The organism is Eudoraea adriatica DSM 19308, from assembly GCF_000382125.1.
Taxonomy (GTDB): Bacteria; Bacteroidota; Bacteroidia; order Flavobacteriales; family Flavobacteriaceae; genus Eudoraea; species Eudoraea adriatica.
The window spans coordinates 288358-346028 of record NZ_KB907547.1; the positions used below are offsets into that span (position 1 = coordinate 288358).

The 57671-nt window shown below is 38.8% G+C and carries 52 protein-coding genes (1 of these 52 running past the window's edge); 30 read left to right on the forward strand and 22 right to left on the reverse strand.

Annotation, left to right across the window (positions count from 1 at the left end; genetic code table 11):
- Positions 1-27: 27 nt before the first annotated feature.
- Genes G504_RS0104885 through G504_RS0104895 form a run of 3 tightly spaced genes read left to right on the forward strand, consistent with a single transcriptional unit; the run spans position 28 to position 1958 of the window.
- Positions 28-438: a hypothetical protein gene (locus G504_RS0104885; RefSeq protein WP_019669025.1), complete on the forward strand. Its 411-nt coding sequence runs from the start codon at positions 28-30 to the stop codon at positions 436-438.
- Between the two features lie 2 nt (positions 439-440).
- Positions 441-1001, forward strand: a complete 561-nt coding sequence (locus tag G504_RS19120) for a DUF4136 domain-containing protein (protein WP_019669026.1) — start codon at positions 441-443, stop codon at positions 999-1001.
- Between the two features lie 27 nt (positions 1002-1028).
- Entirely contained in the window at positions 1029-1958 is a 930-nt protein-coding gene (locus tag G504_RS0104895) for a transporter (protein WP_019669027.1), read from the forward strand.
- A gap of 12 nt (positions 1959-1970) precedes the next feature.
- Here G504_RS0104895 and G504_RS0104900 read toward each other — a convergent pair whose 3' ends face one another.
- Positions 1971-2612 (reverse strand): hypothetical protein, encoded by a 642-nt coding sequence (locus tag G504_RS0104900; RefSeq protein ID WP_157473044.1) that lies wholly within the window; start codon positions 2610-2612, stop codon positions 1971-1973.
- Between the two features lie 171 nt (positions 2613-2783).
- Here G504_RS0104900 and G504_RS0104905 point away from each other — a divergent pair, with 171 nt between their 5' ends.
- Both G504_RS0104905 and G504_RS0104910 read left to right on the forward strand, forming a co-directional pair.
- Positions 2784-3464, forward strand: a complete 681-nt coding sequence (locus G504_RS0104905) for an outer membrane beta-barrel protein (RefSeq protein ID WP_019669029.1) — start codon at positions 2784-2786, stop codon at positions 3462-3464.
- Complete coding sequence (locus G504_RS0104910) at positions 3465-4589, forward strand: BamA/TamA family outer membrane protein (protein ID WP_019669030.1); 1125 nt, start codon at positions 3465-3467, stop codon at positions 4587-4589.
- Positions 4590-4633: 44 nt separating this feature from the next.
- Here the strand turns inward: G504_RS0104910 and G504_RS0104915 are convergent, their stop codons facing one another.
- The gene (locus tag G504_RS0104915; protein ID WP_019669031.1) at positions 4634-5311 is read right to left on the reverse strand and encodes a potassium channel family protein; all 678 of its coding nucleotides are present in this window, start codon (positions 5309-5311) and stop codon (positions 4634-4636) included.
- Positions 5312-5772: 461 nt separating this feature from the next.
- Here G504_RS0104915 and G504_RS0104925 point away from each other — a divergent pair, with 461 nt between their 5' ends.
- Both G504_RS0104925 and G504_RS0104930 read left to right on the forward strand, forming a co-directional pair.
- On the forward strand, positions 5773-6441 hold the full coding sequence (locus tag G504_RS0104925) for a hypothetical protein (protein ID WP_019669033.1): 669 nt from the start codon (positions 5773-5775) through the stop codon (positions 6439-6441).
- Positions 6442-6667: 226 nt separating this feature from the next.
- Entirely contained in the window at positions 6668-7219 is a 552-nt protein-coding gene (locus G504_RS0104930; RefSeq protein WP_019669034.1) for a lipid-binding SYLF domain-containing protein, read from the forward strand.
- A 119-nt stretch (positions 7220-7338) separates the two neighbouring features.
- Here the strand turns inward: G504_RS0104930 and cls are convergent, their stop codons facing one another.
- From cls to G504_RS0104955, 5 genes are all read right to left on the reverse strand, one after another.
- Positions 7339-8775, reverse strand: a complete 1437-nt coding sequence (cls, locus tag G504_RS0104935) for a cardiolipin synthase (RefSeq protein ID WP_019669035.1) — start codon at positions 8773-8775, stop codon at positions 7339-7341.
- A 247-nt stretch (positions 8776-9022) separates the two neighbouring features.
- Positions 9023-10576: an arylsulfatase gene (locus G504_RS0104940; RefSeq protein WP_051089563.1), complete on the reverse strand. Its 1554-nt coding sequence runs from the start codon at positions 10574-10576 to the stop codon at positions 9023-9025.
- A gap of 475 nt (positions 10577-11051) precedes the next feature.
- Positions 11052-12092 carry an AI-2E family transporter gene (locus G504_RS18315; protein WP_019669037.1) on the reverse strand — a complete coding sequence of 347 codons (1041 nt, stop codon included), beginning with the start codon at positions 12090-12092 and terminating at the stop codon, positions 11052-11054.
- Between the two features lie 222 nt (positions 12093-12314).
- Positions 12315-12995 carry a hypothetical protein gene (locus G504_RS0104950; protein ID WP_019669038.1) on the reverse strand — a complete coding sequence of 227 codons (681 nt, stop codon included), beginning with the start codon at positions 12993-12995 and terminating at the stop codon, positions 12315-12317.
- Positions 12996-13098: 103 nt separating this feature from the next.
- Entirely contained in the window at positions 13099-16794 is a 3696-nt protein-coding gene (locus G504_RS0104955; protein ID WP_019669039.1) for a metallophosphoesterase, read from the reverse strand.
- A 297-nt stretch (positions 16795-17091) separates the two neighbouring features.
- Here G504_RS0104955 and G504_RS0104960 point away from each other — a divergent pair, with 297 nt between their 5' ends.
- The gene (locus tag G504_RS0104960; RefSeq protein WP_019669040.1) at positions 17092-18273 is read left to right on the forward strand and encodes a Pycsar system effector family protein; all 1182 of its coding nucleotides are present in this window, start codon (positions 17092-17094) and stop codon (positions 18271-18273) included.
- Between the two features lie 22 nt (positions 18274-18295).
- Here the strand turns inward: G504_RS0104960 and G504_RS0104965 are convergent, their stop codons facing one another.
- Positions 18296-20656, reverse strand: a complete 2361-nt coding sequence (locus tag G504_RS0104965) for a GAF domain-containing protein (RefSeq protein ID WP_316928671.1) — start codon at positions 20654-20656, stop codon at positions 18296-18298.
- A gap of 124 nt (positions 20657-20780) precedes the next feature.
- Here G504_RS0104965 and G504_RS0104970 point away from each other — a divergent pair, with 124 nt between their 5' ends.
- Positions 20781-21683, forward strand: a complete 903-nt coding sequence (locus tag G504_RS0104970; protein ID WP_019669042.1) for a metallophosphoesterase family protein — start codon at positions 20781-20783, stop codon at positions 21681-21683.
- 62 nt (positions 21684-21745) lie between these two features.
- Here G504_RS0104970 and G504_RS0104975 read toward each other — a convergent pair whose 3' ends face one another.
- From G504_RS0104975 to G504_RS0104990, 4 genes are all read right to left on the reverse strand, one after another.
- Complete coding sequence (locus G504_RS0104975) at positions 21746-22468, reverse strand: energy transducer TonB (protein WP_019669043.1); 723 nt, start codon at positions 22466-22468, stop codon at positions 21746-21748.
- Positions 22469-22668: 200 nt separating this feature from the next.
- Complete coding sequence (locus G504_RS0104980; RefSeq protein ID WP_019669044.1) at positions 22669-24255, reverse strand: Gfo/Idh/MocA family protein; 1587 nt, start codon at positions 24253-24255, stop codon at positions 22669-22671.
- Positions 24252-24746: a hypothetical protein gene (locus tag G504_RS0104985; protein WP_019669045.1), complete on the reverse strand. Its 495-nt coding sequence runs from the start codon at positions 24744-24746 to the stop codon at positions 24252-24254. The genes G504_RS0104980 and G504_RS0104985 overlap by 4 nt, the downstream gene beginning before the upstream one ends.
- 315 nt (positions 24747-25061) lie before the next feature.
- Positions 25062-26321, reverse strand: coding sequence for an aminotransferase class V-fold PLP-dependent enzyme (locus G504_RS0104990; RefSeq protein ID WP_019669046.1), 1260 nt, complete (start codon positions 26319-26321; stop codon positions 25062-25064).
- A 157-nt stretch (positions 26322-26478) separates the two neighbouring features.
- On the opposite strand from G504_RS0104990, the gene aqpZ reads away from it, so the two are divergent.
- The 5 genes from aqpZ to G504_RS0105015 all read left to right on the forward strand — a co-directional run bounded on the left by aqpZ (position 26479) and on the right by G504_RS0105015 (position 31270).
- On the forward strand, positions 26479-27168 hold the full coding sequence (gene aqpZ, locus G504_RS0104995; protein WP_026348404.1) for an aquaporin Z: 690 nt from the start codon (positions 26479-26481) through the stop codon (positions 27166-27168).
- A 107-nt stretch (positions 27169-27275) separates the two neighbouring features.
- Complete coding sequence (locus G504_RS0105000; RefSeq protein ID WP_019669048.1) at positions 27276-28592, forward strand: gluconate:H+ symporter; 1317 nt, start codon at positions 27276-27278, stop codon at positions 28590-28592.
- An 11-nt stretch (positions 28593-28603) separates the two neighbouring features.
- Complete coding sequence (locus G504_RS0105005) at positions 28604-29068, forward strand: RidA family protein (protein WP_026348405.1); 465 nt, start codon at positions 28604-28606, stop codon at positions 29066-29068.
- 11 nt (positions 29069-29079) lie between these two features.
- Positions 29080-30192 carry a D-TA family PLP-dependent enzyme gene (locus G504_RS0105010; protein ID WP_019669050.1) on the forward strand — a complete coding sequence of 371 codons (1113 nt, stop codon included), beginning with the start codon at positions 29080-29082 and terminating at the stop codon, positions 30190-30192.
- Positions 30193-30202: 10 nt separating this feature from the next.
- A complete protein-coding gene (locus G504_RS0105015; RefSeq protein ID WP_026348406.1) occupies positions 30203-31270 on the forward strand; it encodes a dipeptidase in 1068 nt (355 codons plus the stop codon).
- Positions 31271-31331: 61 nt separating this feature from the next.
- Here the strand turns inward: G504_RS0105015 and G504_RS0105020 are convergent, their stop codons facing one another.
- The 4 genes from G504_RS0105020 to G504_RS0105035 all read right to left on the reverse strand — a co-directional run bounded on the left by G504_RS0105020 (position 31332) and on the right by G504_RS0105035 (position 36875).
- A complete protein-coding gene (locus G504_RS0105020) occupies positions 31332-32111 on the reverse strand; it encodes a hypothetical protein (RefSeq protein WP_019669052.1) in 780 nt (259 codons plus the stop codon).
- 133 nt (positions 32112-32244) lie between these two features.
- The gene (locus G504_RS0105025) at positions 32245-32622 is read right to left on the reverse strand and encodes a HEPN domain-containing protein (protein WP_019669053.1); all 378 of its coding nucleotides are present in this window, start codon (positions 32620-32622) and stop codon (positions 32245-32247) included.
- 69 nt (positions 32623-32691) lie between these two features.
- Positions 32692-36222 carry a pyruvate:ferredoxin (flavodoxin) oxidoreductase gene (gene nifJ, locus G504_RS0105030; protein WP_019669054.1) on the reverse strand — a complete coding sequence of 1177 codons (3531 nt, stop codon included), beginning with the start codon at positions 36220-36222 and terminating at the stop codon, positions 32692-32694.
- Between the two features lie 302 nt (positions 36223-36524).
- Complete coding sequence (locus G504_RS0105035; protein ID WP_019669055.1) at positions 36525-36875, reverse strand: 4Fe-4S binding protein; 351 nt, start codon at positions 36873-36875, stop codon at positions 36525-36527.
- Positions 36876-37039: 164 nt separating this feature from the next.
- Here G504_RS0105035 and G504_RS0105040 point away from each other — a divergent pair, with 164 nt between their 5' ends.
- The 15 genes from G504_RS0105040 to G504_RS0105110 all read left to right on the forward strand — a co-directional run bounded on the left by G504_RS0105040 (position 37040) and on the right by G504_RS0105110 (position 50829).
- Positions 37040-38896, forward strand: a complete 1857-nt coding sequence (locus tag G504_RS0105040; RefSeq protein ID WP_019669056.1) for a 2-oxoacid:acceptor oxidoreductase subunit alpha — start codon at positions 37040-37042, stop codon at positions 38894-38896.
- Positions 38897-38898: 2 nt separating this feature from the next.
- Entirely contained in the window at positions 38899-39912 is a 1014-nt protein-coding gene (locus tag G504_RS0105045; protein ID WP_019669057.1) for a 2-oxoacid:ferredoxin oxidoreductase subunit beta, read from the forward strand.
- A 13-nt stretch (positions 39913-39925) separates the two neighbouring features.
- Positions 39926-40276 carry an NADH-quinone oxidoreductase subunit A gene (locus tag G504_RS0105050; RefSeq protein WP_019669058.1) on the forward strand — a complete coding sequence of 117 codons (351 nt, stop codon included), beginning with the start codon at positions 39926-39928 and terminating at the stop codon, positions 40274-40276.
- Positions 40246-40848: an NADH-quinone oxidoreductase subunit B gene (locus G504_RS0105055; protein ID WP_019669059.1), complete on the forward strand. Its 603-nt coding sequence runs from the start codon at positions 40246-40248 to the stop codon at positions 40846-40848. Before G504_RS0105050 ends, G504_RS0105055 begins: the two co-directional genes overlap by 31 nt.
- 9 nt (positions 40849-40857) lie before the next feature.
- Positions 40858-41319, forward strand: a complete 462-nt coding sequence (locus tag G504_RS0105060) for an NADH-quinone oxidoreductase subunit C (RefSeq protein ID WP_019669060.1) — start codon at positions 40858-40860, stop codon at positions 41317-41319.
- Positions 41320-41325: 6 nt separating this feature from the next.
- On the forward strand, positions 41326-42447 hold the full coding sequence (locus tag G504_RS0105065) for an NADH-quinone oxidoreductase subunit D (protein ID WP_026348408.1): 1122 nt from the start codon (positions 41326-41328) through the stop codon (positions 42445-42447).
- 9 nt (positions 42448-42456) lie between these two features.
- Positions 42457-43521 (forward strand): NADH-quinone oxidoreductase subunit NuoH, encoded by a 1065-nt coding sequence (gene nuoH, locus G504_RS0105070; protein WP_019669062.1) that lies wholly within the window; start codon positions 42457-42459, stop codon positions 43519-43521.
- Between the two features lie 4 nt (positions 43522-43525).
- Entirely contained in the window at positions 43526-44002 is a 477-nt protein-coding gene (locus G504_RS0105075) for a 4Fe-4S binding protein (RefSeq protein WP_019669063.1), read from the forward strand.
- Between the two features lie 2 nt (positions 44003-44004).
- Positions 44005-44529, forward strand: coding sequence for an NADH-quinone oxidoreductase subunit J family protein (locus tag G504_RS0105080; RefSeq protein ID WP_019669064.1), 525 nt, complete (start codon positions 44005-44007; stop codon positions 44527-44529).
- Positions 44526-44843: an NADH-quinone oxidoreductase subunit NuoK gene (gene nuoK / locus G504_RS0105085; RefSeq protein ID WP_019669065.1), complete on the forward strand. Its 318-nt coding sequence runs from the start codon at positions 44526-44528 to the stop codon at positions 44841-44843. The genes G504_RS0105080 and nuoK overlap by 4 nt, the downstream gene beginning before the upstream one ends.
- Before the next feature lie 11 nt (positions 44844-44854).
- Complete coding sequence (gene nuoL / locus G504_RS0105090; protein ID WP_019669066.1) at positions 44855-46774, forward strand: NADH-quinone oxidoreductase subunit L; 1920 nt, start codon at positions 44855-44857, stop codon at positions 46772-46774.
- A gap of 9 nt (positions 46775-46783) precedes the next feature.
- Positions 46784-48271 carry a complex I subunit 4 family protein gene (locus tag G504_RS0105095; RefSeq protein WP_019669067.1) on the forward strand — a complete coding sequence of 496 codons (1488 nt, stop codon included), beginning with the start codon at positions 46784-46786 and terminating at the stop codon, positions 48269-48271.
- A gap of 46 nt (positions 48272-48317) precedes the next feature.
- On the forward strand, positions 48318-49721 hold the full coding sequence (locus G504_RS0105100) for an NADH-quinone oxidoreductase subunit N (protein WP_019669068.1): 1404 nt from the start codon (positions 48318-48320) through the stop codon (positions 49719-49721).
- 5 nt (positions 49722-49726) lie between these two features.
- On the forward strand, positions 49727-50059 hold the full coding sequence (locus tag G504_RS0105105; protein WP_040443895.1) for a hypothetical protein: 333 nt from the start codon (positions 49727-49729) through the stop codon (positions 50057-50059).
- Positions 50060-50139: 80 nt separating this feature from the next.
- Positions 50140-50829 carry a hypothetical protein gene (locus G504_RS0105110; protein ID WP_240473023.1) on the forward strand — a complete coding sequence of 230 codons (690 nt, stop codon included), beginning with the start codon at positions 50140-50142 and terminating at the stop codon, positions 50827-50829.
- Positions 50830-50840: 11 nt separating this feature from the next.
- On the opposite strand, the gene G504_RS0105115 is transcribed toward G504_RS0105110, so the two are convergent.
- Together G504_RS0105115 and G504_RS0105120 are read right to left on the reverse strand one after the other, a co-directional pair.
- Positions 50841-53036 carry an acylase gene (locus G504_RS0105115; protein ID WP_019669071.1) on the reverse strand — a complete coding sequence of 732 codons (2196 nt, stop codon included), beginning with the start codon at positions 53034-53036 and terminating at the stop codon, positions 50841-50843.
- Positions 53037-53071: 35 nt separating this feature from the next.
- Positions 53072-53281 carry an alkylphosphonate utilization protein gene (locus tag G504_RS0105120; RefSeq protein WP_019669072.1) on the reverse strand — a complete coding sequence of 70 codons (210 nt, stop codon included), beginning with the start codon at positions 53279-53281 and terminating at the stop codon, positions 53072-53074.
- Positions 53282-53432: 151 nt separating this feature from the next.
- Between G504_RS0105120 and G504_RS0105125 the strand changes: the two genes are divergently transcribed.
- Positions 53433-55169, forward strand: a complete 1737-nt coding sequence (locus tag G504_RS0105125; RefSeq protein ID WP_019669073.1) for an ABC transporter ATP-binding protein — start codon at positions 53433-53435, stop codon at positions 55167-55169.
- A 59-nt stretch (positions 55170-55228) separates the two neighbouring features.
- Here the strand turns inward: G504_RS0105125 and G504_RS0105130 are convergent, their stop codons facing one another.
- The 4 genes from G504_RS0105130 to G504_RS0105145 form a co-directional block, all read right to left on the reverse strand.
- Positions 55229-55468: a NifU family protein gene (locus G504_RS0105130; RefSeq protein WP_026348410.1), complete on the reverse strand. Its 240-nt coding sequence runs from the start codon at positions 55466-55468 to the stop codon at positions 55229-55231.
- A gap of 2 nt (positions 55469-55470) precedes the next feature.
- Positions 55471-56610 (reverse strand): Mrp/NBP35 family ATP-binding protein, encoded by a 1140-nt coding sequence (locus tag G504_RS0105135; protein ID WP_019669075.1) that lies wholly within the window; start codon positions 56608-56610, stop codon positions 55471-55473.
- A 154-nt stretch (positions 56611-56764) separates the two neighbouring features.
- Positions 56765-57112, reverse strand: a complete 348-nt coding sequence (locus G504_RS0105140; protein ID WP_019669076.1) for an MGMT family protein — start codon at positions 57110-57112, stop codon at positions 56765-56767.
- A 4-nt stretch (positions 57113-57116) separates the two neighbouring features.
- Positions 57117-57671 carry the 3' portion of a LysE family transporter gene (locus G504_RS0105145; RefSeq protein ID WP_019669077.1) on the reverse strand. 72 nt of this gene lie beyond the right edge of the window, so 555 of the gene's 627 nt are visible here — the last part of the coding sequence; its start codon lies off the right edge, out of view; it ends in the stop codon at positions 57117-57119.

Sequence of the window (57671 nt, forward strand, 5' to 3'; positions counted from 1 at the left end):
AATAAATCATATTAAAACGATTGTTCAATGTCTTATTTAAAAAGCATCCTATTTGTAGTATTTTCAATGATCTATTTTAACCTTACCGCCCAAGAGCTAAGTAAAGAAGAAAGAAAAGTTGAAATTTTTTCTTCCGAGGAAAAGGATAATCTTCAACGCTGGTTCCATGATGAAGTAAAAAGAATGGGCCTCAACGAAGAGGAAATGAGCCAATACAGCAGCATTATTGTTTACTATGTGGCCAAAATTGCACGCTTAGACGATAAAGACAAAGATTTTTCAGAGGAGCAATTTAAAAAGGAATTAAACGGTTTGTTGGCCAGACAGGATAAAGAATTAGAAGATCTTCTCACTCCGGAGCAATTTGATATACATAAAGAAATTTATGGAGAATTTCTGAGATCGGCCTATAGGAGATGGGGTATAACAAATGATTAATTATGATAGTTCAATTGAAAAAATTAAGTATTCTATTCCTGTTTTTTACAATTCCTTTTTTAGGCTTGTCTCAGGTATTGGTATCCAATAACAAAGCCTCTAAAACAGATTTTAAAAAATATAAAACCTATCAGGTTTATGGCCTTAATGTTACAACTATCCCGGAATTTGAACCAAAAAAAGAAAGCATAAATTTTTTAATTGCAGAGATTGGTCAACAAATGGCCGCAAGGGGATACCAAAAAGTGAAAGAGAATCCGGATTTAATCCTCAATATTGGAATTGTCATCACAGCGGAACAAAAAACACGGCAAACCGATATAAGAGATGCTCCAAGATATATAGGGCAACGCAACTACCATTGGGAATCGGAAGAAATCGTTGTTCAAAATTACAATGAAGGAACCGTTATTCTGGATGTTGTGGAAAGTGAAAATAATAAGCTGATCTGGCAGGCAGTGTCCAAAGGAATGATTTCAGGCTCTATGGATACAAATATGGGTAGGATTACAAAAGCTGTAAAAAAAATGTACAATAAGTATCCGGTAAAAGTAAAAAAGTAGTTCAAATTTAAATCGTTCACCAACCACATGAGAATTACTGTACCATCTCATCTTAAATATATTTTGTTTTGCGGTGTTCTTTTCTATTTACCCAATTGCTATACACAGGATGTAGAACCCAGGCGATGGAGTTCTCTCCCTTTGGGAATTAATGCTGTTGGTGCAGGATATGGCTACACATCCGGAGATGTCTTTTTTGATCCTGTCTTAGGAGCAGAAGATGTTATTTATACAGGTAACGGATTCGTTGCCAGCTATGTTCGTCCTTTCAGATTGGGTAATAAATTAGCCCGGGTAGATATATTACTTCCAGTTTCTTTTTCACGTTGGGAAGGTCTTTTAAATGGTGTCGCAACAAGTGTTGAGCGAAACGGTCTCGCGGATCCCAGAGTTAGACTATCCTTAAATTTAACAGGTCCTCCACCCTCAGGCCCTAAAGAATTACAGGAATACAGAGCCGCACACCCGGTTTTTACAACCTTTGGTGTTTCCTTGGCCATTACAGTGCCTTTAGGGCAATACTCTAATTCTAAATTGATAAATCTGGGCGGTAATCGTTTTGTTATAAGACCGCAGGCAGGTTTTGTGCATTATTGGGGGCCATGGTCCTATGAACTTACAGCATCCCTGATACTTTTTACAAAGAACAATGATTTTTTTAACGATGGTGAACTAAAACAAAGGCCACTTTTTGCCTTTCAAACACATCTTATAAGACAATTTAAAAAGCGCTATTGGGGATCCATAAGTGCTGGACATAATCAGGGAGCGGCTTCTATTGTTAATCAACAATTCAACGATGATCGGAGATCAAACTTTATTGGTGCGGTTTCCTTAGGTGCTAGCTTTGCAGGTAATCAGGGTATTAAATTAGCATATGTTTATTCCAAAACACTAAAGGACGTTGGTGCTACAACCAATACTGTTCTCCTGGCCTGGTCTATTATATTCAAATAACGCAAAATCTGGTTAATCCAATGTAAATACAAGGCCTCCGGAAAATGCCCCCATCACGGTTGTTCCAGAGGCGTAAACACTGGTTCCAAATCCGTTTACATAAAGCCCTCCCCACGAAACCGGAAACATAAGATCTCCCTGTATTTTTATGCCAACTACATCGCTTAAATTAAAGATAACACCTCCCTTTAAGGCAAAAGAAAATTCTGTAGTAGAGCTCAAATCTCTATTAGTTATAGTGGGGTTTTCATTCTTTGGTGTAAAAATTGTTACTCCCGCACTCACTCCAAAAAAAGGCGTTAAATCGCTTGCCGAATCAAAATATCGGGTACTTCCGAGGTGAATCCAATCCATTGCAAGGTCCGCTAAACGGTCTTCGGTTGGGCTAATAAGAACATCCCTTATCAATAAATCTGTATCCATCTTCATATAAGTAAGTTCCAACATAGTACCATAACCTACTTCAAAACCCGCTATTCCCCTAAAAAACCCACCATCAGAGGCTTTAAGATAATTAGACCCGTATTTTAGCTTAGTTCCCAATTGGTACCCATAATCTACGGATAAATCAATTCGTTGCGCTTGCACCTGAAATAAAAATGCAGATAGGGCTATAAAACTTACAATTTGAAATATTTTTAATTGTTTCATCATATTTTCTTTTCAATGGTCTTTTCTATCCCCTCAGGATAAAATAATTAGCGGCAAATATACAGTGAATAATATAATTCTATTTAATAAAATAAATGCGCGGATTGGTAAAGAACTATTGCAGTAATTTGATTAACTTTAAGCTTATATTATACCCTGGTGAAGTTAAGAGCAATGCAGAAATTCATAGTATTTTACAAACTTTTCATATGGCTATTCCTCGCTCTCAATACTTCCCTGGTCTATTCCCAGAATACAGTATTATCTGACTCCACAGACAGCTCTCTTACACCCTTTCGCAAAGGACGCTGGCTGACATCCTTGTCGGGAAACATTAGCACAACTACTCAAGAATTAAAATCAGCGAATAGTAAAACAATCTCTAATGAATATGGAATAAATCTGTCAAGCGGTAAATTTTTTAAAGAAAGATGGTTGGTTGGAGTAACTTTTCAGGCACAAAAACAGGAATCGAAAGGAGAATTAAAAATTGTTAGTGAATCTTTTTATATCGGACCACAATTTGCCAGGTACTTTTCAAAAACAAAGGACGGTTCATTATTTTTGAATGTATCCCCCGGTTTTATTTTGTATCGCAGTCTCGCCAGTATAAATGATATCCCTGATCTTAGGGTGGAGGAGGATGGAAATGGTTTTGGTACTCTGATTAGTTTGGGTTATTCTTATGTTATACGTGATTTGATTTCCTTAAATATTGGTTTTAACCTTGGGCATTACTGGATTGGAACAGATAGTATAAACCCGGATGGAATTCCGGAATCTGACAATATTACAATAAGTGACTTCTCGTTTACTTTCGGATTTGGTGTAATTCTTGACGATTTTTTCTTTTAAATGAAGAAACATATATTATATAAAACATTGTTCATTATCCTGCTTTCTGTTAATATATATTCTCAGGATCGGAACGAAGAAGGATTTATCCAATCCGATACTATAAAACAAGGAAAAAGTTTACAGTTAGTTGCACTGCCTATTGTTTTTTATACCCCTGAAACCAAGTTTGGCTTTGGTGGAGGTGGCCAGCTATTCTTTCTTAAAAATATTAATGAATACAATCAACGATTGTCTAATATTTTTTTTAGTGCAATCTACACTTCCGAGAAACAATTTATATTTGAAGCTACTCCTCAAATCTATCTGGGACATGGTGATTATTTTATTGATATGTTTTACACCTACAGGGTTTTTCCAAATTCCTTTTGGGGTTTAGGAGCCACAACTCCGGAAAGCAATAAGGAATCCTATAATCAGACCACCAACAAATTTGACATAAACTTATTAAAAAGATTACCGCCAAATTTAAATTTTGGTTTGTCTGTTAATTATGCTAATTATGAAATTACTGAAGTGCTCGAAGGTGGTATTTTGGATTCAGGTACTGTTCCTGGGAGTGAAGGAGCAAAAATCATTGGACTGGGAGCTATCTTTAATTTGGACTCAAGGGATGATATTGGCGCACCACAGTCGGGTAATTATCTTAGTTTAAGTGCACGCTTTTCCAGTGAGCTTTTTGGTGCTACCCATGCATTTAACAAATTCATTTTAGATTTGAGGACCTATCAACCGTTAACAAAAAGTAGTATTTTGGCTTTTCGCCTTTATTCAGAAAACAATTTTGGCGATGTTCCTTTTCAGGGTATGGCCAGCTATGGTGGCAGCAAATATGCACGGGGGTACTTTAATGGAAGATTCATAGATAAAAACATGTATATCATCCAGGCTGAATACAGATGGCGATTTAAGGAACGATGGACCTTAGCTGGTTTCGGTTTGTTTGGAAGTGTAAGCGACGAAGCGGGTGAACTGTTATTTAGATTTGATAACTTAAAACCTAGTTTAGGCGGAGGAATACGTTTTAAACTGATTAAAGATAAAAGCACCTGGCTCAGGCTGGACTACGGTAGAGGAATAGACGGCCAAAGTGGTATTTACTTCGGGGTTAATGAAGCATTTTAATTACAGACTTCACAGATTTCTTGTCCCTGTTGAACACTCTTGTATTAATTCCCTTTGCGGTTGTCCCTGATATATTTTTCAATTACCACCGCCGTAACAATTACAAGATAGAACTGACCCAAAAGCCCTATCAGAACAGAAGCTTTCCTGGCCAGCTGGGAAATAGGTAATATGTCTCCGTAACCAATGGTTAAGAGCGTAACAAAGCTGTAATATTGTAAACTATTTTTATATGCTTCAGGGTCGGATTCAAAGGAAGCGAGGCCATAAAAAGAACCTGGCTCCGATTCTTCAACCGCTAAACAAATAAAAAAACCAACCAGACCCAAACAAATATACCCGCAAATAAGTCCCAGGATTACCCCTCTGTCTACTTTAGAGCTTTGCCATACTTGTGATATAATTTCATATGTGACGAAACAATAAAAAGAAAACAATATTGCAAATCGAATATAGCGATAGACTTCTTCATCCGTAACCAGATACGAAGAAAACAGTATGTATAAAATAGTTAGTAAAAACAGGCCGATAAAAATCCTGTGCAACTTCTTTTTTTTTGAAATTAACAAAGTTCCGGCAAGAATATTGACTATAAAAAATATTGGGGCTATATAAGTAATAAACGTATAAAAAGGAATTAAAAGGTCTCCAAACAGTATAAAAAGAAGGCTAATAAAGAATATTGTAAATCTATAAGGGTATAAATATTCTATCCTTTTCATAAATTAACTAAATCTTGACTAAAATTAAATTCATATAATCCTATGGCAAAAGTGCCGGGGAGTATATTTTAAAATGCAAAATCAATTTTTGTCATTGCTTATATACGATTTTTTCGTCTCTGGAAATGTAATCATTCAGTATATGTAAATATAATTTATTTTTTTAAGCATCAGAAGTTGATACGCGCTAATGACAGAAGGCCTTTTCCAAACCAACCCCTGGAGCGAAAATAGTATTACATTTTATATTTTGAAAATTGACGTCCTTAATCTTCCACAGGATGCAGGATTTTTTTATTAAGAGATTGGCTTCGAAAAAATCTCCAGATGTACTAAGATTCAAGGGTAGTTAGTTTTAGCTAAAATTGAAGAACCCCAACTTAAAATTCGTGGGGAAGATTAGGACAGGGAGAATTAACTTCCAAATATTATGCATACATTAGTCGCTCAAAAAAAATAAAATGAAAAAAATATCAATTCTATTATTCCTGCTCACAGGGTTTTTCTTGACCAGTTGCACAAGCTTTAAGGTTATTAAATCATGGAAAGCCGAAACAGCTAATGAGATGCGGAATAAAAAGATACTTGTTATTGGCAGATCAGGCGATATGGATATCAGGATGGCCTATGAAAATGCAATTACAAAAAAACTATTAGCGGATGGCTTTAATGCAATCTCCAGCTATACGCAGTTTCCGGATTTTAACCCGGTAGCCAAAATAACTGATGAACAAAAACAACAAATCCGAACCATTTTAGAAAAAAACGAGTATAATGGTGTAGTGCTTACCGCCCTAAAAGATTATCAGGAACATACCCGCGAAATAGGCGCTGAAAAATATGATACTCAGGTAATTTATGGCGGAATGAATTATCCTGTTAACTATGGTGGGTTTTACAATTATTTCTATCTTCCGGGATCTTATTCGGTAGATCAGGTTTCCCTGAAAACAGAAGGAACTACAATAACCTCCAAGCTATATATATTGGAAACCGTTGTATATGACCTGGAGCAGGAAGAAGGAAAACAGCTGGTGGCCTGGATCACCGCCTCAATTGAAAATCCGGACAATTCACCTGGCGTGGCATCGGCCTATGCAAATTCTATTGCCAAAGGATTCAAGAAATAGCATTTCGTCATAAACATTGGTTTAGAATTGTGCACTTTCTACTGGTATAATAATTGGGTTGAAATAGTCTGAAATTTATCATGATAAGAGGGATTCTTTCACTTGTTTTTTGTACCTTTTCTGACCTTTTAAGTACGTCTCGTAATCCTGATTACTTCTAGGCAACAAGGATGTGCTTTATGTACTATTAAAGGATTAAAATAATTAATAACTAAACGAAATAAAAATGAACACTATCCATTTTAAAAAAACACACTTTTTGTTACTTTTTGTATGTTTTGCCTTTTCTCTTACTTCTTATGCTCAGATAGCCGGCTGGAAACCTGAGTTGGAAAAGGATTGCAAAGAAGCTTTAAGCAAAATGATCCAGGACGCTCCAAAATTACAAACTTTTAAAGACCAGGCTTACGGATATGCTGTTTATCCCAAAATTACAAAAGCGGGCTTAGTAATTGGCGGAGCCGGTGGTGAAGGCATTGTTTACAAAAATCATGTTGCAACAGGTTCTTCAAAATTGGGCCAGGGAACATTCGGGCTTCAGGCAGGAGGACAACAGTATAGCGAAGTAATATTCTTTGAAAATAAAGATGCTTATGACAGATTTACCGGAGGTAAGTTTAAGTTTAGCGGTCAGGCTTCGGCAACTGCAATTACAGAAGGTGCCTCAGTTGACGTGGCCTATCAGAACGGCGTTGCGGTCTTTACAAGGGTAAAAGGAGGACTTATGCTGGAAGCCTCCATAGGCGGACAAAAATTTACATTTACTCCCGTAGAATAAATCATTATAGCACAATTATAATTTTAAAAGCCCGGAACACCGGGCTTTTTCTTTTCAAATCAGTTCAGTGTTAAAGTGGGGCAGTTTTATAATCGTTTAATAAAATGAATAATATAAACCTACATTAAGGGAGTGGCTAATCTTGCCAGTTTTTCCTTTACACGGTCAATATTAGGTCGGGCCGCATGTTCCTCAGGGGTTAGCTGTTTACTGCTATTCTGAAACAACGCAAACTGTTTCTTCATGGTCATTGTAACTTCCTTATTATAAATCAAAGCGTTTACTTCAAAATTTTGTTCAAAACTGCGAATATCCAGATTAGCCGTTCCAATTGAACAAACAGAATCATCCGATAAAATTACCTTTGAATGAATAAACCCTTCCTCGAACAAATATATTTTAACCCCGGCATTGAGGAACCTGCTAAAAAAGGATTGTACCGTCCAATGAATCATAGCTGACTCAGAATTCCGGGGAACTATTATTCTCACATCTATACCGCTTAAAGCCACAGTTTTCAGAGCCAGGGAAAGGGTGGAATCGGGTATTAAATAAGGATTTACAATATAAACATACTCCTTTGCCTGATATAATATATACAAGTACTGTTGCAGGATATTAGGGTAATCTGCATCGGGACCACTAGATACAATTTGTACAGGGGTATCTCCAACTTCATCCATCAATTTAAACATCTCAGGTTTAATGAGGTTTTCCCTGGTTACAAAAAGCCAATCTGCAAGAAACACAAAATGCAGGAAGTTTACACTCATGCCATGGATTTTTAAATGTGTATCAGTCCAATGTCCCAGAAAGTCATCGTCTTTAATATATTTGTCGTCCACATTAATGCCGCCAGTAAAACCAATTATTCCATCGACAATTAAAATTTTGCGGTGGTTGCGATAGTTTAGTCTTGCCAACCTGCCAAACCGCACGGGCATAAAAGGAAAAATTAGCACTCCAATTTCCCGGAATTTATCTATCATCCTGTTGGATAAATCCCAACTGCCGAGGGCATCGTAAATTAACCTCACTTCTACCCCTTGTTTTATTTTCTTCTTAAATAGTTCAGCAAAACGATCTGCCAAATCCCCGTCTATGAAAATATAGTACTGAAGGTGAATATACTTTTCAGCCTTCTCACAAGCCTCAAAAATGGCATCGAATGTTTCAGGCCCATCATTTAAGATCTTCACCTTATTGTTAAAAGTGAGGATAGCACTATTAACTCTGGTTAGAAGTCGAATGAGGTGTAAATAAGTAGCGGTAACATCATGTCTTTTCAAAATATTTTTTTCCGCTTCCGCGGAGTACCTTTTTACAAAACGCTCAAACTGCACATAATCAATCTCTTTTTTTAGATCAAAAATCTTTTGCCTTCGAAGATTGACACCAAAAGCCAAATATAAAATTGCACCAATAAATGGAATAAATACAATTACGAATATCCATGTCCAAATACGTTCGGGTTTACTGCCATCTTTTATTAACAAAAACAGGCAGGACAGGGTAAGTACAATTTCCAAAAGTGTAACAAAAAAAAACCAAGTCATATTAAATCAGTGCCGTTATTAAGTATTGCATATATGTAAATTGGTTTGCCTCCTGTTTATTTTATCCATTTCTTGCTAAAGCTGAAAATCCAAAAAAATAAAAAAACCCTGTATGCGCTAAAATTTAACATACAGGGCGGATTGTTATTCTCCGGATCTTTCTTTATCAACCAGAACCAAAACCAAAGGTTTCATTGTTATTAGTCATTTTAGCAGAACAGTCTATCCCGCTATTGGCATTTTATTGCTATTTGGAGCCTCCTCCTTTTTTGAGTGTCTCCATTACCTTATCCAGTGAAAAACTGGCTGCTTCCTGTCTGGGCGGGTACTCCCTGAAAGTGTTTAAAAATTTTCCAACATAAGCTTGTGCGGGCACCAGTAAATATGCCCTGTCTATCATCCAGTCGTAATAGCTGTTTGAAGTAATCTGTGCCCGCTCATACGGGTCTCTCCTTAGATTAAATATAAGAGGTAATCTTAAAGGTGTAAAAGGGTTAGCCCATAACAACAAAGTTCCCTGTGCCCTTTGCTCCATAAATACCAGCTTCCAATCATCATAACGCATGGCCGTTAAATCCCCATCATCGGAGAAATAAAAGATTTCATGTCTGGGGCTTTTTACATTTTTAGGGTCCTTTAGATGGTCGATGATGTTGTAACCATCTAAATGAATCTTATAGCTTCTTCCAAGCGACTTAGATACATAGCCATCCAAAAGATCTTCTTTTATATCGGTTTTTCCGGCAGCTGCCACAAAAGTGGGTAGCCAATCCATGTGATGAACAATTTCATTACTCACGGAGCCCGGCTTTATAACACCCGGCCAGCGAACCATGGCCGGCACTCTCCATCCACCTTCCCAGTTAGTGTTCTTTTCCCCCCTGTAAGGAGTAGAAGCGGCATCGGGCCAGGTATTGTAGTGCGGCCCATTATCTGTGGAATAGTGTACAATAGTATTATCTGCTATCCCCAACTCGTCCAGAACTTTAAGGAATTGCCCAATGTGCATGTCATGTTCCACCATACCATCTGCATATTCATTTTGTCCCGAAATTCCCTTAAGTTCCTCTTTAACGTGGGTTCTAAAATGCATACGTGTTCCACTCCACCAAACAAACCATGGGTTTCCAGATTTTGTTTGTTGTTTAATAAATTCAATAGCTGCTGCCGATGTTTCATCATCAACGGTTTCCATCCGTTTCTTGGTCAAAGGACCGGTATCCTCAATGGTTCCGTCTGAAGAAGATTTTATTACCCCTCTTGGGCCATAGGTGTCCCGAAATGTCCTGCCATCAGCCATAATCATATCTCCCGGATAATCAACGTTCTCGGGCTCTTCTTCCGCATTTAAATGGTAAAGGTTTCCAAAAAACACATCGAAACCATGGTTTGTAGGCAACATTTCATCTCTGTCTCCCAGATGGTTTTTTCCAAATTGCCCTGTAGCATACCCCTGGTCTTTTAATAAAACTGCAATGGTTGGGTCCTCAACACGCATACCTTCTGCAGCTCCCGGAAGGCCTACTTTAGACAAGCCTGTTCTGAATACACTTTGACCCATTATAAAAGATGAACGGCCGGCAGTGCAGGATTGCTCTCCATAATAGTCTGTAAAAATAATTCCTTCCCTGGCTATTCTGTCAATGTTTGGTGTTTCATAACCCATCACGCCTCTGGTATAGGCGCTTATATTGGATTGACCAATATCATCGCCCCAAATTACCAGGATATTTGGTTTTTTCTGTGCAAAACTTACAGCGCAAAATGCTATTAGTAATAATAAAGAGATTCCTTGTTTCATTTTCATATTAAATTTAGTGTTTCTAATAATTATTTTCTTTTATCCACGCTAAAGGCCGGGGGTAAATCCAACTTGGCTTAATAAATTTTTTATCAACCTTAAGCATATTCGATTCATTCAATCCAAAGCAAAATTAGGTCTCTGAAAACAAATCGTTTCATTTACAATTTTAATTCAATTAGTTCAAGGTAGTTTTTTAGAATTTCAGCATGACAGGGGGCATCAGCATTATTTGAAATCCTTTGGCAATATAAGGATTATTTTTTCAGAAATCTAAAAGATTATATATAGGCTAGTTGGCGAAATATTGTTGGCGCAAAACAAAAAACTAAACAAAAGTGAATCCAATTCCAGAAAACCAGTGGCTATTGCAGGTATTCTTTTCCGCGGTTCTAGATGCTTGCAAGGCTTCCTGTAATAAGGATACTATTACAAATAATTTGCAATTAGAGGCAGTCGACGCTGTATTAGTCCTTTAGACCGCTTTTCTCATCCAGTATTGATACAACTGGTATACTACCGACAATACTACCGGACCTACAAATAGCCCTATAATACCGTGCAACAACAACCCTCCAATGGTCCCAATCAGGATCACTATCATAGGTGTCTTTAACCCTTTTCCCAGGAGAATTGGTTTCAATACATTGTCTGCCAGGCCTACAAGGACACAGTATATGGTAAAAATGATGGCATAGGTTGGTTCTGCCATAGAAAATGCCAACAGTATCGGAGGCAACATTACCAGGAATACGGGGATTTGAACAATAGCGCCAATAAGCACAAGTAAAGCAAATATACCTGCCGCGGGTATTCCGATGGCCGTAAACCCTATAAATGCCAACGCTGTCTGAATAATAGCTACTAAGAGGATTCCCTTAACAACATTTCTAATAGTATCCCGTGAAATTAAAATCACTTCTTCTCCTTCTTCCCCCATTAACTTCATGAATAGTTTAAGAGATGACCTATACGCACTTTCAGCATTAAACATTAAAACCAGGGCAATAAAAAATGAAATAATAAAAGTAATCATGGTACCCAAAAAACCCTTCACCGAACTTAAGACAACCCTGCCATATTCTAATATGGCATCCTTATGAACGATAGCAAATTGCTCTATATTATCAGATAGAGCATACCACTCATCATAAAGCTTCTCTCCTATTAAAGGCAGGGACTTAATTTTTGATTCGGGTAATGGTATTTCAAATCCTTCACTTTTTATCTGATCCACAATAATTGCAATGGATTCGAAAATACTGGCGAGCACAAAGTAAGCCGGAATCGCTAATAAAAGCACTGCAATTAATGTAAAACTGAAAGTTGCCAACTTTTTACGCTGCTCCCCTAACTTAGCAACAAACCATTTATATAAAGGATATAAAGCAACTGCTAAAAGAATTGACCAAATGGTAATAATCAAAAAAGGCCTTATAATTAAAAAACACCAAACCAATATTAAAAGCAAAGCTACTATCCTGAGTACTGTTGTAATATTGCCTTTTGTATTCATAAGTCAGATATTAAACTTTTCTTGATTAAAATTATGACTATGAATTTAAGAAATCTAAACTCTACTTTAAGCTACGTAGTAAGAAAAATGATTTAGTTACTAAATTTAAGAATTAACTATACCCTTTAATTAAACAAGGATACTAATGCAATCCGTTTTAAGCAAACAAGAAAAGTGACATTATTTTTATAAGTCAAAATAGGCTAAAAGATTGCCATACTGCTACTCAAAGCTTTTGACCATAGTTTCCACATATTTTTCCGCAGTTTTATATGCTTCCTTGGGGTCGTCCAATTCAGTCGTAACAACGGCGACTAATTGATTTTCTTCTGGCTCATCAAGATTATAAAAAACGGTCTCTAAAATATAGGTTATAGAGGTACTCGTAGAAGTGGAAGTTGGAATATAACCTCCAAACGAACTATAGTAAGGACCATAGGCATAAGGGGTTCTGTAGTAATTATAAAATCCGCCATAATAACCAGGATAGCCATAGCCAGACGAAACTCCCACACCTATACCTGTGCTCGATGTTGTAGTGGTACTCTCCTGATCCTTCACAACCACAATAACTATTCCTGTATATCCTTCGCTATTCAGTATGCTTTGTATAAAAGCTACCCTTTCTTCGGTTATTTCTTTTTCCGTATAAATTTTCGGAAATTTTTTAAAACTCTCTGATGCATTATAATTCCTTGCCCTCATTTCGTTGGCTAATGCTTCTTCAAAAGCTATTCTGGCTGTGTTGTCTGCCGTCCTGGCTAAAACCAGAATTTTCTTTTCCTTGAATTTCGCAATAGTTTCTTCTTCTGCAGTCCAGGAGTCTCTAACTTTTACACTGCCACAATTCTGAAATGCAAAGGAAAAAACAAGTAATAATAGTATGGTAATATTTTTTTTCATAACAATTGGCGTTTTTAGACGTCCGATATTTAAGTTGGCCAAGCTAATAAAAATATGCCAATTAATTCTATAGAACTATTATTATATTTAAATGAGCATCGAACTATAATCCCAAAATAAAACCAAAATAAAATCGCAGCCCATCGTCCGAACCAAAGAGCCCGAGGTTGGCAGTGACCAAATCTGTACCGTTTATGAAAAACCCGCCTCCATAGGAGGTATTCCAGGTATTTTTATTAAAGGAGGGATCCACAACGAGACTGTCATCTACCCAGATTCTGCCTATATCAAAACCGCCAAATACACCTACTTCAACCGGTACAAGACCTGTTTTATATCTTTTAAAATTAAAGCGCAGGTCCGAAGTCTGATAGAAGGAAGATTTTCCTGTAAAACGCTCGTTTCTATAACCACGCAAGCCGTCGTTACCACCAATACTCGCGGCCTGGTAAAACTCAAAATCATCGCCAAAAATAATATGGGCCTTAGATTTGGTAGCTAAAACCAATTGCCCATTTGGCGATATCTTATGCGCAAAACCGAGCGTTGGAATGAAATATCCAAAAGTATTAGAATCGTCAAGGTTTGTAGTAATTCCGGTTCTAAATTCTGCTACCATACCGAGAGTCGGAAATGCAGGGTTATCACTATTGGTATAACTATATACGGCTTCGGCTCCAAAAAAATTATTCCTCTCTTCCTGAGGGATAAAATCTGAAAATAAATTTATATACCTCCCCTGAGTCTCTTCCAACTCATAGGTCTTATAATTCACTCCTATACTAAATTCCCCATTATTTTCTCCATGCCAGACCAATCCTGCAAAACCTCCTAAGGTGCCCAGTTTAACACGATTGTAGTTAAGATTAAAATTATCTTCATCTTCAACATTCGGATTTAGTGTAGAATTCCCAAAACCAAAAAAGTTTATGCTGTAATTCGGGCTGGTTAAGACACCATTGACGGCCAGATTCCATTTACCCACCACATGAGCAAATTCTCCCTGATATCGTATATCAAATCCACCGGTAGAGGTGTATAAGGCAGCTGCTATCCTATTGGTGGATGTAAACGGGTTTCGCTCGAAGCCATATCTGGTATGCCCGGCAATTATCCCAAGCTTTAGTCCATCATCCGGGTTTATCCCAATTAAAGGGAGTACTGCATTAACATTGTATTTCGGTTTCCTGTAATTATAATTATTATTCTCATAATCATCCCTGATATGCTGTTTGCCCTTTTTTGTTACCAGCGTATTGGGCTTACTTTTAAAATCATAAATATGGGCCTTTTTCCCATTCAAGACCTCATAACTATCATTGTTGGAGCCGCCAATCATGCGCAATTTTATGGGATGATCTCCTTCCCCGGCAACATGAAAATAATCTTTATCGTCCAGGCCATACACCCAAATTTCCTTAGTGCTTTCGGTTTCATATATTTTTTCATGAAACACAGGGCCCTTTTCATCTTTCTTTATTCTATAGCCCGTAACTTTGGTTTGGCCATTTGGCATTCTTTCAATCTCAAACCAATCATCCTTATCCGTACCACGTACTACGGCATATCTGTTTACAACCTTAAAATAGGCATCGGAAATTTTTCGCAAATTCGAACGCCTGCCTTTTAACTTGCGCTTAATATCCTCCATATTCTCATCCTTTACTTCATCAGGCAACTTGTCAAATGCAGCTTCTATTACCTCATCTGTAATATGAGACGCTACATAAGCTGCCTGTTCATCCCAAACTGCTTTATCTGATTCCTGTATGACCGCAACATCAAGAACATATGGATTTAAATTGCTCCATTGTACATCTTTGATATCTTCTTCATATGAATTTAAAACCCGTGTAGGGGCTGCCAGCCGGGTGGCCAGCCCCAAAGCAAAACCGTCATTCATAATTGAAAATGCCTGATCCCTGTCTCTTGGAACAGGTTTATAAACAGTACCCCCATTTTCTTCAAATATGGCCCAACGCCATTGATCCTGATGCCGATCCCAATCTCCCAATAACATATCAAACAGCCGTGCTCTCACATAAGTGGTTTCATCTATTTTGTGATCTTCATTCTTCTTTACCTTTTCGAGCATATCCAGCGTACTAATCATTTCATTGGCATAGCCAAAACTGGCTTTGTCTCCGTGCCCGTCAGCCGTGCGTTCCTCAATGGCATAGAGTGCATCCCCAAATTCATCATTGAAGCGGCCAATAGCATTCTGCCTGGGTACATAATATAATTTAGGATTGGTATGGAATATCCCTGCGGCATCGGCAAGGTCTCCGATGATAAATTGTGTAAAAGGATGGTCTCCTGTAAATACATCCAAAACAAGTTCTTCCGTTTTTGTGCCCGCAAACTCACTTTTTACAAATTGGTCCTTAAAGCCGACAGCCTGAATATATAGCAGCGCATCTTTCCGCATTGCTCTCATAATATACTCCTGTCCTTCTTTGTTTTTTAAACGCAGGGAACTAGACTGGTGACCGCCTCCTTTTCTCACCGGACTAAGGCCTCCAAATAAGGTGTCCAGATTCACTGTGGGCACAGTGAGTTCAGTGCTATATAATTTACGATAGCGCTCTCCCCAAAGCCATTTAAAAGTTTTGCTTTTATTCGTTTCTTCCCTGGTATAAATTGACGCTGTTTTTTCTTGTGGAAAGTTATCCGTATAATCAGTTATTATTGGGCGATCCTCCGGCAGTACCTCAGTTTCAAATACTACTTTATTATCTTTTGTTGAGAAGAAGCTTACACGGGAAGAACCATCCTTGAAAACATCCAACCTGGCATAACCCGGAGATCCATAGGAAAATTTGCCGCCGCCAACATTTCGTGTGGGCGTAGTTTTAGAACCTGCACCACTGACTATTTGTGGTAAATTGGATTCAACCAAATATTGAAGGCTGTGTTCATGTCCGGAAACAAAAATTATTTTATCATTATCCTGAGACAGGGTAATTATTCGATCCCGGAATTCATCATATCTCTGGTATTGTATATCCGCAGGGGAAACGCCACCTGCCCGTCGGAGTACATTTTTTAAAGTACCCAGAATGGGGATTGGAGTCATATGCTGCTTTACTGAAAACTGTCCGCCATGAGGGCCATTGGTAAACAATGGGTGATGCAAGGCAATCACCGTAGTCTTACCTCTTGCCTTTTTGATAAGACTCTCATATTCGAGAAAAAAACGGTTACGGGTTCTAATTTCACAATTGTCATTTAATGTTGGAAACTTATCCCATTTGGTAAGGTACCATTCCGTATCCACAATAATTAACTCCACCTCATCATTGATTTCAACTTTTCGGATTGGGCAGCCATCCTCGGGAAGAAAAGTGTTTTTCCCAAGCTTATCCTCAATGTATTCTTCCTGCCTTTCCAGACCTTCCGGTCCTCCGCTATACCAATCGTGGTTTCCGGGAATAAAAATTGCCCTCCCGGCGAAATCCTTTACAACATCGGTTTGAACATTCAGCTGATGCTCAGCATATTGCCTGCCTTTTGCTCCTTTTTTCGGCAGGCCTTTTGGATAAATATTGTCTCCTAAAAATAGGGCTGTGCTATTCTTTGAGGCACGCATAAGTTCCTTTTCAAAGGACTGGAGTGCCTCAGATTTTGATCCTATTGGCGAATACCCGGCATCTCCGATTAAATAAAAAGAGTGTAAAATTTCTCCATCAGCTTTTTGGGCAATTGAGTTTTCGTCCTTGTATTGGGCCTTGTATGAAGCGCAGGAGGATAATAGTACAATACAAACTATTGCAGCCAATTCCTTATATATCCGTTTCATTGCTGTTGAAAGTTGCTTTTAAACTCAAATAAGTTGATACCAACATAAAATATTCGACAAAATACAAAGTTATAACTCAAATTTCCCTTGCTTTCCCAATTAATAATTTCTTATTTATAAATACCAAAGGTCACTTTAAAAGCAACTACTCATTTAGAAATTGCTTCAGTAGGTGAAAAATTATCCATGAAATACTAATTGTAATGCTATTCAGGTTGTGTCATTAATTGTTGCTACAAGTTATATACATTTGTGTAAATCATAGTGTTTGTAATTTTTGTTTTATAAATTTGAAACATGTCTGAAATTCTGGAAAAAACCGAAGCTTTTGTTGTTGATTTGTTGTCAACAGAATTAGATCCAAAATATCTTTATCATAATCTGAAACATACCCAAAGGGTAGTAAAAAACACACAGGAATTGCTGGATGCACATAAACTGGAGGATAAGAAAAAGGAGGTTCTTTTATTGGCAGCCTGGTTACATGATACAGGTTATACGAAGGGTCATGAGGAGCACGAAAGCAGTAGTTGTAAAATTGCAAAAAAATTTCTCGAAAAAGAAGGATATGATAAAGAGAGTATCAAACAGGTTCAGGATTGCATCATGGCAACTCAAATGGTCTATGAACCGAAAAACCTGAGCGAACAAATAATCCGGGATGCCGATGCCTCACATTTTGCCCAAAAAAGCTATATAGAAACCTGTGAACTTCTCCGGGAGGAACTTTCCCTGTTGGGCGTAGCTGAATATTCTTATAAAGATTGGATGGAGCAGAACATAAAGATGTTCAGAAAACAGCACCAGTTTTATACAGATTATGCCAAATCTAACTGGCAGGAGCGAAAAGACAAAAATCTAAGGGTCCTTGAGAAAGAGATTAAAAAGGAAAAAGAAATTGCAAAAAAAGAACGATTAAAGGCAAAATATAAGAGTGAAAGTCCGGATAGGGGCATTCAGACCCTATTCAGGGTAACCTTAAAAAACCACATAACACTTAGTGAAATTGCGGACACCAAAGCAAATATTTTGTTGTCTGTCAACGCAATTATTATTTCTGTAGTATTGTCTAACCTAATACCAAAACTGGATAACCCCTCCAATACCTATCTTATTTACCCTACCTTAATTTTTTTATTATTCACAGTTACTTCAATGGTTATGGCCGTTATCGCTACACGTCCAAATGTAGGCAGTGGCAAATTCAGCAAGGATGACGTAGCCAATAAAAAAGTGAACCTACTATTCTTTGGAAATTTTCATAAAATGAAGTTGAAAGAGTATGAGCTTGCCCTTCAGGAACTGGTTAAAGACAAAGATTATATTTATTCTTCGCTCACCAAAGACCTGTATTTTCTTGGGTTGGTACTTCACAGAAAATATAAGATCTTACGCTGGACCTATAGTATCTTTGTAATAGGTATTGTTGTTTCTGTCATAGCCTTTGCCCTTGCGTTTAAACATTTAGGCCAGGGTTAGCTTACTGATCTCACCGGTATTTCTAGGTTTTTAATTCCTCCATGAGATCCTCATAGGTAAAAGTTTGTTCGTCTTCTGCGTTCTTCTTATATAGAATCTCAGCTCTTATTGCCTTTAGCCCGGATACGCCCTGAAGACCTTCAAGGTCTACTATTTCAATGTTATTGGTAAAGTACCCTTTGGATTTCAGGAAAGATATATATCTCAGGTACTCCAGTTCATCTTTCTTTTGAGAGTAAACAATGGAAAGCTTTCCTTTTTGGGTTAGCCTTTCATTGGTGCCTTTGATATATGATTTATCAATACGCTTTTTTATTATTTCGTAACGGGCATTATAGGTGCCATCCACATCAAATCGTTTTTCATCCATTCTGAAGCGAATAGACAAGGGAGTGCTATAAACAAGAATAAGAGATGCAACATCCAGCTGAACATCTAATTCCGGCTTAAGGTTGTAGTACTTGTTTTCCATCTCGCACATCACCTGAAGTTGCCATAAGCGGAGATTTTTTAAATATAAGGGATCAAAATCTTTATCCTCGGCAATAGAGCTTCCAATGTAGATGTTGTGTTCAATCCCATCAGTCTTATAACGCTCATAATAGTGAGGAAACATCTGTTGTGCTGCCTCCTGATGTTTGTCAATTACGGATGCAAGTTTTTTATTAATCCGCATAACACTGTCATCATATTGTTTCCTGTGATCATAATATGAATGAGTTTCAGCATTGATGGTTTTTTCATATGCATCTATCAAATCAGACAATTCCTTATTTTGTTTTTTCAGATGATCAAATATGGGTAGCACATCAGCATTTACGAAATCAAATACGGTTTGCTCACTGTTAGAAAACAAAGTCTCTTTTATGTCATCAACATACTTGTCTATCCTATAAATCAACTCTTCATAAATTGGCAACTTTTCATTTTTCAATGCAGCATTCAATATTTCTCCAATATTGGATAATTGAATCATCAAATCTCGCTGAATGGCGGTATTTCGCGCCTGTGAAGAGGCTTTAATATCTATTTGACCATATAATGGATAGACATCTTTAAAGACAATTTCTTTAAATGAAGGCTGCCGGCCTTCCAGCCCGTCGATGATAAATTGTTTGGCTTCCTCTTCAAATCTCCAGTGAACAGAGGAGTGCACCGAAGTACATTCATTTTGAATGATGGCATCTATTAAGTTTTCCTCTTCTATTTTAGAGCGGACAACAGCAGCAACAATATAGGGCATTACATCATCCAGCTTTGTTGCGTTAACTCCGTTTAGCTGGTTTTTTACAGTGGATACAAGTTCCAGCACACCTAAAAGCTCTCCTTCATTGACTATGGGAGCAAAAATGGCACTTTTTATTCCTTGTTCATACAAGCTTCGGTAAGGCTCTGCCCCTTCAGTTATTTTATAGTATTTATCCACATCAGATATTGCAAAATAGCCTTTCTCCTTCACTATCTTATCATAGGATCCAACGCATAGGACATGATTACAAGCCTCATTATTCTTCTCTTTAAGGAGAAAGCTTTCTATTCCATTACCATAAACACGTTCCAGCTGATTATCTTTTGTGTTATAGGTGACAAAACCAATTTTTAATTCTTTAATCTTAAAGAAGGATCTGAAGGTCTCCTGCAGATCTGAAATAAAGGTTTCGCTACCTCGTTTATCACTCGAGATAAGATTTGTTTTAATTTCAGAAATAGTATGTTCCGCTGTAACATCAAACATATTTGAGATAACAAAGCCTTTGGAAATAAAGCTATTTGGAGGGATCATTTCCTTCCAGAGTCCAAGATCTTCCGGATTTTCTAAAAGTTTATCCACATCTGCCTGGCTCAGATCTTTAGCCAAAGCTGTTGGAAGAATATCCATAAAGTCTGCATTATATAAAATACGATAATGATGTATTATCCCTTTAGCATCCGGGATATCATAAAAATACGGCCTGCTATAATCAAGGTTGAATCCATAGTAAAATTTAAGGATTACCGTACTGGCCATAATATAGTCTATCCCCTCTTCCTGATCTCGTATAAAAGGTTTAAAATCCGTTCCGGCATTGTCTAAAATCTTTTGAAATCTTTTGGATTTATTAAATACGATATCAAAATAAGGCATAGAAGCAGCCTTAATTTCGTTTTCACTGAGCACTTCTGCAAAGGAATCCTGCAAAATTACCCGAATAATATCCTTATGTTTTTCAAGAAGCCGAACATCTGAAAAACCTTCCCTGAGTTCCGGATATGGTGCCTGAGTTTCCAAGACATACCTGGCCCTCGATGACAAAAAAGGGTCATCACTTTTGGCCATTATATCGTACTGCTGCAATAGCTTATCAAAGCTAATCAACATTTGTATCGGCATTTCTTTATTCATTGGTTCCATACTGCTATTTGTCTGCGGAGTGTCCATAAAATTACAAAACTATTCAATTTACTTTTGATATTGGATATTTTACGATGTTCCGGGCATTTTTTGGATATTTATACAAAATTCATATATGTCATCAGATAAAAGACTTAGCAACGCCTACAAACGAGCTAAAACCATAGCATTTGATGATTCCTCAAAGTTTATCCTTTTTAGTGATTGCCACAGAGGCGATAATAGTTTTGCTGATGAGTTTGCCAATAATCGGAATATCTATTATCATGCCTTAAAACACTATTTTAATAACGGGTTCCAATACTGTGAACTGGGAGATGGTGATGAACTCTGGGAAAATTTGAGTTTTGAACCAATTTTTGAAGCCCATAAGAATATTTATATGCTAATGAAACGCTTTCATGGGGAAAACAGGTTGCATATGATATTCGGCAATCATGATATGGTCTATAGAAATCCTGCCTATGTACAAAAACATCTCTTCACCTACTTTGAACCAAAAGAAGGAAAGGAAACTGGTTTATTAGATCAAATACAATTTCATGAGGCTATCCTCCTAAAGCACAGCAAGAATGGGCAAGAACTATTTTTAACTCATGGCCATCAGGCAGATTTTATGAATTATCATGGGTGGCGGTTTAATCGATTTTTAGTACGTGTTCTTTGGAAACCTCTGCAGGTTTGGGGAATTGCAGACCCAACCAGTCCGGCCCGAAATCATCGGGAATTAATCAAAGTAGAACGAAGAATAAAGAAATGGATCTTAAAAAACAAGCTATTAATAACCATAGCTGGACATACACACAGGCCCAGATTTCCGGAACCGGGCGATATTCCTTTTTTTAACGATGGAAGCTGTGTACACCCAAGAAGCATTACAGGTATTGAAATAGTACACGGTTCAATTTCACTTATTAAATGGCAAATAGCAACGAAGGAAGATGGTACCCTGCAGATTGTCAGGGTTTTACTCGAAGGACCTCAGCAGTTATCAGATTATAAACAAAATGAGGATTGATTCTTTCCAATACCGGGGTATTAGTCGAATCAATCCTCGGGAAATAGTCATGTTTCCTATTTCTATTGAATCATAAAGTTAATGGGTATGCTATAAGGAACTTTTACAGATTTTCCGCGTTGCATCCCGGGAGTCATACTGGGGAGTGAAGCAATTATTCGGTGTGCTTCTTTCTCCAATAGTTTATCCGGGCCTCTTGTTCTAATTCCTTCTACTACACCTTTTGAATTTATCATAAACTGAACAAATACTTTTCCTTTAATTCCGAGTTCAAGGGCACTCTCAGGATATGTAAATTCTTTAACAATATGTGCTTGTATCATCTTTTGGAAACATGCCTTTCTTTCATCGTTACCATTTGCACTTTCGCAACCAGGATAAATTGGAACGTTTTCTATGACTGCAAAGGGTACTATGATTTCTTCTTCTTCTTCTCCAACTTCAACGTCGTCAACATCCATTACTTGGTCAATAACGGTTTCCTGACTGGTTTCGGTGCTTTCAATAATAGTTTCTTCTATTTCCTCTGTATCTTCTACTACTTCAATTACTTCAGGAGCTGCAGGAGGTGGGGGTGGCGGAGGTGTATTTAATACTTCGGTCACCGGTACATCTTCTTTAAGGTCATCAACTGCCTGGGCAATTTCCAGAGTTATGGTGTCTTTGGGATATGATTTGTATTCCAAAGCGCGCCAGGTCAAAAATAGAACCACTGTAAGTCCAATAACGAAATACAGTCCACTATTTCTGTTTAAATCTACTTTTGGGTTTTTCTTGACTTGCATGACTATTTTAATTATGACATACTCAAATTTAAGTCATGTAAAATGTAGATTATATGATATTTATCAGGTTTAACTGATAATATCATAAACTAACCCGCATAAAAAATTAGACATAAAAAAAATAATCAGGGCCTTTTTAAGCCCTGATTACTTAAACTACAATATTGCAGAACTGCTTATAAAAGCCGCTGTCTCATCAATTAAAGGCTGGATAATAACACCTCGTCAAAATCAACTCCTTCAATAGACACAATGCGCTGTGCGGCGGCGTCCCAGTCTATTCTTCTTCCAAGCTTCACCGAAAGGCCCGCCATATGTGCAGATATTGCTTCATCAAAACCTTCATTTATTCCACAGCTAACTTTGCCTCCGTTTCGCGTGGCACTAAGCCATTCCCGTAAATGTAGAAATGTTGAATCAACTCTTGCTCCATTAATATAAGTCCACATAAGCCCTTTATCTGCAAAATATTGTGAGGTTGCAGAAGAAACGGCATCAGGTACACTGGCCCCGGGATTGTATGAATAAACCGGAACCGATGGTTTCATTTTTCCAGATTCAATCATTTCGGCATACTTAGTAGAACGGCTATCCGGCCAGACTGTAAGCCGGTTACCCAATTCCATCGTGGCATCATGCCCCATAAGAATAGTAGGCCTGCTAAATCCATTGCCCAGTGTTGCACTGTAAACAAAAGTCATCCCCTTTTCCTTGCCTTTTTCCTGGCTGCTTCCTGTGCTAAAATCCGGAAACTCCATATTTACCTGAAGTACATCAGGAACATTTCGCCCGTCATTGTGTGTATAAATTCCTCCGGAAGCGCTAACCGAATTCGGGATACCCATTTGTAAAACACAATTAAGACGATCATAATCGTGGGTCAATAAATCCCCGGAAAGGCCAGACCCGTATGTCCACCATTTTCTCCACCTGAAAAAGTGATTTTTATTAAAGGGTATTTTTGGTGCAGACCCTAAAAACAGATCCCAGTCTATGGTCTCCGGGGTCGCTTCATCTTCTATATGATAATTCCAGGCCCCATTGTCATCATTCCTGTTGGTATTGGTCTGAACAAGAGAAACATGGCCTAGCACGCCTTTAGAAACGATATCCTGAGCTGTTTGAAAACTCAAAGTTTGTCTGTGCTGGTGACCTACCATAAGTACTGCCTTAGACTTTTCAGCAGCTTCCTTTAGCCTGTAGGTTTCTTCCACCGTATGAGTCATTGGCTTTTCTACATAGGCATGTATCCCATTTTCCAATGCGTCTATGGCCATAGGAGCATGCCAATGATCTGGCGTGGCTATAATTACTGCATCTACTTTACCGCTTCGGATCATGTCTTCATGTGTCTTAAATCTGATCACCTTCGTGTCTTCTGTAGAAAAAGAATTAATTACTCTTTCTGCCCTTACATCATAGACGTCGCAAACTGCAGTAAGTTTTATATTCAGTTTATCCTGATTCTTAAAATCCTTTAAACGAGAGTGATTCGGATCCTCTTTCGCAGCTTGTTCCATTTCATCCAGCCATTCTTTGGTTGCAAATCCCATTGCCCTGCATAATTGTTCTCCCCGAATACCAAAACCAATTATTCCTACTCTTACCGGCTCACCGCTAATTTCCTTTACGGCAGAAGGCAATGAAGGCTGTATATTCAATTGTTCTAAAATGGCTGTGCGCTCCCTGTTTTTGGAAACAGCATTTGAGGCACCTGCCCACCAAACAGCTCCAAGAATCGGGATTCCACCTAAGCCTTTAATTACATCTCTTCTTGTCCATTTCATAAGGTTTCAGTTTTAGTTTGTTCTTTGTTTTTATTAAATAGGTTTGATATGCCAAAATATTGTCCGGTAGGAAATTGATAAATAACCATGCAAGCAACAAGCTCAATTAAATTTTTATTGATAAACCAGTAACTTCCCTCCACATTAACTTGCTGCAGCCATGGAAAAGGAGGATGGGCCAAATAATACAGGGCAAGAAGCAATATCCCCACCAAAGCACCTTTTTTCTCAAATATGCCTAACAAAAAGGTGATTCCTACAAACATAAGTGCCAACCAATTAAGGGTATCTGCCCATCCAATGAATGGCTCTTTGGCAATTGCCAAAAATAAGGGCTCCAGAGGGCCTTGTGCCGTCGCCAGATAGCCAAATGAGGTCCAGTCCGGATTATAAAGCTTTATAACACCTTCGTACAAAAAGTGCCAGCCAATAAGTACTCGCAATAAAACAATAGTATGTTTTAATTGCCATTTGCTTTTAGTTTCAGTCATATTGTTTAGTTATAGTTGTTAATTAATTATTTCTTCAGGACAGATTTCAATTTTGGTTTTCAGATCGTGAGCCACACAATAAAAAGCTTTTGTCTCTATGCATTACTATATATTTCATGCATATAGAATTTAGAAAATTACTTTAATCAATAATTATAAAAAACTTGTGCGCAGCACAATAAACCCTGACTCAATGATTAGGATAAAACTGATCAAAACTAGATTCACAGCCCTATCTTTCCTATGACATTTATCAGTTTATTTCTATTTATCAGATTAACATTAGTAATCAGACCGAACAGATTTTAACTAACCTTATATTCTTGATGCCAATATGCTTACCGCGTCCACAAATGTATCCAGTTCTTTTGTAGTTGTGTACACATTAGGGGTAATCCTACATCCATGCACATTGGCATAATCTACAGCTACCGTAAATATATGAAATTCATCAAAAAGAGTATTAGCCAACTCAGCAGGAGCCATTTTTTCAATTCCCACATTGGCAATACCACAACTTCTATAATCCTCAACGGGCGTATTTACTCTGACATTTTTTACATTTCTTAATTTTTCGGACCAATATCGCTGCAAGAACCTTAATCTTTTCTCTTTCCGCTCCAGATCAATAATTTCCAGATAATCTATGGCATTGTCAATAGCAAGATCTGTATGAACCGGATGGGTTCCTGTATGATTCAGCCTTGTGATATCATTTGGCTCGCGATCATGTTCTGCCATAAGCGGCCAAATTTTTGATATTTTATCCCTGGCAACATAAAGCATCCCGGCTCCCAGAGGAGTGCTTAACCATTTGTGAAGACTTGAAGCGTAATAATCGCAGTTCAGATCATCTATCTTAACCTGAATATGGCCAATACAATGTGCTCCGTCAACCATTACCTCTACACCTTGTTTATGTGCCATATCACAGATCTTCCGAACAGGCAATATTTGCCCTGTAATGTTGATCATATGGCACACCATAATTAATTTGGTTTTAGGAGTAATCTGGTCCTCGTAAAGTGCTACAAGTTCTTCATCCGAAACCGGGTGGTTAGGTATTGAAATTATCTTATTGACAACTCCGTAGCGTTTGGCAACCAGTCCAAAATGGTCTTGCATGGATCCGTAATCCTGCTCTGAAAAAATTGCCTCATCATCCTTTTTCCATGGATAACCCCCAATTATCATGTCCAATGATTCTGTAGTATTTCGGGTAATTATCAATTGATCTGATGAACAGCCAACCATACCGGCCAAACGTTTGGTAACAAGGCTCTTATTTTCCCACTGAACAGTTCTCATATAGTAAGAGCCTTCGTAGTTAACTCTTTTAATATGTTCCAGATACCTGTTCATTATTGGCTGAGGCGTTATATTATAGTATCCGTTTTCCAGGTTAATATATTCGGGTTTTAACAAATAATCTTTTCGGATATTCTTCCAGAACTCCTCATCGCTATTCCCATAATCCCTGTGAATTTCGTTCTCCCTGGCATCCAGGCTATAGGGGAGAAAAGGCGTAATTGCCGCCATCTTCCCAAAACTTTTAAGAAATGACCTTTTATCCATACTATAATATTTTACACAAGATAGCAAAAGGAATTCAATGTATATAAACTATAATCCTGTAGCATTATTCATCTTTATATACACCGTTACTTAAATGAAGACTTTGGCAAAAATGTTTATCTTGTATAAACTTTTTAATAACCAACAAAACATAAAAATGAAAAAATTATTAGCAGAATTTATCGGCACCCTATGGCTGGTGCTGGGTGGCTGCGGGAGTGCTGTCCTGGCCGCCGCCTATCCGGAACTTGGAATTGGTTTCGCGGGAGTTTCACTGGCCTTTGGGCTTACAGTATTGACAATGGTTTACGCCATAGGGCATATTTCGGGATGCCATCTCAATCCCGCAGTATCTATTGGGTTATGGATAGGCGGGCGTTTTGAGAGCAAAGAATTGGTGCCTTACATTATTGCCCAGGTATTGGGGGGCATTGCTGGAGCCGGGATATTGTATCTCATTGCCACCGGTAAAGCCGGATTTGAAATTGGGGGATTTGCCAGCAATGGTTATGGGGAACATTCCCCGGGAGGTTATAGCATGTTAGCTGCCCTTATTACAGAAGTGGTTATGACTTTTATGTTCCTCTTCATTATTCTTGGAGCTACTCATTCCAAAGCTCCAAAAGGAATGGCAGGTATTGCCATTGGACTAGGGCTTACACTGATACACCTTATTAGCATCCCGGTTACAAATACTTCAGTGAATCCGGCAAGAAGTACCAGCCAGGCCTTATTTGCAGGCGACTGGGCTATTGGCCAGTTGTGGCTTTTTTGGGTAGCACCCATAGTTGGTGCCATTTTAGCAGGCCTGATATACAAATATATTTCGCCGGAAACCAAAAGTTAAAACATACAGGGGCCAAAAAGGCCCCTTATTTTTGTTTTCGCTTAACGCATCAAATTCCTTTTTGAAATAGTATATTTAGATTTCAAAGATCAGAACCAACTACTCATATGCCTCTTCTTATAGTAATTCTAGGGATCATACTTCTCTTTATCCTGATTGTAAAATTTAAGCTCAACGCATTTATAACCTTCATAATCGTCTCGTTATTTGTTGGCATTGCAGAAGGTATGAAACTGGAAAGTGTCATTGAATCTATTCAGAATGGAATAGGCAATACCCTTGGTTTTCTTATAATGATCTTAGGCTTTGGTGCAATGCTTGGAAAATTAGTAGCCGATAGCGGAGCAGCGCAACGCATAACTTCAAAGCTGGTAAGTAAGTTTGGTTTAAAATACATTCAATGGGCTGTAGTACTAACAGGGTTTATTGTAGGTATTCCAATGTTTTATTCGGTAGGTTTTGTTATTCTAATACCCCTTGTTTTTACTGTGGCTGCGGCCACGGGACTTCCTTTGCTTTATGTTGGCCTACCCATGTTGGCTTCATTATCGGTAACGCATGGTTACCTCCCTCCGCATCCTGCTCCAACTGCCATTACCGTGATGTTTAACGCAGACCTAGGAAAAACCCTGGTTTATGGTATAATAGTGGCAATTCCTGCTATAATTGTTGCAGGCCCCTTATTTTCACGAACAATTAAAAATATCAAGGCTACACCATTGAAGGAATTTATTAATCCGAGAATACTCGAAGATCATGAAATGCCCGGTTTGGGAATAAGCATCTTCACAGCATTATTACCTATAATTCTTATTGCTTCCGCTACCCTGGCCGACCTATTTTTACCGGAAGATTTTTATTTTAATCCAATTATATATTTTCTTGGCAACCCTGTAATAGCCATGCTTATTGCTGTATTAGTTGCCATCTATACACTGGGGCTGGCGCGTGGCAAGAAAATGCCTGAAATCATGGGCTCTGTAAGCAGTTCAATTTCAGGAATTACAATGGTATTGCTCATAATAGCAGGCGCAGGTGCCTTGAAACAGGTTTTAGTAGATAGTGGTGTAAGTGATTATATTGCTGGTATGCTCCGGGGGTCAACAATTTCTCCTTTATTATTGGCATGGTTCATAGCTACCATCATTAGGGTTTGTGTGGGATCTGCCACAGTAGCCGGCTTAACAGCTGCAGGAATAGTATTACCGATGGTTTCAAACCCCGGTGTAAATGCAGAACTAATGGTCCTCGCAATTGGATCTGGAAGTTTAATGTTATCTCATGTTAACGATGGGGGTTTCTGGTTGTTTAAGGAATATTTTAACCTGTCTGTCAGAGATACTCTCAGAACCTGGACCGTTATGGAAACCACTGTTGGCGTTATGGGACTTATTGGTGTATTAATCTTAAACACATTTATATAAAAAACATGGATATGAACAATTTACCTTCACAACGAATAGAAACTTTGGGATTAAAATTACCTCCCCCTCCTCCGCCAGCAGGACTGTATAAACCAGTCCTTGTAATAGACAATTTTCTTTATGTATCAGGACAGGGTCCTATGCAATCTGATGGAACATTAATGACAGGCAGGGTTGGAGAAGATCTTAACCTCGGCCAGGGTAAACTGGCGGCCGAGCAAGTAGGCTTGACAATGCTCTCTACAATACAAACTCATTTTGGAGATATAGACCGCATTAAGCGGGTAGTGAAGGTACTGGGTATGGTAAATTCTACTCCAGATTTTGGGCAACACCCTTTAGTTATTAATGGTTTTAGCGAGTTGATGGCGGATGTCTTTGGAAATGAAAATGGTGTTGGCGTGAGAAGTGCTGTGGGTATGATGCTGCCCGGAAACATCCCTGTTGAAATTGAAGCTATGTTTCAACTGCATTAATCAGTTACAAAATGGCAGACAAAAATTGGTACGAAATTGATACTCCGGAAGAAATTGTTTCTCCCTCATTGTTGGTATACCCAGATAGAATTGAAGAAAACATCAGATTAATGATTAAAATCATTGGGGATGTCAACAGGCTACGCCCGCATATAAAAACCCATAAGACCGCAGAGATAATTGAGATGCAAATGGAGCATGGTATTCAAAAATTTAAATGCGCTACCATTGCAGAAGCAGAACTCCTGGCTAAATGTGGCGCCCGGGATATACTGCTGGCCATGCAACCCGTTGGGGCCAATTTAAACAGGTTTTTTAAACTTATGGCCACCTATCCCAATTCACAATTTTCTAGTATTGTGGACAATAAACATTCTATTGACCTTATATCCAATATCGCTGCCTCCAAGAATACAACCGTACGATTATTCCTGGACCTCAACACCGGCATGAACAGAACTGGAATAGAGCCTAATGACACCGCAGTGGAATTATTTACCAGGATTGCTCAAAATCCTGATTTGATTCCGTGCGGACTCCATGCCTATGACGGTCATATAAGGGATACAGATATAGTTCGGAGAAAAAAAGCTTGCGATGCAGCCTTTAAGTTAGTTACAAACCTTAAACATAAAATAGAAGCTTCAGGAGTGGAAGTGAAAACATTAGTTATGGGCGGATCGCCTTCATTTCCAATACATGCCAAAAGGGAAAATGTAGAGACCAGTCCGGGAACTACATTGCTTTGGGATGAAAGATATGGAACTTCATTTAGTGATATGCCATTTTTGCCGGCAGCTGTATTGCTAACCCGAATTATCAGCAAACCAAAAGAAGGAATTGTCTGTTTGGATTTGGGGCATAAAGCTATAGCTCCTGAAATGGATTTTCCTAGGGTTAAGATCTTTGGATTGGAAGATGCGGAACAAATTGGGCAAAGCGAAGAACATCTGGTGCTTCGTTATGCTAAAAGTGAAAACCTGAAAATTGGTGATGTCTTTTATGCCATTCCTATGCATATTTGCCCTACAGTGGCTAAATATTCTAAAGTACTGACTGTTGAGAAAGGTAAGATCAGCGGGGCATGGAAAATTGCCGCAAGAGATCATCAAATGCAAATCTAAAAAAATACCTATGTTTATTTTTGATGCACATCTGGATTTAGCAATGAATGCTATGGAATGGAACCGGGACCTGCGCTGGTCTGTTGAGGATATTCGGGCGAATGAGAACGGATTGACAGATAAACCAGACAGGGGTAAAAATACAGTTTCCCTTAACGCAATGCGAAAAGGCAATGTTGGGCTTTGCATGGCCACTCAAATCGCAAGATATGTAAAAAGAGGGAATCAGCTTCCCGGATGGAATTCTCCGCAACAGGCATGGGCACAAACTCAGGGCCAGCTTGCCTGGTACAGGACAATGGAAGCCCTTGGAGAAATGTATCAGATTACCAACCTTCAGGAATTAGACAAACACCTGGAACTTTGGAGTTCCTCCGTTAAGGAAAAAAAACCCATTGGATATATTTTAAGCCTTGAGGGAGCCGATTCTATAATTACTATAGCACATCTGGAAAAAACCTATGAGCAGGGGCTTCGCGCCATTGGACCGGCGCATTATGGTCCCGGAACCTATGCACATGGCACAAATTCTATTGGGGGCATTGGCTATAAAGGTAAGGAGCTCTTGAAAGAGATAGCGCGACTAAATATTATTCTTGATACTACCCATTTATGCGATCAGAGCTTCTGGGAAACAATGAATGCCTACCAGGGCCCACTATGGGCCAGTCATAATAACTGCAGGGCTCTTGTAGACCATACAAGGCAATTCACTGATGAACAGTTTGTTGAATTATTTAAAAGAGATGCCGTAATTGGTGTTGCCCTGGATGCATGGATGATGGTTCCGGGCTGGGTGCGTGGTAAATCTACCCCTGAGGCCATGGGGGTAACCCTGGAAACGATGGCAGATCATATAGACCATATCTGCCAATTGGCAGGAGACGCTTTGCATGTGGGAATCGGCACAGATCTCGATGGTGGATTTGGAAGGGAACAAAGCCCGTCTGATTTAGATACTATTGCCGATCTTCAAAAACTGCCGGGCTTACTCAAAAGCAGAGGTTATACTGCCGGAGATATTGAAAATATAATGCACGAGAATTTTATTCGATTTCTAAGAAATATTTGGGTCTAATTAAAAAAATCCTCCCGAAAGTATGGGAGGATTTGAATCAATTAATGTTTAATTTATTTGTTTACCGCACTTTTCTTATCAAAGTGGCGTGAGTCAGTGACTTAAGATCCCGAATGTTGGCTATATCCTGCATGGCTTTTTGCTGTGCCGCAGTTAATGGCGTATTATTGCCTCCGTTAAAGAACTGATCATAACCTGTGTACATATCAAACACAATATGGGTTGCATAGGCATCAGTTGCATAACCAAGCATATTCCTCAACATGCCCCAGCTTGCCCGGCCACCTGATTCTACATCCTTTTGGTGCATTGGTTTAAAGACTTCGGATTCCATTTTCTCATAGGCTGCTGATTGCCCCGGTTTTGCCTTCATAAAGTTGATAACAGCCAATGTCCCGATAGGCATATCAAAATCATCTTTGGTTATATCAATTTGCCGGAGAAATACCCTATGTGTGAGATCCCGGCTTTTTGCGGTCATCGCCATTTTTTCGTTACTTTCTGCCTCCGTTAAATTTGGATAAGCACCTGTCCAGGCCTTATTGAAATCGCCGCCTTCCATCATCTTCACGGGGTCATTGTACAGACTTACTGTCATAAACTGAGAGCCCTGCTCCTGTCCGCTTGGCTCAAGGCGCCAAAGATCCCAACCAATGCAATCTCCATTTTTAACTCTTTGCACATGAACTTTTTCCCAAAATTCTTCCGTATCTTCGTAATTAGCCCACTGGCCTTCATCTACGTGCATAAACTCAAAAATTAGGAAAAGTGGTTTTTCATCCTGCCCGAAGGCAATGGTAGTGAAAAAAGCCAATACCAAAATCGTAATTAATTTTTTCATCTTAATTGAATATTAAAGGTTTATATATCCAAATAAAGAAGAATTTGAGGTATAACCAAGGGCAATAGGACGAACATACCTAAAATTTGTCCCAAGCATGCCTTCTATTTATCAAAAGCAGTAAAAAAGACTTTTATTTAATGATTTTTTCTTCCCTTAAAAAGGTATCCAGGCTATCTGCAATGTCATAACATCTGCTCACATTGGTTACACCATTGCAAAATCTTGAATCTAATTGATGTGCTTCGCATTCAAAGCCAGATAAATTTACTTTTTCAAAATTTCTATTCACGGCTTTGCATTGTTCATACAGAGAATCAACAGATGCACTTGCCTCCGGCTCGATACCATTTTCAATCAAAAAGCCCTTTAGGTAATTCTCTATCGCAATATGAGAGTTCTGACAAACCATAAAAGAAACAACATCTTCCGCAGGTCTGCACAATTCATCATTGGCTTCTTTCAGTTTTTGAATAGCGGTTTCATAAAGTCTTTTTGCCTTATCTTCCATAGCTAATATTGATTTAAAGTTAGCTTTATTAAAAACCTTTTATCTAATCCTGAATTCTGAAAAACAGAATTACATATTTCTAAAAAGTTCCAGTCGTTCCCATCTTGTTTCTACTTCCTCCTGAGCTTGTTTTAAGAGTTTCTCGCCTAATGCCGCGTCTTCTTTTACAACCCTGGTAAAACGGGTTTCGTTATACATAAAATCACTTAACGGCTTAGTAGGTTCCTTAGAATCTAATTTGAATTTTTTTCCCTTAGGCTTAGAAGGATCAAATCTGAACAGAGGCCAATAGCCCGTTTCAACGGCTTTTTGTTGTTGCGTAGCCCCATCTTTTAAATCATATCCATGTTCACCACAGTGCGAATATGCAACAATTAGAGATGGCCCTGGATATGCTGCGGCTTCTTCAATAGCTTTAAGGGTTTGAAGGTCCTTTGCCCCCATTGCCACCTGAGCTACATATACATTCTCATAGGATATAGCCTGTAGTGCCAGACTTTTTTTGCCGGTTCGCTTTCCGGATACGGAAAACTTAGCACTAGCGCCTAATGGCGTTGCTTTAGAGGTCTGACCTCCTGTATTGGAATATACTTCAGTATCCAGTACCATAATATTCACATCTTCGCCCGAAGCCAAAACATGATCAACCCCTCCATAGCCAATATCATAGGCCCAGCCATCACCACCAAGAATCCAGACTCCCTTCTTGCGCAGGTACTCTGTAAGCTGACTTAATTTTTTAGCTTCGGGATTGTCTTTTACTCCGGCCAATATTTCCTTAAGTTTGTCGATATCATCAAATTTCCGGCTTCGCTGTTCTTCTGTTTCTTCCGGATTGGCAAGAATAGTTTCAGTTAATTCTTCCCCAACCACATTTTTAAGCTGTTCTAGAAGGTTAACTGCAATTTCCTGTTTCTTGGTTAAAGCAAGCTTCATTCCAAATCCAAATTCCGCATTGTCTTCAAACAGTGAATTTGCCCAGGCAGGACCTCTTCCATCTTTGTTGGTTTTATATGGTGTTGTTGGCAAATTACCCCCATATATTGAGGAACAACCTGTTGCATTGGCAATGATTATGCTATCGCCATATAACTGGGTAAGCATTTTAATATATGGCGTTTCACCACAACCGGAACAAGCTCCTGAAAATTCGAATAACGGCTCTAAAAACTGGGAGCCTTTGACATTGGTTATTTGTAGGGCAGATCTGTCATAGTCGGGAAGGTTGATGAAATAATCCCAGTTTACATTTTCCACAGCGTCAAAATCGAGTTTCTTCCGCATGTTAATGGCTTTAAAATTCTCGATTTCCTTGCTTTCGGCAGGACAAACGGCAACACAAAGGTCGCAGCCCGTGCAATCTTCAGGGGAAACCTGTAAAACGTACGATTCCGTTTCTGCTGAAAATGGCCTTCCTTTGGCAGGAATTGATTTTAAGCTACCCGGAGCATCTGCCATAACTTCATTCGGAACAACTTTAGCTCTGATTGCAGCATGCGGACAGATAGCTACACATTTATTACATTGTGTACAAAGTACTTCATCATCCCAAATGGGGATGAAGTTAGCGATCCCGCTTTTCTCATATTGGGTAGTACCGGTAGGGAAGGTACCATCAACCGGAAATGCACTAACGGGCAATTCATCTCCATGCCCTCCCAGTATTTTCTCAAGTACCTCCTTGACAAAGCCATCGGGGGCGTCGGTCATTGCGGAAAGCAATCCTCTCTCGCTGCTCACATTTTTCGGATAATCTACCTGATATAAATTCTCAAGTGATTTGTCAACAGCATTAAAATTCATCTCTACTACCGCATCCCCTTTGTGAGCATAGGATTTAACTATAGCATCCTTAATTTTCTGAATGGCCTCATCTTTAGGAAGGATCCCTGATATTGCAAAGAAGCAGGTTTGCAAAACAGTATTAGTCCTTTTACCAAGATTGGCTTCATGGGCCACTTTTGTAGCATCCACCACATAAAATTTGGCCTCCTTTTCGATAATACCTTCCTGCATTTTTTTAGGCAGTTTGTCCCAAATTTCCTCTTTCGAAAACGGAGAATTTAAAAGGAATGTGCCACCTTGTTTTAAATCGGCAATCATGTCATACCTTTCAATGAAATTGAATTGATGACTGGCTATAAAATCCGCTTTGTCAATTAAGTAGGAAGAGTAAATTGGTTCGGGGCCAAAACGCAAATGCGAAATGGTTTGCGCACCGGCCTTTTTGGAGTCGTATACAAAATATCCCTGAACATAGTTTTCTGTCGTATCTCCTATTATTTTGATGGAGTTTTTATTTGCTCCGACAGTACCATCAGATCCGAGACCATAGAACATGCAATTTATGGTTGTCCTTTTTACTTTAAAAGCAGGGTCAGATTCCAGGCTGGTATGAGAAATATCGTCATTTATTCCTACTGTAAAATGATTTTTCGGTTTCTCTTTGGCCAGCTCATCGAATACTCCTTTTACCATTTGAGGTGTAAATTCTTTAGAAGACAAACCGTACCGGCCTCCTATAACATCTATATTTCTGTGGCTCTCTACAAGGGCGGTAATTACATCCTGATACAATGGTTCGCCCGTGCTTCCCGGTTCTTTAGTTCTGTCCAAAACGGCAATTTTTTTGACGGATGCCGGAAGGCTTTGGATAAAATGAGAAACAGAAAATGGCCTGTATAATCGGACAAATACCACCCCAACTTTCTCATCCTTATTTGCCATGGCTTCTACGGCTTCGCGCACTGCCCCCTGGCCAGATCCCATAATTACCACAACCCGCTCTGCCTCGGGATGACCTAAATAATAAAATAAGCTGTATCTTCTCCCTGTATGTTTGTAAAAATCATCCATAACTTCCTGTACAATTCCCGGAACCTTTTCATAATATGGATTTGATGCCTCTCTGGCCTGGAAGAAAACATCAGGGTTTTGAGATGTCCCCCTGATAACCGGATGATCCGGATCTAAGGATCTTTTTTTATGTTCCATGATTTTATCATCGGGCATCATAGCTTTAATGACGTCATCAGGAATTGCATCAATCTTGGAAATTTCATGGGAAGTCCTGAATCCGTCAAATATATTTAAGAAAGGAACCCTTGAGTGTAAGGCGGCTACCTGTGAAATTAATGCAAAGTCCATTGCTTCCTGGACAGACCCGCCAAACAGCATGGAAAAACCGGTTTGTCTTGTAGCCATTACATCCGAGTGATCTCCAAAAATAGACAGCGCATGAGTCGCTACGGTTCTGGCAGCAACATGTATGACAGAAGGCAACAATTCCCCTGCAATTTTATACATGTTAGGGATCATTAATAGCAATCCCTGAGAGGCTGTAAATGTAGTAGTCAATGCACCTGCCTGGAGAGATCCATGAACGGCTCCGGAAGCGCCTCCTTCACTTTGCATTTCAACAATGCGGGGTACATTTCCCCAAATATTTTTTTGCCCTTTAGAACTAAATACGTCTACATGCTCCCCCATTGGCGAAGCGGGGGTGATGGGATAGATTGCACATACTTCATTCGTTTTGTGAGCAACTCGTGCAACCGCCTCGTTCGCATCGCAAATTAATTTCGGAAAATTTTTCTTCATGACTATTTTATGATTAGAGAAACTGGCAGTTTATAAATATTAAGGTCTATTTAAAGATTTCTTATTCCAGGAACTGCAAGTGTAAAAGTTTTAAATTTTGATAAATTTAGAGCCATTACTGCAGTCATACTATGACAAATGTCAGGTATTTATGTCCCGGATGAAGCAGAGAACAGAACGTAATTCCTGAATAGAAAAAGGCAGGAGCTATTTAAAATAATTTATAAAAAACCTTCTGAATAAAAACGCCCGATTGACATTCAATCGGGCGCATCTTTGTAGTCTTTTTAGTAGTTCTGAGTTTATTCGCCGTGCATCCAGACTTTTTTTGCCAATAATTCTTCCTCAGTTTCAACGTGGTCCTCATCAGGCACACAACAGTCTACCGGACAGACAGAAGCGCATTGAGGTTCATCATGAAAACCTTTACACTCTGTACATTTATCGGTAACTATAAAATAGAATTCATCAGAAACCGGTTCATTTTCAGCATCGGCATCAACTTCAATTCCTGCCGGAGTTGTTACCATACCACTTAAAGAGGTCTCATCTGAATATGACCACTCCTGATCCGGTTCATATATTGCATTATTCGGGCATTCTGAAACGCAAGCATCACAGTTAATGCATTCATCTGTTATGATAATAGCCATAATTATATGTTTTTGAAATAATTGTGCGTAAATTTAATGTACTACAAATATCTGTCTAATGATAAAAGTCATATTTCTTTATAAACCTCCAATTTATATTTGGCTCCAATATTTTTATCAAACGACATTTAATATAAAAATAAGTAAAAAATAAACACATATCCATGATTGCTACAAAAACAAAACAACCTAAAGAAACACTGGAAGCGGTGATAGTAAGATTTGTAGGTGATTCGGGCGATGGTATGCAATTAACCGGAACACAGTTTTCTGACACTTCTGCAATGTTTGGTAATGATATAGCCACATTTCCTAATTACCCTGCAGAAATCAGGGCCCCGCAAGGTAGCCTTTATGGCGTGTCGGGTTTCCAGGTACATATTGGCAGCGTTGAAGTAAGTACCCCTGGTGAAAATGTAGACCTTTTGGTTGCCATGAATCCAGCCGGTCTCAAAACTAACCTGCATGCCCTTAAACCGGGCCACACGGTAATTGTGGATACCGATGCTTTCACCAAAAAGAATTTGGAAAAAGCCCAATATGAGTCTAACCCTTTGGAAGATGGTAGTTTGGAGAATTATCACGTAATAGAGGTAAGCATGACATCCCTTACAAAAGAAGCACTCAAAGATGTTGAGGGATTAGATAATAAAAGTATAACCAGAAGCAAAAATATGTTTGCGCTGGGAATGGTATATTGGATGTATAACAGGTCTACGGAGCATACGATAGATTTTTTCAATAAAAAATTTAAGTCAAAACCAGAATTAATTGAAGCAAACACAAAGGTTTTAAATGCTGGTTTTTTCTTTGCAGAAACCCTGGAGTTGATTCCTAATTCTTATACCGTTGCCCCTGCCAAAATGCCTGCGGGCACCTACAGAATAGTCATGGGTAATACCGCCACTGCCTGGGGGTTTTTAGCCGCTGCGGAAAAATCAGGTCTGGAACTATTTTTGGGTTCATATCCCATTACCCCGGCCTCAGATATTCTCCATGAACTGGTTAAACACAAACATTTTGGCGTTAAAGCTTTACAGGCCGAGGATGAAATAGCCGGTATCACCTCTGCAATTGGCGCAGCCTTTGCCGGTGATTTAGCCATCACTACCACTTCAGGACCGGGTTTGGCTTTAAAGGGAGAAGCCCTGGGCCTCGCAATGATACTGGAATTGCCATTGGTTGTTGTTGATGTTCAAAGGGGTGGGCCATCTACAGGTCTGCCTACTAAAACAGAACAGTCAGATTTACTTCAGGCGCTATATGGCAGAAATGGTGAAAGCCCCGTGATTATTATCGCTGCCAGTACCCCGGCCAATTGCTTTAATTATGCCTATGAAGCAGCAAAACTGGCAATAGAACATATGACCCCGGTTATATTGCTCACAGACGGTTATATCGCCAATGGATCTGCACCATGGAAAATAAAAACCGTATCCGAAATGCCCGATATAAAACCCAGGATAATAAAAAAAGCCGCCGATACATGGAATCCATATGACCGGGATGAAGCAACCCTGGCACGGGACTGGGCTATTCCCGGAACATTTGGATTGGAACATAGAGTGGGGGGTCTTGAAAAAGATAAAGTGACCGGTCAGGTATCCTATGTTCCTGAAAATCATGAGTATATGACCAACATTCGTGCTAAAAAGGTGAAACTGGTTGAAAATTATATTCCGGAACTTAAAACCGAATTTACCGACGAAGGTGATTTACTAGTAATAGGATGGGGTGGCACCTATGGCTCCCTTTATTCTTCCGTAAAAGAAATCAGGCATGATGGCTATTCATCTATTGGTCTCGCGCATTTTAATTATATTAATCCTTTGCCAAAGAATACAGGGGAAGTCCTAAAAAGATTTAAGCGAATCATAGTTTGTGAACTAAATACAGGACAGTTTGCCTCAGTATTAAGAGCAAATTTTCATGGCATTGAATTTTTGCAGTACAACAAAGTTCAGGGATTACCTTTTGGCAATTCAGAACTAATAGAGGAATTTAAAAAAATAATGAAATAGAAATGGATACAACAGCAACTAAGAAATATACATTTAAAGATTTTGCGAGTGATCAGGAAGTAAGGTGGTGCCCGGGTTGTGATGACTATGTCATTCTGCGTTCCATGCAAAAAGCACTTCCCGAAATGGGACTTAAAAAAGAAGATGTAGTATTTATTTCCGGAATAGGATGTTCTTCCCGTTTTCCATATTATATGAATACATATGGAATGCACAGTATCCATGGAAGAGCCCCGGCAATAGCTTCAGGTGTTAAACTTGCCAACCCTGAACTCAGCGTATGGGTAATAACCGGTGATGGCGATTCAATGGCTATAGGCGGCAATCATTTTATTCATGTTTTAAGACGAAATCTTGATTTGAATATCGTTTTGTTCAATAATGAGATCTACGGACTAACCAAAGGACAGTTTTCCCCAACTTCATTAGTTGGTCAAAAGACCAAATCATCTCCCTATGGCAATACGCAACCGCCATTTTTACCCGGTGAGTTGGCTATTGGGGCGCATGCTCGTTTTTTTGCAAGAATTGGGGGAAACACCCCAAAAGAAATGACAGACATTTTTATTAAATCGGAAAAATTTAAGGGTACCTCACTGATAGAAATCCTTCAAAATTGTCCGATTTTTAATGATGGATGCTTCTCAGAATATACAGATAAGGCCGTAAGAGAAGACAAACAATTATTTGTTGAACATGGAAAACCCATGATATTTGGCAAAGAAAGAGACAAAGGTTTGATCTTAAATGGGTTAAAATTAGAAGTAGTAACCCTTGGAGAAAATGGAATTACCGAATCGGATCTGCTTGTTCATGATGCGGAAGAAAAAGACCCTACCTTGCATCAAATGCTGGTAAGATCAGAATATCCGCTGGTAACCGGTATCATCAGGAGTTTTCCCGATATTACTTTCGAGGAACGTGTTGATGAATTAACGGCCAGGGTTAAAGCTGGTTCCAACTTTACGAAGACAGATGATCTGTTCTTCTCCGGTGAAACTTATGAGGTTAAATAATATAAATTAGCGTATGGGTTCAGAAGCCATCATTGTATTTTTTCTTGCTGGAATTGTCCTGGTTGCAGGGGCTAATTTTTTATCAAATTTAATTTCACACAAGTCAGATAACCCCCAGAAAAGGGAACCTTATGAGAGTGGGATGACCACTATTGGACCAACATGGGTTCAGTTTAAGGTGGGGTACTATTTATTTGCTATTTTATTTTTGATTTTTGATGTTGAAGTTGCCTTTTTGGTACCCTGGGCTGTAGTATTTAAAGATATTGGTGCAATTGCATTTATTGAAATATTAATCTTCCTGGTCATTTTAGGTTTAGGCCTATTGTACGCATGGAAAAAAGGGGCATTAAGATGGGAATAGATCAGAAAAACGGACCAACGGGCCAACCTGGTGAAGTTCCGGAAGACTTTCCGGGAAAAGTTATTCCGGCAGGAAACGGTGCCAATGTTATTGTAACATCCCTGGATAAAATAATAAACTGGGGAAGATCTAATTCTCTTTGGTCCCTCTATTTTGGAACGAGTTGTTGCGCTATTGAAATGATGCAGACCGGTGCAGCCCGACATGATTATTCCAGGTTTGGATTTGAAGTAGCCAGACCTTCACCCAGGCAGGCTGATTTGATCATAATAGCAGGAACAATAGTAAACAAAATGGCGCCGGTTCTACGACGCCTATATGATCAGATGGCTGAACCAAGATATGTTATTGCAATGGGAGCCTGCGCTATTTCCGGAGGTCCATTTTTTTACAATACCTATTCGGTAGTAAAAGGAGCAGACCATGTTATTCCTGTTGATGTATATGTGCCGGGGTGTCCTCCCAGGCCTGAAGCCCTATTGGAAGGTATGCTTATGCTACAGGATAAAATAAGGACAGAAAATATGAAACATAAAACAAACCCAATTGAGGGTTTTGATGAAGGCATATAATAAAAAAAGATGAAGAACGAGGAATTACAGGGGTTAATAGGCAGTTGGAGTCCTGATTTGATGTTTTCTGAAGAAGGATCCCAATACCTGAATGTAACGGTTCCAAAAGAAGAATTGCATGCCATCCTGTTCAAATTAAAACATGATGAACAGACAAGTTTTGATTATTTGTTTTGCTTAACTGGCGTAGATTGGGGGGAAGAGCTGGGTGTTGTTTACCATTTGGAATCTACAGTCTTCAGGCACAGCCTTGTTGTAAAAACTCAAACGGCAGAAAGAGAAAATCCTGCTTTGGACTCAGTCTGCGATATTTGGGCAACAGCTGAGTTTCACGAACGTGAGGTGTTTGATTTTTTTGGAATAGAATTTACTAATCATCCTAACCTAAAACGCCTTTTCTTAACAGATGATTGGGATGGTTTCCCTTTGCGGAAAGATTATGAAGACAACATTAATATGATTATCAAATAATCGGTTATGGAGACAGTCACCCTCGATAGTAACTTTAAATCTGAGGAATATTTTATAAACATGGGGCCGCAGCACCCTGCTACCCATGGCGTTCTAAGGCTTTTGCTTACGATAGATGGTGAAATTATAAAAAAAGTTGAACCGGATCTGGGTTATATTCATCGTTCCATTGAAAAAATGTGTGAACGAGATAGTTATCAGCAAATAGTTCACTTAACGGATAGAATGGATTATTTGTCGGCCAACATCAACAATGAAGCCGTTTGCCTTACAGTGGAAAATGCCCTGCAACTGGAAATACCTGAGCGGGTCAAAGTAATCAGGACTATTATTGGAGAACTTACCAGAATATCTTCGCATTGCCTGTGGTGGGGTGTAATGGGTATGGATGTTGGTGCCTTAACCACTTATTTTTATGGCTTTAGAGACAGAGAACTCCTAAATGACATATTTGAGGAAACCTGCGGAGCACGCCTCACTATGAATTATAATGTGCCTGGCGGGTTGATGTTTGATATCCATCCTAATTTTGTAAAACGCGTAAAAGACTTTATTGCGCATTTTAAAACCAAACTACCGGAATACGATCGCCTTTTAACAAACAATATTATTTTTCAGAAAAGAACGAAAGGGGTAGGCATCCTCAGCAAAGAAGATGCGATATCCTTTGGAGCTTCCGGCCCTGTGGGCAGGGCATCCGGCTATTCGTGTGATGTAAGAATACACCATCCCTACAGTGCACTGGACAAGGTAACTTTTAACGAGGCGCTGAGAACGGAAGGCGATACCTATGCCCGCTATTTGGTAAGAATTCAGGAGATGTGGGAATCCTTGGCAATTGTTGAGCAATTAATAGACAACATACCTGAAGGAGAATACAGGGTAGCAACCAACGCAGTAATAAAATTACCAAAGGGAGAATATTATCAAAAAGTTGAAACAGCCAGAGGTGAATTAGGTGTCTATGTAATAAGTACTGGATTAAAAAGTCCCTATCGCTTGAAATTCAGATCTCCCGGATTTTCAAACCTCTCTTTGCTAAATCATATTGCTGTTGGAGGTAAAATAGGTGACCTTGTAGCTTCAATGGCAACACTTGATCTTGTAATACCCGATATAGACAGATAAAATTATGATATGACCATTGCTTTAAGTATCACAAAAAATATACACGACTGGCTCTATAGCATTATGCCCGAGACGGCAGCTATGTATGCTGAGATGGTATTGATAGCCCTTGTTTATCTCGGAGTTTTTGCAATTGCTGGTTTGTTTCTCGTACTACTAGAAAGACGGGTTGCTGCCTGGTTTCAATTGAGAATAGGTCCTAATCGCGTTGGTTTTCAAGGTTTGTTACAGACAATGGCAGATGCTATAAAGCTGCTTTCCAAAGAATTAACCGGCACGGCTAAGGCAGATAAATTCCTATATAATTTAGCTCCGTATTTTGTTATAATTTCTTCCCTAATGGCATTGAGTGTCTTTCCTTTTACACAGGAATTTCAGGCATTCGACATTAATATTGGAATCTTTTTTCTGATTGCAGTTTCTTCTATTGGAGTTATTGGAATTTTGTTAGGAGGATGGAGTTCAAACAATAAATTTGCGATGATCGGCGCAATGCGAAGTGGGGTGCAAACCATTAGTTATGAACTATCTATTGGTCTGTCGCTGCTAACCATGGTTTTAATAACAGGAAGCTTACAACTTTCGGAGATTGTGGAAGTTCAAAAATCGGGCTGGCTGATAGTTCAGGGCCATATCCCTGCTATAATAGCCTTCATGATATATATGATTGCAGGAACAGCTGAGACAAACAGGGCTCCTTTTGATATGGTTGAGGCCGAATCAGAACTAGGTGCCGGATTCCATACGGAATACTCAGGAATGAAGTTTGCCTACTTCTTTTTGGCGGAATTTATTAATATGTTCATTATTGCAGCCATTGCAACCACCGTTTTTTTTGGGGCCTGGCTCTCTCCTTTCGGAATTACAGAATCTATTCCGATGTTGGGCGTATTTTGGTTTTTGCTTAAAGCCCTTATTCTTGTCTTTTTGATGATGTGGTTTCGGTGGACATTCCCAAGGCTAAGAATAGATCAACTGCTTACATTGGAATGGAAGTATTTATTACCCCTAAACCTTGCAAATATTGTAATTATGGCCTTGCTGGTTTGGCATAATTTAACCATTAGTTTTTAATATTATGAGCTACTTTTCAGATATATATAAAGGCATAAAATCCTTGCTCACCGGCATGAGTGTTACCGGAAAGTATTTTATAACCTCAAAGAAAGGTGCTATTACACAACAGTATCCGGATAACAGAGAAACACTTAAAATGTTCGATCGTTTTCGCGGAGAGGTCATTATGCCACACAATGAAAATAATGAACATAGATGCACGGGCTGTCAAAAATGTGAAATCGCATGTCCAAATGGAACTATTGAAATCATTTGGGATAGAGGTATTGAGGAAAACACAGGTAAAAAAAAGAAAAAAATAGACAAGTTCGTATATCATTTGAGCATGTGCACCATGTGCGGACTTTGTATAGATGTCTGCCCTACAGATGCTATTAAATGGGGTCAGAATTTTGAAAATTCTGTTTACGACAGAACTGCCTTAACTAGAGTTTTAAACGAACCGGGGTCCAAATTACAGGCCGGTGTAGAAGATTAAATATGGAGAAAATTATTTTTTATTGCCTGGCAGCAGTGATCATCGCATTTGGCATAGCTTCAGTAACAAGCAGAAAAATGCTTCGTTCGGTGATTTATCTTTCTTTTGTTTTAATCAGCATTGCCGGGATATTCTTTTTAATAGATTACAATTTTCTTGCTGCAATTCAACTCACGGTCTACGCCGGTGGAATTGTTGTGCTTATTATATTTTCAGTGTTGCTGGTACATCATATTGAAATGGAGTTAGAAATGGCCAAAGCCTCTAAAAAGATAGTGACAGCCATTGCCTGCTTAATCGGACTTGCCGTATTTTTAACTGCTATTTACTCTTATGATTTTGAAGTAATCAATAACTCTATAACCACCACAACGGCAGAAATAGGAGCCGGTTTACTAAGCTATACCGCAGGTGGCTTTATTTTACCATTCGAAGTAATTAGTGTACTCCTATTGGCAGCAATGATAGGAGCTATTGTAATTGCCAAAGGAAAAAAATTAACCGAGAACAATAACCAATCACAATGATACCAGGAGTAAGCATATATGAAATCCTTACCATAACTTCAATACTGTTTTTTATAGGAGTGTATGGCTTTATAACAAGAACCAATCTGATCTCAATTTTAATTTCTGTTGAATTAATTCTAAATGCATCAGTAGTAAATTTTGTGATCATCAATAAATATTTATTCCCTGAAGCCCTTCAGGGAGTTTATTTTTCAATTTTCATTATTGCCGTTGCGGCTGCGGAAACGGCTCTGGCGGTTTCTATTATTATTAACCTGTACAGGCAAATTAGCTCGGTGGAAGTGAAGGAAATTGAAACTATGAAATACTAATACAAACTGGTATGAATCTGAACCTCGTCATTTTAATTCCCTTAATACCTCTTTTGGTGTTTTTGGTCCTCGGGCTTTTTTATAAAAAAATTAAACCTGCAGTCTCGGGATATATCGGTGTTTTAGGTTTGCTTTTCTCCACTGGTTTAGCATTGTATACAGCCTATAGGTACTTTATAGCAATCGGAAAAACAGAAGGGGTTTATAAGACCATTGTAGAAAAAACAGTTTGGATGAACTTTACGGATAGCCTGAGAATTGATATGGGGATACTATTAGATCCTATTGCAGTAATGATGCTGATCGTAGTTTCAGTTATATCCTTAATGGTTCATATTTATAGCAGGGGATATATGAAGGGCGATCCGGGTTACACCAAATATTTTGCATTTCTGTCGCTCTTCACATTTTCCATGTATGGCCTTGTTTTGGCAACCAATTTATTCCAGATCTACATTTTCTGGGAATTGGTAGGAGTATCCTCTTATTTATTAATAGGTTATTACTACACAAAGGAATCTGCTGTTGCCGCTGCTAAAAAAGCCTTTGTTGTAACGCGTTTTGCTGATCTCGGTTTTCTTATTGGTATTCTGATAATAGGATACTATACTGGCACATATGATTTTGAAACTTTGAACAACCCGGAAGGAAACAGTATATTAAATTGGGCGGCTACCTCCTTTATGGGGTTATCTGCACTAACCTGGGCATTGATTTTGATCTTTATTGGAGGGGCTGGCAAATCAGCCATGTTTCCACTGCATATCTGGTTACCGGATGCGATGGAAGGGCCAACTCCGGTTTCGGCATTAATCCATGCGGCAACCATGGTTGTTGCCGGTGTATACCTGGTGGCTCGCCTTTTCCCGATGTATTATTTTATAGAAGATGGCTTTGCCTTGAATATTGTGGCTTTTATTGGTGCCTTTACAGCTCTTTTTGCCGCTGTAATCGCCATTACCCAAACAGACATCAAAAGAGTATTGGCCTTTTCAACCATGTCCCAATTAGGCTATATGATGCTCGCACTAGGTGTTTCAGGATATGATGGCCATGATGGTCTGGGCTTTATGTCGTCAATGTTTCACCTGTTTACACATGCCATGTTCAAGGCCTTGTTGTTTTTATGCGCAGGTTCTGTAATTCATGCTATTCACAGTAATTACCTTAAAGACATGGGGGGGCTGCGAAAATATATGCCCATAACCAATATTACATTTTTGATAGCGGCCCTTGCAATCGCTGGCGTACCTCCCTTAGCAGGATTTTGGAGTAAGGATGAGATACTAGTCGCAGCCTTTGAACATAGCCTTTTCCTTTATGTAGTTGGTTTATTCGTTGCGGGACTGACAGCATTTTACATTTTTAGAATTTACTTTGGGATATTCTGGGGCAAAGAAGGTAATTATAAAGAAAAGCCACATGAATCCCCCGGATCTATGACCGCGCCTCTTCTGATACTGGCATTATTGAGCATTTTTGGTGGATTTATACCATTTAGTGAATTTATAAGCCCGGATAAATCGGGGTTTGAAACGCATCTCAATTTACCATTAGCAGCAGTTGCAGTTTTTGCGGGCTTGCTTGGAATTGTTCTTTCCTGGATATTCTATAAAAAGGAAAGCAAACTCGCAGACAAATTTGCAAAGGGTTTTGGAGCCTTTTACACCTGGGCCTATCATAAATTTTATTTTGATGAATTATACCTGTTCGTTACAAAGAGAATACTTTTTAATGGTATTGCCCGTGGTGCAGCAAAATTTGATAAAAAATATGTTGATGGGACCATGGTTGGCATAGGAAATCAAACCGTTAACACATCTGAAAAAATTAAAGGTATACAGTCTGGCAAAGTTCAGGATTATGCTTTTGCATTTATAGCTGGAGCAGTAGTGCTCGCTATTATTTGTATCTATTTATGGCTGAATTAAATATATAGTATGGATATTTTGTCGCTTTTTATTGTCCTGCCGGTACTTACTGTCCTGGTATTGGTTTTTACCAAAAATCTAAAACAAGCCAGAATAGTTGCGATGGCTGGAAGTCTTGCGCAGTTGGGAATGGCAATTAATTTAATTTTTGCCTACCTCAGGGAAATAGAAACTAATGATGCCATTATGGTCTTTACCAAAGATGTTGTATGGTTTAAAAACTTTAATATTCATTACAATATAGGGGTTGACGGTATTTCTGTGGCTCTATTGGTATTGACGGCGATTGTTGTGCTCGCCGGGGTGTTTATTTCCTGGAGAATGGAAGATTTACCAAAAGAGTTTTTCATTTCGCTAGTTGTACTTTCCATTGGTGTATATGGCTTCTTTATTTCTATCGACCTCTTTACCATGTTTGTATTCTTCGAGATTGCGGTTATCCCAATGTATTTACTGATAGGTATCTGGGGTACCGGCCCCAGGGAATTCTCTGCAATGAAATTGACCTTAATGCTTATGGGTGCATCCGCTGTACTCCTGGTTGGGATATTGGGCATTTACTTTAACTCTGGTGCGGACGGGGGTGCCTTAACGTTTAACATCCTGGAAATAGCCAAGGTTAATATTCCTTTTGAAGTGCAAAGATTATTCTTTCCCATAACCTTTATTGGTTTTGCAGTAATAGGAGCTTTGTTTCCTTTTCATACCTGGTCCCCGGATGGTCATGCTTCGGCCCCTACGGCTGTTTCTATGTTACACGCCGGAGTATTAATGAAACTAGGCGGCTATGGTGTGTTTAGAGTAGCTATCTATTTATTACCTGAAGGAGCATTGCACTGGTCCTGGTTTTTTATTATCCTGTCTGCTTTTGGCGTCATCTACGGAGCGTTTGCAGCTATTAAACAAACTGATTTAAAGTACATCAATGCCTATTCCTCGGTAAGCCATTTGGGCCTGGTACTATTTGCATTACTCATGTTGAATAAAACGGCCTGGAATGGAGCCATATTACAATCACTCTCGCATGGATTTATGACAGCACTTTTCTTTGCTTTAATAGGCATGATCTATGGAAGAACACATACCCGGGATGTTACTAAACTTGGTGGCTTGCTGAAAGTAATCCCCTTTATATCTGCAGTTTACGTTATAGCAGGTCTCGCTTCACTGGGATTACCTGGTTTTAGCGGCTTTGTGGCTGAGATGAACATTTTTGTGGGTGCCTTTGAAAATGATAATATCTTTTATAGGATCGGAACCGTGATTGCTGTATCGGCCATTGTTGTCACTGCTGTATATATATTGCGAGTTGTGGGCATTATGTTGATGGGGCCTGTAAATAATGAAGCTTACTTAAATCTTGAAAGAGTCCGATGGTATGAAAAACTTGGCATTTTCCTGCTCCTATTACCTATAATAGCGATAGGTGTTGCACCGTTGTGGTTAAGTGAACTGATCCTTCAAAGTCTGGATCCGTTTTTAAAAGGAGTGTTATAATCAGAATAATAAATAACCAAAAATGAATTTAAGCAGCTTTTTATTAATGAGACAAGAAATTGCTTTACTGCTAATTATCCTGCTACTTGTTATAGCCGAGATTTTCATCCCTAAAAGGAGAAAAGTTAGCATTGTACACCTTTCTGTTTTTTTGTTTGGCATACATGCCATTGTTGGTTTTTTTGAAATTGATGAAAGCACTTTATTTGGTGGAATGTTCCGCTCCAATAACCTGATTCACTTTTTTAAGAACGTATTGAACATTGGCGTCCTTATCCTATTGCTTCAGTCCGCCGACTGGATAGAGGAAAAAATAGTAAACCAGAATAAGGGTTCTGAATTCTTTATTCTATTGTTCTCTTCTTTATTAGGCATCTATTTTATGATATCAGCAGGTGATTTTCTGATGTTTTATTTGGGACTTGAGTTATCCACGCTCCCTGTAACTGCCCTTGCCGCTTATGAAACTATGAAAAGAATTTCAAGCGAATCGGGAATAAAGTTAATACTATCGTCCGCTCTTGCTTCCGGGGTTTCATTGTTTGGTATTTCTATGCTCTATGCTACAACCGGCTCTATTTATTTCAGTGAAATTGTCCAGGCACTCACTTCAACCAATCTAACTCTTCTGGGGATGGTACTGTTATTCGCCGGGATAAGTTTTAAAATTTCTCTTGTCCCCTTTCACTTTTGGACTGCTGATGTTTATGAAGGTGCCCCTATCAGTATTGCCTCTTATCTATCGGTTATATCAAAAGGTGCCGCCGTTTTCATTTTAATGATCATCTTGTTTACTGTTCTGAAACCATTGGCCCCTATTTGGGAAAATATGATTTATACTATTGCCATCGCAACAATGTTTATTGGTAATTTATTCGCTTTAAGGCAACAAAATATGAAGCGTTTCCTGGCATTTTCGTCTATAGCCCAGGCAGGTTTTATTTTACTTGGGTTAATTGAAGGTTCTCAATTGGGCACAGCTACGGTGGTATACTTTGTGCTTATATACATATTCTCTAATTTGGCAGCTTTTGGTGTAGTACAAGCTATTTCTTTACAAACGGGTAAAGAGCGCATTAAAGACTATGAAGGTTTATACAGAACCAATCCAAACCTGAGTCTGGTGTTAATGCTTGCACTATTTTCTTTAGCCGGTATTCCTCCTGTGGCAGGATTTTTTGGAAAATTCTTCCTTTTTACTGCTGCAGCCAGTAAGGGGTTCTTCTTACTTGTATTCCTGGCAGTAGTAAATGTAACTATTTCCTTATATTACTATTTGTTGGTTGTAAGGGCAATGTTTTTACGTAAAGGTGATAACCCTATTCCATTTTTCCGAAATAAAGTTTATATGAGAATTGGGTTGGTAATTACTGTGCTGGGTATTTTATTACTCGGCATATATAGTCCGCTATACGACTATATTTATGATTTAAGTAGTGCATTAAATTAATGGTTATGAGTTTAGGAGGTAAACATTTATTTGGTAGTATTGAGGATACAAGGGTGACTTTTGTGGAAAAAAAAGTAACTGCAGAAAGGACAGAATTTTTAAAAAAGCTCCTGGAACACAACGGGTTTGAAGTTCTTATTCAGGAAGAAAAAAGAACTTCAGAAGAAGAACCGCAATTATATACATTAGGGGTTACAGATATGGTATTTAACCCAACTATTTGGGTATACCAACGAAAACTCAAAACTTTTGACGGGCACAAAGTCACCCCGGATTATTGGGAACAGCGTTCGGAAAACACCCACCCGCAATATTGGAAAACACCTAAGGATAATTAGTCCTTCCAGAAGAATATCTGGATGATATTTCCCTGGTTGAATTTTAAATTTCATCGATTTTAACAGCAAATTAAGCCCCTATGGCAAGGTATTTGCTAAATTTACACCGTAGAATTACGGTAATGAAACACCAATATTTACTTACATTATTTCTTTTGTCCGTTATTTGTTTAAACGCACAAACTGATTTTCCAAGGACTCAGCCCTTAAATATAGAGGCCGATAAGAAATTGGATTTAAAAAGTAATCCCAATAGCGGAACCGCGCTAAAAATGCCATCGCTCCTGGATGATAGTGCCAATAGCAGTATCAGAGAAACCAAAAATTCAAGGAATGTAAAAATGCTTCCTGAAAAAGAGCTTAAACAAGCCGGTTTTGATTTGAAATTAGATACTAAAGTAGGTGAACGCCAGAATAACAACTCCAAAAAGCACTTTGGTGATATGTATTTGGGGGATGTAAAAACTGAAGGTAACTTTGTAGGCGTTGTTTGTCGGGACCATGAATATGTTGATGGTGATCGGGTAAGAGTCTATGTAAATGGAGAAGTCGCTGAGTACAATATCCTGCTTACGGCAGGTTTTAAAGGCATCAATATAGATCTGGAAAAAGGATTTAACCGATTGGATTTTGAAGCTCTAAACCAGGGAACTTCAGGGCCAAATACTGCTCAGGTAGATGTTTATGATGAGAAAGGTGTATTAATTCATTCTAATCAATGGTTGCTTTCAACAGGCTCAAAAGCTTCATTAATTGTTGTAAAGAACTAAACAAGCAGGTCTTATTCCATCCCGGGCTTATATGAAATTTTTGCCCTTTTAAGCACATCCTCTTTGTAAAACGCTGCTTCTTTGAACTGTACTTTTGCGTATGGTATCGCCTGATCATCAAAATGAGGTGATTCCGGATTGCCACTCTGACCACCGGCCAAAATTGTTTTAGCCTTAACTCTCGGACCAAATTCTACTACCGCTACAAAGCTATTCCCCCTTGTTCCATAGATCTTTTTAGTATTGTTGTTGTATCTGGCGCCATAGGCAGCCAATGCTCCCCAGCGACCAGATGCAAACCCAATTGGCATGCTTGGTTTTTCATCATCAAATGCCTGCCTGATATCCCCATTTAAACGCTGATACCTGTTAACCTCACCCCACGGTATATTCCAATTCCCGAAATCACTTTCCAACTGGGATACTACCTCCTTAAAAATAGATATGCGCTCATCTATTGGCGATTCCGAGCCGAAATACGAGATTAATTCCATATTATTCATCGGGGCAGGCCTATTGCCTTTTTTACTGTACAAAGTGCCATAGAAATGAGCCAGGGTCATGGCTACAGATTCTTCCGATGTTCTGTAATCCCATCTACGCAAAATGTCAATTGCACCTGAAAGTTCAGGAGATCGGGCACCGGCTTCATCATAAGCAGATACTAACCCGGGAATTAATTTTGCAAAAGAGGGCAGATACGAATCATAAGCTAAAGCAATAAGGCTGTCAATTGTATATCCTTTTCTATCCTTTAACAGTTGAATAGCATGAACCCCCCGAAAATTTTCGCGGTCAATAGACATGTATTTGGGATAATTTTCACGCCTTGGACTATATTCCAGGGCAGATGTAAAAGGCGTGGAATTGCAATTTTGAATCCATCCGTTTTCAGGATTCAGCACCAGAATATTTTCATCTACTGTATGTAGTCCCTTCCAGTCAGTCTTAGGGTCACTGCCATCAACCGGTTGGGTATAATCAAAAATGGTATCCCGAACCGGTACAAAATTCCCATGAAAATATGCAATATTCCCATCTGCATCTGCATACACCGTATTATTTGAGGAGTTGGTACGAATATCCATCATCTTGCGAAAACCACCATAACTACTTTGTTTTGTTCTTATAAAGGACTGCTCCAGTGCCTTTACAGGTTCCCACATCATGGCAGAAGCCACAGGCGAATCATTCATTATATGCGTAATGGGCCCGTGATGGGTGCTATAAACAGGGAATTTATTTTCTTTAATTCCTTCTTTATCCTTAAACTTTAAAACGATTTCCGTTTGAGTCACTGGTCGTAATTCCTCTCCATATACATAAAAGAGTTTCTTCTCCTTTTCTACAAATACCTCAACAAATTCGTCCATAACATCTGTATAGGTAGAGGTATGCATCCATCCTGTTTTCTCATTAAATCCCTGGTAGACAAAAAACTGTCCCCAGGTTACTGCTCCGTAAGCATTGAGACCTTCTTCACTTACCATATGAACTTCTCCCCTGAAATAAAAAGAAGTATGCGGATTTATGAGTAACATTGCGTTACCACTCTGGGTCAATTTTCCTGAAATAGCTATGCCATTAGACCCCTGAGGTTCCAATTCTTGCTCACTTTTTTTTATCCGGGCTGCTTCCGCCATTCCTAATGCTCTGCCATCTTCATAAAAAGCACTTATTTTCTCTGTACTAATTCGTTCAATATCACCACCAATAGAGCCCTCGCTAAAATACATCGGCATCCAGGGTTCAAATCGGCTTAACAACTTAGGTTTCACTTCAGGGTGGGTATATAGAAAGTAATTGATCCCGTCCGCAAATGCATCACAGAGTTTTTTTAACCAATCCGGACTTTTATTATAATTAGCAATGGCCTCTTCCCTACTCATAAACATTTTGGCACGCAAGTCACTGTACAATGCTTCTTTTCCCTCAACTTCTGCCAATCTGCCAATTGCCCAAATATAATTCTGTTCTACCCGGTTAAAGTCGTCTTCGCATTGGGCATATAGTAGTCCAAACACGGCATCCGCATCAGTTTTGCCATAAATATGCGGCACCCCAAAATCGTCTCTGATAATTGTTATGTTTTCCGCTTGTTCCTTCCATTTATCAATTTCGGATTGCCCTTGCGCGGTTTTACAGGAATTATTAAGTACCAGGGATAGAACTAAAAAGTATTTAAGAAAGGAAAAATTAATAGACATTATATGTATTTATATTAGAGTTAAGCAGCATAGTCCTAGGCTTTCTTCAAAAACCGGGTTTTAAGAACAATCTGACTTTTACCTATTTTACATTCCACTTCCTGTGGATTATTTGTTAATCTTATATTCTTAATTATATTGCCCCGTTTCAGGGTTTTGGACATCCCCTTAATCTTCAAGTCTTTGATAACATGCACATTATCGCCATCTTCAAGTGCATTTCCGTTACTGTCTTTTGAGGCCATAAGTTGATTTTAGTATTCGTGAAATTAAAAGGTTTATAAGTTATATGCTAATTCTTCCTTAAAATAACACCCGCTCTTAGAGTTTTAGTCATTAGAGGACAATTTTACTGTAAATTGCACTTTTTCATATCAAAATACAGATCAATCTCCAATGTCCGATAAAAGAGTAAGTATCCTTAAAGCATTTAAAACCATTATTTGGCCCAGAAGGAACCTGGTTTTAATAGGTTTGGCATTGATAATAATTAGCAAGGCAGCCAGTTTTGTGGCACCCATGTCGCTTAAATATTTAATGGATGACATTATCCCAAACAAAGATCTGGAATTCCTTAAGATGCTCCTGGGAATAGTAATATTCGCAATTTTAATACAGTCCGTAACCTCTTTTCTTTTAACCAAGATACTTAGCGTACAGGCCCAATATATGATTTCTGAATTGCGGGCGCAGGTACAGAAGAAAATTTTATCCCTGCCAATTCGGTTTTTTGACAATACGAAATCGGGCGAATTGGTCTCAAGAATTATGACTGATGTGGAAGGCGTTCGAAATCTAATAGGTACCGGCTTAGTGCAATTGGTAGGAGGAACAATTACTGCTGTGGTATCTTTAATCCTGCTGTTAAACATCAGTCCTAGTATGACCCTATTTGCATTAATTCCGCTTGCTATTTTTGCCGTAATCGCCCTAAAAGCCTTTAAAGTTATCCGGCCAATATTCAGGAATAGGGGCAAAATTAATGCTGAAGTTACAGGCAGACTTACAGAAACATTGGGTGGCATTAGGGTTATAAAAGGCTTTAACGCAGAAGAGCAGGAGCATGGTGTTTTTGAAGAAGGTGTCCTTCGATTGTTTGAAAATGTAAAAAGAAGCCTTACTGCAACAGCATTTATGACCAGTTCTTCTACATTTCTTCTGGGGCTCGCCACTACGGGTATAATGGGTATGGGAGGCTATAAAATTATGATTGATGAACTCACAGTCGGCGAATTTTTGACCTTTACTTTCCTCTTGGGATTAATGATTGCCCCCATAGTGCAGATGAGCAATATTGGAAGTCAGCTTACCGAAGCTCTGGCGGGTCTGGACAGAACAGAAGAATTGATGAATATGCAGCCCGAATCTAATGAAGAGGTCCGCACATTGACACTCAATGGCATAAAGGGAGATATGGTATTTGACTCTGTTTCATTTGCCTATGAAGAAGAAAAAGAAGTTATTCATGATGTTAGTTTTAAGGTAGACGCAGGTACTGTAGTAGCCCTTGTTGGAAGTTCGGGTTCGGGGAAAAGCACCATAGCCGGACTTGCGGCTAGTTTCCTGAACCAGCAAAGCGGAACAATAACTGTTGATGGCCAGGATTTGGCCCGGGTAGATCTTAATAGTTTTAGGAAACACTTAGGTGTTGTTTTACAGGACGATTTTTTATTTGAAGGAACTATACGCGAAAATATTTTGTTTCCAAGACCCAGCGCTTCTGAAGAACAATTGCAGGAAGCAGTGGAAGCGGCTTATGTTGATGAGTTTACAGATAGATTTGAAGATGGTTTAGATACACTCATAGGAGAGCGGGGTATAAAACTCTCAGGCGGCCAAAGGCAGCGCATAGCAATTGCGCGAGCAGTGCTGGCTGATCCCCGTATTTTAATTTTAGATGAAGCAACCTCAAATCTTGACACTGAAAGTGAAGCTTTAATCCAAAAAAGTTTATCGCATCTAACTGAAGGCAGGACAACCTTTGTAATTGCGCATCGATTGAGCACCATTAGAAAAGCTGATCAGATTTTGGTGATTGAGAATGGCAGAATTGCAGAACAAGGAACTCATGAATCCCTGATTGCTGCAAAAGGGAGGTATTATAATTTATTTACTTACCAGGCCAGAATATAATTCCTAAGATTAATCTGAAATTAGCTGTTATGAAAGGCAGATCATAACCGGTTAATTCTTTAGCCAATATTGATGACTTTTTCTATTTGTGGTGCATGCTTTTTAATTGTCATTTCTACCCCACTCTTCAGTGTCATTTGGTTAACGCTGCAACCCACACAATTTCCTTCCAGCCTTACTGTTACCAACTTATCCTCAGCAATAGATACTAATGCAATATCGCCACCATCACTTTGTAAAAAAGGGCGAATTTCATCTAACGCTTTTTCAACGGCAATTTTCAGTTCCTCTGACGTCATGATCATTTCTTTTTAACAGCAGCACAACCTGCCATAGTCGTTATTTTAATGGCTTCAGTAGGGGGTAAACTTTTATTTCGCAATACAACTTCCTGAACCACATTCTTAGTAAGTTCTTCAAATGCTTTTTCTATAGGGGTGGCTGTTTGAAGAGCGGCAGGCCTTCCAACATCTCCGGCCTCACGAATACTTTGAACCAATGGTATTTCACCTAAAAAGGGTACTTTAAGGTCGGTGGCCAGATTTTTCGCGCCGGATTTTCCAAAAATGTAATATTTGTTGTCCGGAAGTTCCTCCGGAGTAAAGTAAGCCATATTTTCAACAATTCCTAAAACCGGCACATTGATCGCTTCCTGCTGAAACATTGCTACCCCTTTACGCGCGTCGGCCAATGCAACCTCCTGGGGTGTACTTACTATTACAGCACCTGTTACCGGCATAGATTGCATAATGCTTAAGTGTATATCTCCCGTTCCGGGCGGCAAATCAACCAGCATAAAATCTAATTCCTCCCAATGTGCATCAAAAATCATCTGATTTAAGGCTTTTGAAGCCATGGGTCCTCTCCAGATAACAGCCTGATTAGGTTGCGTAAAAAAACCTATAGACAAAAGCTTGACTCCAAAGTTTTCTACCGGTAACATTTTTGAATTACCGTTAATATTGGTTGCCAATGGTTTTTCCGTGGCAACATCAAACATAATGGGCATGGAGGGACCATAGATATCTGCATCTAGCAGACCAACTTTAAATCCCATTTTTGCCAGAGTAACTGCCAAATTAGCCGTAATTGTTGATTTTCCAACGCCACCTTTCCCAGAAGCCACAGCAATGATATTTTGTATTCCCGGTATTGGTTTCCCCTTAATTTCATTAGTCTTAGGCTTAGCCGGCGTATCAACTTTGATATTTACAGTAATTTTTGCCTTTTCATAAACCTCCCTGTGAATTGCCTTGAGTATTTCTACTTCGGTTTTCTTCCTTGCCTGTAAACTCGGGTTGTTAATGGTAATATCTACCACAACTTCATCACCAAAAACCTGTATATTATTTACCGCACCACTTTCAACCATATTCATTCCCTCACCCGGAACTGTAATATTTTCAAGGGCTTTTAGTATTTCTTTCTTATCCAACTTCATGAACTAGGGTATTTATCTCTTTATATAAAATGATTCTAAACAACAAAGATAGGTTATAGGTGTGAAAGTATAAAGTTGTAATATTGAAAAGGATAATATTAATAAAATTGACATCTTAAGTTAAGGTGGCATTACTATTCTTAATACAATCCTACTACAAGGTCCCGGGGGGTAATTCTTTGGCGGGATCCCAGAAGTATTCTTCAAAATTCACAATTTGATTATCCTGTATTTCGAGACCTTCATTTTCCAGCAATTGTTGCATTAAATTGGTGCCTTCGAAGTGATGTTTTCCGGTTAATAAACCTTTTCTATTTACAACCCTGTGTGCCGGGACACCCTCAATTGCACCTGCTCCATTCATAGCCCAGCCCACCATTCGGGCACTCCTTGCAGCTCCCAGGTATTTCGCGATTGCTCCATAAGAGGTAACCCTTCCAAAAGGAATTTGTTTAGAGACCTGGTAAACTTTTTGAAAGAAGTTTTGGTTTTCCGGTTTCATAACACTAGTAAAATATTCTGAAAATCGTAATTACGAGCAAAACCATCATTAATGCACTAAGAATGTAATTCGAATTTTTAGAAAATCGAGCCGTTTTAGCTTCCAATTTGTAAAAATAAACGGTGTACAGATACAAGACCGTAAACGTGCCACTTCCGGCAGCTATAATGAATGTCAGTATATCCCAAATTTCAAATTTAATCCAACCAGATGCGTTCCACATTGCATTGAGCCCGCTATAATATGGTATAGTTAGTAAATTTAGGGCTGCAAGGAGCATTCCCTTAAAATAACTATTCTTTTTACTCACTCTAACGATTTTTATTTTTTTGGTTTTTTCGCGCTTAGCGGAAACAAAAAAATAAAGTGCAAAAAAGGCAAAAACGACAAGCGCAATTTTAAGCAGCAAATCTATTACCTCAGGATGTCTGAATAAATATTTAGAAATCAAAACGGCAATGTAAGCCTGGATCATGATCATACTAGCCACCCCAAGACTAAACATAATACCGTTTAGTTTTCCTTTTTTAACACTGGTTTTTGCAGCATTCATATTTAA

What these genes read in the sequence shown, in the direction of transcription:
- G504_RS0104885 (WP_019669025.1), top strand. Translation starts at nt 28, where the DNA reads ATGTCTTATTTAAAAAGCATCCTATTTGTAGTATTTTCAATGATCTAT.
- G504_RS19120 (WP_019669026.1), top strand. Translation starts at nt 441, where the DNA reads ATGATAGTTCAATTGAAAAAATTAAGTATTCTATTCCTGTTTTTTACA.
- G504_RS0104895 (WP_019669027.1), top strand. Translation starts at nt 1,029, where the DNA reads ATGAGAATTACTGTACCATCTCATCTTAAATATATTTTGTTTTGCGGT.
- G504_RS0104900 (WP_157473044.1), bottom strand. Translation starts at nt 2,612, where the DNA reads ATGATGAAACAATTAAAAATATTTCAAATTGTAAGTTTTATAGCCCTA.
- G504_RS0104905 (WP_019669029.1), top strand. Translation starts at nt 2,784, where the DNA reads ATGCAGAAATTCATAGTATTTTACAAACTTTTCATATGGCTATTCCTC.
- G504_RS0104910 (WP_019669030.1), top strand. Translation starts at nt 3,465, where the DNA reads ATGAAGAAACATATATTATATAAAACATTGTTCATTATCCTGCTTTCT.
- G504_RS0104915 (WP_019669031.1), bottom strand. Translation starts at nt 5,311, where the DNA reads ATGAAAAGGATAGAATATTTATACCCTTATAGATTTACAATATTCTTT.
- G504_RS0104925 (WP_019669033.1), top strand. Translation starts at nt 5,773, where the DNA reads ATGAAAAAAATATCAATTCTATTATTCCTGCTCACAGGGTTTTTCTTG.
- G504_RS0104930 (WP_019669034.1), top strand. Translation starts at nt 6,668, where the DNA reads ATGAACACTATCCATTTTAAAAAAACACACTTTTTGTTACTTTTTGTA.
- cls (WP_019669035.1), bottom strand. Translation starts at nt 8,775, where the DNA reads ATGACTTGGTTTTTTTTTGTTACACTTTTGGAAATTGTACTTACCCTG.
- G504_RS0104940 (WP_051089563.1), bottom strand. Translation starts at nt 10,576, where the DNA reads ATGAAACAAGGAATCTCTTTATTATTACTAATAGCATTTTGCGCTGTA.
- G504_RS18315 (WP_019669037.1), bottom strand. Translation starts at nt 12,092, where the DNA reads ATGAATACAAAAGGCAATATTACAACAGTACTCAGGATAGTAGCTTTG.
- G504_RS0104950 (WP_019669038.1), bottom strand. Translation starts at nt 12,995, where the DNA reads ATGAAAAAAAATATTACCATACTATTATTACTTGTTTTTTCCTTTGCA.
- G504_RS0104955 (WP_019669039.1), bottom strand. Translation starts at nt 16,794, where the DNA reads ATGAAACGGATATATAAGGAATTGGCTGCAATAGTTTGTATTGTACTA.
- G504_RS0104960 (WP_019669040.1), top strand. Translation starts at nt 17,092, where the DNA reads ATGTCTGAAATTCTGGAAAAAACCGAAGCTTTTGTTGTTGATTTGTTG.
- G504_RS0104965 (WP_316928671.1), bottom strand. Translation starts at nt 20,656, where the DNA reads ATGAATAAAGAAATGCCGATACAAATGTTGATTAGCTTTGATAAGCTA.
- G504_RS0104970 (WP_019669042.1), top strand. Translation starts at nt 20,781, where the DNA reads ATGTCATCAGATAAAAGACTTAGCAACGCCTACAAACGAGCTAAAACC.
- G504_RS0104975 (WP_019669043.1), bottom strand. Translation starts at nt 22,468, where the DNA reads ATGCAAGTCAAGAAAAACCCAAAAGTAGATTTAAACAGAAATAGTGGA.
- G504_RS0104980 (WP_019669044.1), bottom strand. Translation starts at nt 24,255, where the DNA reads ATGAAATGGACAAGAAGAGATGTAATTAAAGGCTTAGGTGGAATCCCG.
- G504_RS0104985 (WP_019669045.1), bottom strand. Translation starts at nt 24,746, where the DNA reads ATGACTGAAACTAAAAGCAAATGGCAATTAAAACATACTATTGTTTTA.
- G504_RS0104990 (WP_019669046.1), bottom strand. Translation starts at nt 26,321, where the DNA reads ATGGATAAAAGGTCATTTCTTAAAAGTTTTGGGAAGATGGCGGCAATT.
- aqpZ (WP_026348404.1), top strand. Translation starts at nt 26,479, where the DNA reads ATGAAAAAATTATTAGCAGAATTTATCGGCACCCTATGGCTGGTGCTG.
- G504_RS0105000 (WP_019669048.1), top strand. Translation starts at nt 27,276, where the DNA reads ATGCCTCTTCTTATAGTAATTCTAGGGATCATACTTCTCTTTATCCTG.
- G504_RS0105005 (WP_026348405.1), top strand. Translation starts at nt 28,604, where the DNA reads ATGAACAATTTACCTTCACAACGAATAGAAACTTTGGGATTAAAATTA.
- G504_RS0105010 (WP_019669050.1), top strand. Translation starts at nt 29,080, where the DNA reads ATGGCAGACAAAAATTGGTACGAAATTGATACTCCGGAAGAAATTGTT.
- G504_RS0105015 (WP_026348406.1), top strand. Translation starts at nt 30,203, where the DNA reads ATGTTTATTTTTGATGCACATCTGGATTTAGCAATGAATGCTATGGAA.
- G504_RS0105020 (WP_019669052.1), bottom strand. Translation starts at nt 32,111, where the DNA reads ATGAAAAAATTAATTACGATTTTGGTATTGGCTTTTTTCACTACCATT.
- G504_RS0105025 (WP_019669053.1), bottom strand. Translation starts at nt 32,622, where the DNA reads ATGGAAGATAAGGCAAAAAGACTTTATGAAACCGCTATTCAAAAACTG.
- nifJ (WP_019669054.1), bottom strand. Translation starts at nt 36,222, where the DNA reads ATGAAGAAAAATTTTCCGAAATTAATTTGCGATGCGAACGAGGCGGTT.
- G504_RS0105035 (WP_019669055.1), bottom strand. Translation starts at nt 36,875, where the DNA reads ATGGCTATTATCATAACAGATGAATGCATTAACTGTGATGCTTGCGTT.
- G504_RS0105040 (WP_019669056.1), top strand. Translation starts at nt 37,040, where the DNA reads ATGATTGCTACAAAAACAAAACAACCTAAAGAAACACTGGAAGCGGTG.
- G504_RS0105045 (WP_019669057.1), top strand. Translation starts at nt 38,899, where the DNA reads ATGGATACAACAGCAACTAAGAAATATACATTTAAAGATTTTGCGAGT.
- G504_RS0105050 (WP_019669058.1), top strand. Translation starts at nt 39,926, where the DNA reads ATGGGTTCAGAAGCCATCATTGTATTTTTTCTTGCTGGAATTGTCCTG.
- G504_RS0105055 (WP_019669059.1), top strand. Translation starts at nt 40,246, where the DNA reads ATGGAAAAAAGGGGCATTAAGATGGGAATAGATCAGAAAAACGGACCA.
- G504_RS0105060 (WP_019669060.1), top strand. Translation starts at nt 40,858, where the DNA reads ATGAAGAACGAGGAATTACAGGGGTTAATAGGCAGTTGGAGTCCTGAT.
- G504_RS0105065 (WP_026348408.1), top strand. Translation starts at nt 41,326, where the DNA reads ATGGAGACAGTCACCCTCGATAGTAACTTTAAATCTGAGGAATATTTT.
- nuoH (WP_019669062.1), top strand. Translation starts at nt 42,457, where the DNA reads ATGACCATTGCTTTAAGTATCACAAAAAATATACACGACTGGCTCTAT.
- G504_RS0105075 (WP_019669063.1), top strand. Translation starts at nt 43,526, where the DNA reads ATGAGCTACTTTTCAGATATATATAAAGGCATAAAATCCTTGCTCACC.
- G504_RS0105080 (WP_019669064.1), top strand. Translation starts at nt 44,005, where the DNA reads ATGGAGAAAATTATTTTTTATTGCCTGGCAGCAGTGATCATCGCATTT.
- nuoK (WP_019669065.1), top strand. Translation starts at nt 44,526, where the DNA reads ATGATACCAGGAGTAAGCATATATGAAATCCTTACCATAACTTCAATA.
- nuoL (WP_019669066.1), top strand. Translation starts at nt 44,855, where the DNA reads ATGAATCTGAACCTCGTCATTTTAATTCCCTTAATACCTCTTTTGGTG.
- G504_RS0105095 (WP_019669067.1), top strand. Translation starts at nt 46,784, where the DNA reads ATGGATATTTTGTCGCTTTTTATTGTCCTGCCGGTACTTACTGTCCTG.
- G504_RS0105100 (WP_019669068.1), top strand. Translation starts at nt 48,318, where the DNA reads ATGAGACAAGAAATTGCTTTACTGCTAATTATCCTGCTACTTGTTATA.
- G504_RS0105105 (WP_040443895.1), top strand. Translation starts at nt 49,727, where the DNA reads ATGAGTTTAGGAGGTAAACATTTATTTGGTAGTATTGAGGATACAAGG.
- G504_RS0105110 (WP_240473023.1), top strand. Translation starts at nt 50,140, where the DNA reads ATGGCAAGGTATTTGCTAAATTTACACCGTAGAATTACGGTAATGAAA.
- G504_RS0105115 (WP_019669071.1), bottom strand. Translation starts at nt 53,036, where the DNA reads ATGTCTATTAATTTTTCCTTTCTTAAATACTTTTTAGTTCTATCCCTG.
- G504_RS0105120 (WP_019669072.1), bottom strand. Translation starts at nt 53,281, where the DNA reads ATGGCCTCAAAAGACAGTAACGGAAATGCACTTGAAGATGGCGATAAT.
- G504_RS0105125 (WP_019669073.1), top strand. Translation starts at nt 53,433, where the DNA reads ATGTCCGATAAAAGAGTAAGTATCCTTAAAGCATTTAAAACCATTATT.
- G504_RS0105130 (WP_026348410.1), bottom strand. Translation starts at nt 55,468, where the DNA reads ATGACGTCAGAGGAACTGAAAATTGCCGTTGAAAAAGCGTTAGATGAA.
- G504_RS0105135 (WP_019669075.1), bottom strand. Translation starts at nt 56,610, where the DNA reads ATGAAGTTGGATAAGAAAGAAATACTAAAAGCCCTTGAAAATATTACA.
- G504_RS0105140 (WP_019669076.1), bottom strand. Translation starts at nt 57,112, where the DNA reads ATGAAACCGGAAAACCAAAACTTCTTTCAAAAAGTTTACCAGGTCTCT.